A 57671-nucleotide genomic window follows, 5' to 3' on the forward strand; every position below is an offset into this window, starting at 1 on the left:
TTGTCAGAATAATAGACCGTATCCTTTTCCTTGATAGACTGATAGTAATCTTCCAGTTTGCCGTATAAATGCCTCCCGGCAGTCCCTTTTATGTTATGGGGCGGAAAGAGATTGCTTTCGGGGTGAAAGTCATCTCCCTCTTCGTGACAGTCAATTGTGAACGCCACATAATCTCCTTCATCATAAAATTGTTTAGTCAGTTCAAGAACTCGGTCGTGAATTGCCTGACCAGGCTCCCCGCAAGTGAGTGCTCCATCTTCTGCTACGAAATCGTTCGTGTAATCAATATTGATCAGTGCTTTCTTCATCTTTATCCTCCATTCATTTATAAACTGCCTTCATTTTTGAAAATGATTCGTTTACTTACAAAATAATTACTTGTGGCGATAAGGGTTTCTATTATTACTTTTGAAAGAGTAGCTCCAAGCCGGATAAACTGAACGAGAATATACAGCCCCGCCATATCCATTACAGCAGCTGTTGCTCTCATGGACATAAACAGAAACATCTCTCTGGCTACAGCTCGTTTAGTTGTCATTTTTGTATGAAAAACAAACTTTTTGTTCACGATATAAGAAAAAAGAATCGCCAGTGTGATCGCAATGGCGTTAGACAACAGATAATGCAGCCCAATTTTCTGATTAAAAGTATAGAACAAAATGATGTTCAAGGAAGCCGTAATGACTCCGAAAAGAAAATAATCGATAAACTGATGGAACTTACCATACACTTTTTTCATCATGATCATCTTCCTCTCTGAATCAGCTCAGACGATCTTTCATCATGTTCTGCATAAACTGCCAGACGCCATTAGTCAGCCCCAGTTCAGCACGGTCTTCGTCTGCCACATTGTATCTGATTGCATCCTCTTTACCATTCAGGACTTTCCCGACCCAGTGCGGATCTGCCAGAATGACACGTCCAAGAGCAACCAGATCACTATGTTCAAGCGCTTCTTCAGCCTGAGCTCCATTTCTAACATCGCCAACAGATATAAACGCTGTCCGTCCTGCAATTTGTTCATATAGATAAGCCAGCATTGGTTTCTCTTTATACTCTTCTGATTGAGAAACTTGAGAGTAGCTTCCTAGAGACACGTGCAGATAATCGATAGATTTATAAGCCAGCTGATCCACAAGATACAGTGTATCCTCAAACCGAATACCTGGTGTTTCATATTCCTCAGGAGAAAAGCGGTAGCCTATGATGAAAGGCTTATCCGAGTGCTGATTAACTGTGCTGATAACTTCATCCACTAAACGATCGATAAATCTGAAGCGCTCTTCCCTGCTTCCGCCCCACTTATCTTCTCTTCTGTTTGAATGAGGTGAAAAGAACTGCTGAAGAAGATAGGTGTTTGCTCCGTGAAGTTCGATTCCGTCAAAGCCAGCATCGATGGCACGCACAGTTCCTGCTTTAAAGTCTTCGATAATCTGATGGATCTCGTCTTCTTCTAATGCTCTCGGCTCTTCGGCGGTCGGTCTTTCTGCTTTGACTGCACTAGGCGCAACTGGCTGTGTGCCTCTGAGGACAGATGAACTGGTCATTCGCCCCCCATGATATAACTGGACGATAGCTTTTGTTCCATTATGTTGAATAGCAGATGCTAGTGAAGCCATGCCGTTGATGTGTCTGTCATCGTAAATCCCCAGTTCACCTTCCCATCCTTTGCCCCCTTCAGAGACATTGGCTGCCGCAGTGATGACTGCGCCGGCTTCTTTGCTTCGCATCTGATAATACCGCTTCTCGTCTTCGGTAATGACGCCGTCAAAAAAACTCATTTTAGTTGTCATGGGAGCCATGACAAAGCGATTTTTTAGAGTTACTCCATTGTTTAATGTCAAAGTTTCTGTGTACTTTCTTTCCTGCATTCCGTTCATCCTCTCTTTTACTTCCTTATTGTAACTATTTAGGACTGTAAAAACAATTTTAATGCAAAAAAAAACAGTCAGATGGGGGTTATCCATCTGACTGAGGTAAGGGAACACTTTAAGAATGAGCAGCGCTGAGCTGAGGATAGACCTCTTCTACTGTTCTTTCCGGGTCAATGACGATATACAGTTTATCATCCGCTTCTTTAGATGACTGATACGCATTATCGTGTCCATCAGTGTCCATTGCTTTATATGGGAAATAGATGCGGTCTTTTTCGACTGCCATTCTCTTTTCCCCATTTAAACGGTCACGATATAAAATATCCATCATTTCGATATCCTGAAACTGCCTGACTCGGGCGAACATGCCTGCTTCCAATCCACCTTTGTTGATATCATCTGAATTGACACTGTCAGCTTCATGAGCAATCTCAATTTTTAATGATTCACAAGGATGGATCTGCTGAAATTCGTCACCAATACGTCCAAAGCTTGTGGTAACCTGCTTGATCCATAAGTCCCCGATGTGTTCACGGCGAACTGTCCAGGTTTCACCGTTACGGAAAACAAAGCGCAAAGCATTCATTACTTTTTTCATAACATTCTCTCCTATCCTTCGTTATGTGAATAGTTTAACAAATTATCATTACTAAGGGAAGCCTTTTTTAAATATTATTGTGTCTTATTTATGAATATTGTGTTTTATTGAACAATTTAATCTTGACTATTTCTCAACTTCGGTATTTCTAAGGTGCTGCCCTTTCAAAGTTATTCCCTCACCTTTGTTCTGGCGAATGGACCATATACGGCTTTATGGTCCATTAGATACAATTTCTGCTCCTCGTATGAGCCATAAATGATTATATGGACCAATCATCATTCAATTTATTACTCGAATATGCCATAAATCGATATTTGAACCATTCGCCTTCTTTTTATCTGAATAGATGGCAAATATGTTCTCTTAATGTCTTTCGATTATTTCCATAAAGAAAAACCAGCTGATCAGTCAGCTGGTTTCCAATTAAATCTTTATCTAGATGTAAAGTTATCTTCCAACGACCCAGCCACCGTCCATTGTGACTGATGTCCCGTGCATATAATTAGAATCATCTGAAGCTAAAAACACAGCAAGTCTGGCTACTTCTTCAGGTTTACCTGCACGCTCAGCCGGAATGTCCTTCAGTCGTTCTTCTTCGATTCCCTCAGTCATCGGTGTTTCGACAAATCCCGGTGCCAGAAGGTTAGCTTTGATGCCTTTAGATCCAAAATCATAGGCTAGCTGCTTAGTAAATCCTTCTAGGGCATGCTTAGAAGTAACGTACGCTGAACCACCTGGGCCTGCTACGTGTGTAGCCTGTGACCCGACATTGACGATCGTACCTTTTCCTTTTTCAAGAAAAACGGGAAGTGCCGCTTTGGTAGCCAAGTATGGCCCTTTTACGTTGACCGCCATGAGCTGATCATAGTCTTCTTCGCTGATGTCCAAAGCTGTCTGGTAGCTATCATGAATACCTGCCCCATTATATAAGATATCAAGGGTACCGTATTCGTCCTGTGCAGTCTGAACAGCAGCTTCCACTTCATCTGCTTTAGTCGTATCCACCTTAGCAAAAATGGCAGTTCCGCCAGCCTCACGAATTTCTCTAACGATCCGGTCGCCTTCATCTTTTTTACGTCCACCTACAATCACTTTTGCTCCTTCTTCAGCATAGGCTTTCGCAGTGGCTTCACCGATTCCTGACGTGCCCCCGATGACTAAAGCTACTTTATCTTTTAATTTCATTTAATGTGCTCCCTTCTTTTCATTCGATACTCTTACCATACTAGGCCGGCTTGTTAAAAATCAAAAGAAACGGCTTTGCTCCTTTCGATTAGGATGTGCTCCGGTCAGATATGTAAGAACTGACAAATCAGTCCGTCATTCATCTTATGAAATAAAAAGAACTGATGCACAAAAAAACCGCACACGAGTATTATTAGGTATGCGGTGCTTGCTTTAAGTTAATTTTTCCTTCTTATTGTCTTTTCTTTTCATATCTAATTTTGTCTAAACGTTTGAAATAAGGAAAGATTCAATCTGCCTTTATTAATGCGGTCTCTTTGCTTTCTTCCTTGTGCTTGTACATTCGTTTGTCTACCAGGTCATAGATGTTTTCAAAGGCATGTGAAGGACTAGTTAGTATATAACCTACGGATACTGTAAGTCGGACCGTCATGTGATCAAGTTCCATCGGCTGTTCGATCTCTTCAATAAGACGCTGGGCTACTTTACTTAGGTTCTCTTCATTTCTAATATCTTTGACAAGAATCATGAACTCATCCCCGCCTATTCGACCTACTTTATCTGAATGCTTGAGTATATCTTGCATGCGGCGGGCACTCATGCTCAGCACTTTATCTCCAGTTAGATGGCCGTGCCTGTCGTTAATTCCTTTAAAATCATTAAAGTCAATCAGCAAAAGGCCATTTTTCTGAGTTGAATACCTGATGAGTCGTCTGACCGAATTTTCAAATGTATGCTTGTTCAATAAACCTGTAAGTGCATCTTTTCTGGATAAGTCACGTTTTGCCAGATACTGAAGAGTCAGGAAGTAAACCATTATGAAAATGATGGTAATAAGAAGATAAAACACAGGCATTTCCTTATTCAGCCTATTATCACGTAGCCCCCAGCCTCCTGCTGGGATGGCTCCGATGGTCCAGATACTGTCTGACATTTCAACTGTCTGGGTAACTCCGTCTTCCTCAAATACAATGCCGTTCCCCCATACATAGGGTGACTGTGACCCCGAACTGATTCTTATCGCGTAATCATAAAAATCACTTTGGTGTGCCTCTACCGAAGAAGATATCATTTCTTCAAAGTCAATGCTTATCGTTGACAGCCCCCACTGCTCTTCAGCACTTATGGCATCTATGTAAATGGGTTTTCGGGTAAACAGCTTCAATCCACCCCGAACAGACTCCTGAGGTGCAAGAGTTACCGCTGAGCGTCCATCTGGGGTAGCCGAGATAGCTTCAGATAGAGCATGATCCGACGAAAGATCAAGACCAATCACGTCCTCATTCCCCTGAAGTGGGTATACAAAATGAATAAGGCCATCTTTGGCGATCGACACATTGTCAATTAGTGTATTTCTGTCGACAATAAAACGGGCATACTCTCTAAGTTCTGATTCTGGGATGTAAGGGTCTTGTCTAATAATCATTTCAAAGAAATCCGCGTAGAACACGTTGGTATCCAGTTGTGTCTGAAAGTCGTCTCTAATAGATGATACCTGCTCTTTTACCAATGCTCTCTGCTCCAGCATCGCTTGATACTGATATTGTTCTCTTAAAAAATGAACAGGAATAGACAAAAGCATAGCAGCAAGTGATGCGGTCAGTAATGCAATAATCCACTTCTTCACAATTGAACCCCTTTCACCTAAACGAGAGAACGTTGTCATTTGTATTATACACTATTAATATTTGATAATCACGAAATATCTTGATTAATATTCACAATTTATTTTCAAATAGGATTATATGAATGACTATTAATGGGAGAACGTGATACTAAAAAACTATATCAAACTCAGTTCCTTGTGGTAAAACTGATTCATAGACATTTAGCCCACACTATACTAAACTAAAATCAGCTAAAGAAAGGACTTGACTGATATGAGTAAATATTCTATCCACAAGGAGATCACTTGGCTTAAATTTCTGACTCTTCCAGCCTCACCTGTCATCATTCCACCTGTAAATGCTGTATTAAAGACGCTACATACACTAACTAGAACGGATTCAGATTTAAATGAACAGCACATTAAACTCAACACAAATGATGATGAATCAATCCGACTGACTATTTATTCTCCAAAGATTGTGTCTAAAACCACACCTTGTCTGATCTATTTATACGGCAGTGCTTATTTTATGACCCCGAACTATCATCATAAGAAATGGGCTATGATTTATGCTCGTGAAGCAAGATGTAAAGTAGTATTTGTAAACTACAGTCTGTCCCCTGCTCATCCTTTTCCTACGCCTTTTCTGGATTGTTATCAGGCAGCAGAGTGGGTCTTTGATCATGCGGAAAGGCTGAATATTGATCCTGACAGAATTGCTGTAGGGGGAGATAGTTCTGGTGGGGCGCTGGCTGCCAGTGTGTCAATCATGCGTCGGGACTTGGGCCTGAAGAACTTCTGCTTCCAGTTTCTCATCTATCCTGTAACTGACGGGAAAATGAACAGCCCTTCAATGATAAAATTCAGTGATACCCCACTCTGGACCAGTAAATTGAACAAAATGATGTGGTCACTGTATATAAAAGATCCAAAAGATTTGGACAACAAATTTGCAGCGCCGATGGAAGCAGTCGATTTCTCTTCATTACCAGATGCTTATATAGAAGTCTGTGAATTCGACCCACTTAGAGACGAGGGACTCCTGTATGCAGACGAGCTTAATAAAGCCGGCATAAAAACAGAAGTTTCTCTTGTGCCAGGAGCGATTCATGGCTTTGACATGATGATGAATACTTCATTGATGGAAGTCGCTGAAAACCGACGAATCGCAGCATTGAAAGCTGCATTCAGTGTCAATTGAACAAGTAAAGAGCATGCCGAATATTGAAAATCGGCATGCTCTTAATTACTGTGTTCTATTTTCGCTTTACAATACGCTTAATTCATTAACTGCAAGAATCGCATGAGCTATCTCGGTCGGCGTGATTTCCGGATCCAGGTTCTCCATCGTTTCTCCTTCAACAGTAGCCAGTTCTCCAATTTCAAGCAGTTCGTCAAATGATTTCCCATCCAGATGCATTTCTTCAAGAGTAGTCGGCATGTCAATTGCTTTAAAGAAATCGATATATTTCTTGATTTCTTCACCTGATTTTCTTTCAAGAACAAGCTGGACAAGGGTCCCATATGCGACTTTCTGACCATGAGTCAGGTCGTGTATTTCACCGGAGACCGCTGTGAACCCATTATGAATCGCGTGTGCACCGGCCAGTCCACCGTTTTCAAAACCAAGGCCGGAGAGTAGTGTATTCGCTTCTACAATCGCATCAACTTGCGGGGTAACGAGCTGTTCCTTAACAGCTTTATACGCAGCCAGCCCATGAGTAAACAGGACCTCTTCAGCCATTTCAGCTATTGCCCTCGCTGCAAATGTTGTTTTTCCACCTGCCATTGTATCACTGTTCCGCTTCATTGCCGCTTTGACTTCCACTAACGTCGCCATAGCGTCCGACATACCTGAAGCAAATAAATGCAGGGGAGCCTTGACCACGATTCCTGTGTCGATCAGAACCAGATCAGGATTTTTATCATAGAATTTATACCCTTCAAACACACCATCATCAGAATAAATAACGGACAACGCACTCGTAGGGGCATCAGTTGAAGCTGTCGTTGGTACAATGATTACGGGAACACCGAGACCATCTGAAACAGCTTTGGCTGTATCTAGTGTCTTCCCACCTCCGACTCCAATTACAGCTTCTACATTCTGTTCTTTTCCAGCATCTGTCAGACGTTCGATTTCCTTATTTGAAGCTTCTCCATTGAACTGTTCGAAATGATACTTACTATCGGATTCACTGAAACTCTCTTCAATCAAATCCTTAGTAATGTCCCACACGACTTCATCAGAAATAAGCAGAGACTGTTTCCCTATACTTTCGGTCTCTTTCCCCAGTTCCTTGATGACACCATTTCCCTGAATGTAACGACTTGGCGACTTGAATATATACTTCTGCATATACTTGCTCCTTTCGTTTTTTTATTACACTTTGATTGTAACAGAGCTCACTCACTGTCTACAAAAAAAAGCCCTTATTTATTGCCGGAAAGTTGAACTTTCATTCAGTGCGTATCAGTTGTATATGCTTTCAAGTGAGTGGTACGGTGGAATTAACAATTAGAAGGAGGAATTATAATGACGAGACTGGACAAACGTACAGTTCTTATTACAGGTGGAAGCGGCGGAATCGGTAAAGTTACAGCAGAAAGAGCATTAGAAGAAGGTGCACGAGTGGTCCTGGTCGATTTGGACGCTGAAGCATTGAACAAAACCAAGAGTGAGCTCGGCCACGACGACCGGGTGCATACAGTTGAAGCAGATGTGTCCAATGAAGAGGACGTTGAAAGATATGTTAAAGAGACTAAAGATAAGTTCGGTAGTATCGATGTATTTTTCAATAATGCAGGTATTATCGGAGAAGTAAATTTCATTCACAATCAGTCTTACGATAACTTCCAGAAAGTCTTTAATATCAATGCTGGTGGTGTCTTCCTAGGACTCAAGCATGTACTGAGAGTCATGAGAGAGCAGAAACACGGGAGCATTATCAATACCTCATCGGTTGACGGACTTAGAGGATCACCTGGCCTCTCACCCTATGCCACATCGAAACATGCCGTTGTAGGACTGACAAAAACGGCCGCTTTAGAAAATGCCGAGTACAAAATCAGAATCAACTCCATTCACCCTTCTCCAGTTGGTACATCCATGATGGACGAAGTCGAGGAAGGATTAGCAGAAGACGAAGCCGACAGCATCAAAAATCAGCTTGAGTCGACAATTCCGTTTGGGGAATATGCAGAAGCAATCGATGTCGCTAATCTGGTAGTCTTTTTAGGTTCAGAGGAAAGTAAATTCATCACCGGTTCACAATACCGCATAGATGGCGGAATGGGTGCCCAGCAGTAGTTGATCAATTAAGCATAATAAAATATTAAAGGTAATAAAATAAGAGGAAGGCAGAGCATCGATAGGCTCTGCCTTCCTCTTTGACATTAAAACTCGTAGTGGATCGATTCTTTGTACTCGCTGATCAGCTTCTGATTGAGTTCATCTCCACCATCCAGATTTGCACTGTAAAAAATGGGTGGGTTTTCCATACCATTTGCTTTGAGTTTTTTCACTGTTTCGACAACCAGTGTATTGACTACCAGTGCACCGATAACCGTGGAAGATGGGCCTACTCGCATATCAAGACCGTCTATCTCACACATCCCATCTCCTCTATGCCCATGATTATCTATAACAACATCACTATATTCAAACAGATTCTTGCCGGTCGGATGTCGGGAATCGACCGACTGTGAGTAAGTGAGGTTGGTCAGTCCGATGGTCGTCACGCCTTTTTTCTGAGCTTCCATTGCCAGTTCGATCGTCACAGGGTTGCGTCCTGAGACCGAATGAACGATCAGAACGTCTCCTTCTTTGAATGGGGTTTTCTCAGCAAGAGCAGTTCCGTAACCCACTAGTCGTTCCATTTTGCTTGTATGGGTTATGGGCTGGACATCAAGAAGGACACTTTCTCCAAAAATAGGATTGATCGTCATCAGTCCTCCGGCTCTATAGTAGAGTTCCTGAGTCAGTATACCGGCATGACTGGCACCAAATGCGAAAATCGACTGCTTATTTTCAACGGCCTTAACCAGATAGTCCACAGCTTTCAAAATAGACGCTTTCTCTTCTTTTTCGACTGTATCAATCAGCTGTTTTATCCCTTCAAAGTAATCAAAAGTCATTTAAAACACTCCTGACAGAAGTTGTGCAAGCCAGCTGGCTAGTGGGCCGAACAAGGAGAAGTCGTTACCTCCGAAAATCAGCATCCAGTTTCGAATCGTCGTTTCATAAATGATTACCGAAATACCCATTAGTCCTACCATGACCACTGCGCCGACGACTGTACCTATGATGGCTCCTCTCAAGCCACCCTGGCCTTCTCCCACGACAGCTGCTCCACCCATTTCAAAGAATGAGGTAACGACTAGTGGAATAAGGATGACACCGAACAAGTTCGTCGTATTGGCAATCAGGATCATGATTGTTGAAGTAATCATAGCTACGATGAATCCGATGATAACTGCATTAGGTTTATAGTTGAACAGGATAGGCACATCAAAAGCAGGAACCGCTCCAGGAATGACTTTATCAGAAATCCCCTGGAAAGCTGGAACGATCTGATTGATCAGCATACGGACCCCCTGCAGCATGATGATGAGTCCGGCACCGAACGTGATCCCTTGTGTAACGGCTGTAAAGAAGGCGTTATCTCCTTCTGCAACAATCTCCGGTGCAACAAACGACATGATGACATACATTATGAAGATCACGATAGCACCCATGACTGAAATTTCACGGAAGAATGACAGACTCTTCGGTACATTAAGTGATTCTGTTGAACGTTCCTTGTTTCCAACTCGCTTGGCAACGAAACCAGAAATGATACTTAAAATGCCTGTTGGATGTCCGATAAGAAATGATTCATCTCCGGTAACGTCCCAGATATAGCGTCTCATAACCCATGGCATGAATGACCAGTATGACGCAGACAGGATAGCCCCAAATAAGATGAGTGTAAGTCCAGTCAGACCGCCTTCAACACCTGCAGCTACAAAAATAAATGGGAACCACCAGAGCATATGACCAGTAAGGAAAATGGTTTTGACTGGAGTAAAGCGGGCAATCAGCAGGTGAATGATCAGCCCAAGAAACATGGCCAGACCGATTTCCCCTCCGAAATCAGCAATGAATGTGACATCACTGAGTCCCTCCCCTACTACTACCCCTTCAGCAATCGTCTGCTGGAAAGCATCATTGATCGGAATGATCGTTCCTACGATGAGGCCGACCCCCGTATCCAGAATCAGCATACCGAAAGCAGCTGACAGGGATCCCTTAACAATATCTGCTATATTTTTCCGCTGAATAATAAGACCTATAGCAGCAATAAGACCCAGGAGAACAGGTGGATTCCTGAGTATATAGTTAGTAATAAAATCTAAAATACCTTGCATGATAAGTCAGTCCTTTTTTAGTTAGATTAGGATCGTTTAAAGAAACAAACTAGTTAAGGTGATCCTCCCCCTTATTTCCCCCTTACCCACTTACGCTAGTATTAATCCTTGGTGGATAGGAAATCATCAAGCGCTTTTCCTACCTCTTCTTTATCCATATACCTCTGGATCGGATATACCGGTGATTTGGTAGATCCTTTCAGTTCGTCTCCTAACTCCTGACTAGTAAATACGGCATCCGCTCCAGTTCCTTTTGCTGAACTTAAATCAGTATTCTCCACTTCACAGTCGATGCCTCTTTCTTTCGCCGCTTTTTCAATTGACATTTTCAATACCATTGACGAGCCTACACCAAATCCGCATACCGCTAAAAATTTGTACATATTCACTCATTCCCTTCTTCTATTAATTGTCTGATTTTCTCTAAATCTCCTTGTAGAACGACTTCATATTTCTCGTCATCCATCAGAAGCTGGGACACTTCTGACAGAGCATCCAGATGTGCTGATGCATCGACAGCAGCTAAGACCAGAAACACTTTCACTTCATTCCCTTTCAGATCTACCGATTCCTCAAGAGTCAGCAGTGACATGCCGACTTCATTCACGCCTGCGCCAGCCTGAGCATGAGGAAGAGCAAAATAATCCTTGAGCACAATATAGGGTCCGTTCTTTTCAACACTATCGATCATCGCTTCTACATAACTCTCATCAATCACCCCTTTATTCAGTAACGGCCGGGCAGCTACAGTGATCGCCTCTTCCCAGTTATCGACAGACGTCTTATGCTGCATCGTATCTTCCGATAAATATTGTTTTAACATGCACCCCTACTCCTTTAATTAATGATAATGAGCTAAATAGCGGGAAATATCCTGATCAGACTGATTGTGAAACAGCTTTTCAATGTCTGTTCTGGATTCCATCACCGCATATAGCTGCTCGATAATGAGACTGACATGCTGAATATCTTCCCTTGTTACACTTACGAGTACAATCACGTCGACCCGATCATTTCCCCAATTAATCTTTCTGTCATTGATGAGCACGGAAAGCTGTGTTTCTTTGACAAATGAGGGATCCCCGTGCGGGATGGCAATCCCCGTCTCAAAAGCAGTCGAGGACATCTCTTCCCGGTCAAACACCGACTTGATATATGCATCAGTGACCTTACCGGTTTCCACCAATGGATCAGTCAATGTCCTGATCGCATCTTCCATAGAGAGCACATGACCTCTTGTGATACTTAAACGCCTGCTGAGAGAATCAACGAGTGGATGATCCTGGCTCAGTCCCTCGTGTCTGCCAGACAATATATAGGAACTCGAGAAAAGCTTAGTCATTTTATTCATAACATCCCTAAGTTCTGCATCAGTCGGGATGGATGAAAGAGGAATAACTGGCGGATCGTCGATCGACAGCGGTACAGTTGAAATAATCAGATCAACTTTTTTCAGATCCATCTTCCCGATCTGATCTTCTGCAATGACTTCATAAATATGGACGCTTGGGAGAAACTGCTTGATTCGTCTTTCAAGGATTTCGGTCGTCAGCAGTCCGGTCTGACTGATAATTAATATCTTTCTGATGTCCCGTTTTCGTTCAAGGGCAGATTGGAAATGAATCATCAAGAAGGCAATTTCATCTTCAGGAATACGCCTGCCCAGTTCTCTTTCAAGATCCAGAACCGCATACCAGGTCAGGTGAAACATCATGGAATACTGTTTCTTGATTTCCCGGATATAAGGATTCTGCAGAGCGATTCCATTTTTCAGCCTGAAGAACATGGGTATAATATGATGCAGGAGTCCATTTAAAAGCTGCTCGTCTTCACTCAAGTCTTCATTGATCATCCCGCTTACTTTAGAAACGAGTTCGCTCACAAGCGTCTGATAGTATGAATGAGTATCAATAGAATGTATATTTTTAAGTCCATTTGCTATAAGACAGTCATTAATATAAATACGGTCTTCAGTTGTCAGACACTCTTTGGTCTGCTGCTCCAGTCTCGCAGCCAGATCATTTGCAATATAGTAGGTATCCAGACTGGTCACTCTCTCGAAAATATAACCGGAAGACTCTTTATGATGGTGCCCCAGTATTATCCGATACATTAATACGACCAGGTTTTCGAATAATTTAACACGGTAGTAATCAGCAAGCTGATAGGCGGTACCGATCTGTTCCACTTCATTTTGAATAATTTCTATATACTCATGCAACCCATTCAGCTCATCTTTAATAAAACTACCGTAGCTTCTCAAGGAAATAGGGGGATGACCAAAGTGGTTCTCGTACTTCAGCGAAAGATACTTACCCCAAAGAGGCTGATGGGTTCTTTCGTCTGTTGATAAAATAGTCCCATCGTTGTTTGAACTGAGAAGATCTTCACCTTGCAGAAAGTCCTGCCTGATCTGTCTGATATCCTTTACGATAGTCGCTCTGCTTACAAAATAATGTTCAGCCAGCTCATGGTAGGACACCCGTTTTCCTTCAAGCAATGTTCTGATTATCTCAAACTGCCGGTCAGCGGGATCCAGATCAATTCTTGTTCCTCTGCTGATAGCTGTTAAGCAGGACAGTTTGTCTGAATGGCTGCCGATCAGTCGGATACCTGCGCCTGGACGTCTTTCCAGAACTAGTGACGTATTCTGTATTAAATCATCCAGTTCATCAAGATAAGCATGAATCGTACGTGCAGAAACACCCAGTCTTTCGGCTAGAAAGGCAGCTGATCTGAATTCTTCAGTCTCAATCATTAGACCTAGAAGCTTCTGTTTATTTTTGATTGTCACGATTCTCTCACCTCCTCTCTACAGGTCAATTATATCACTTTGTTGTAAGCCCTAACATCTACTCTTTCTCATCAGGCAATGTTGAAGAAAAGTATACACCCTTACATATCCCGTACTGAATTGATAACAATTAGATTGCTAAATATGACTGCTAGGAGTATGATTTAGACACATTATATGACAGTATAAAATCTGTCGATCTGGAGGCCTTATCATGAATAAAACCCGTTTGTTTTCACGTTTCAGACAAAGGAGCATGGCAGTATTCGGACGTTTTCCAGTATCAATTCTCTTTCTAGCTTTAACGACCCTGATTGTTATGGCTGATATCCAGCTTACTCGGACCTCTTTATCAAGAGAAGCCTTTTCAGCCGGTCTCGCGGCCCTTTTTCTGGCTTGTGGACAATTATGGAAAGAAAAAGCGCAGCGTCAGCGAACACGGTCATCCTGGCTCATATTTCTGATTCCAGTTCTATCAGCTTTGCTTTATTATTTTTACCTCAGGCAAATCAACTTTGCATCTGATCAGTCAGCGATGATCAGGACGATCGTAGTCATCTTCATAGCCAGTGTTCTACTGATTACGATCCCGACAAGTCGCAGAGCTTATACCTTTTCGCAGTCTCTAATAGCTTATATCCGGACACTATTCAGCAGTCTGCTGCTGGCAGTGGTTTTCTATATTGGAGTAGCAGCAATTCTGGCAACATTCAGTACGCTTTTCACTCAGCTCAGTTTTGAATGGTACAGTCATTCAGCTGCCATTATTTTCCTGTTTTTTGCTCCTGTGTATTTTCTGTCCGGTATTCCGGAATTCTTTAGAGACAAAAATGATCAGACAGTAACAGAAGCCATCAGTCGACCAAAAATTTTAGCTGTTCTGGTAGACTTCATAGTCGTCCCTCTGATCCTGATTTTCTCGGCATTGCTTATTGCCTATATCGGTGCAAACATTACTGGAGAATTCTGGCTGGACAGTCTGATCGAACCTATGCTGATCAGCTACGTCGCTGTCGGATTCATTACGCTCTTTTTAACTGAGCAGTCCACGAAGCAGTGGGTCCGTCTGTTCAACCGATACTTTCCTTATCTGCTGCTGGTCATTGCTGTTTTCCAGAGCATCTCTTCATCGATAAAATCTTTTCAGCTGGGACTGACTCATGGCAGATATTTCGTTCTTCTATTTGGTATATTTGCAATCAGCGGCGTCGTATTATACGGCTTCTTTAAATCAGCATCCCGATACATTCCTATTATATTAATCACATTAGGAACTGTGTCCATCCTTCCTTTTATCGACTCGGTATCTATTGGGACAGCGAGTCAGATCAGACAGGTTGAGGACATTATTCAAGCGGATGATTTTGATGATAACGGGCGGATCAGCTCTGAAGACCCATTCACACATGAGGAAAAAATCCAGTTGAGTTACAGTCTTAATTATCTGGATAATGTCAATGAACTAGATCGTTTGGATTTGCTCCCAGAACGTTTTGATTATTATAATAATTTTCAGGCAGTATTTGACTTTGACCCTTACTATTTTGCTAATCATGACTCAGATAATGGTGAGTGGTCCCCTGTAGAATCGGAATATGCCTATGTGGAGCTTGACAATGAACAGCCAGTAACTTTCTCAGTAGCGGGTATGGACGACATGGTCTACTTTTCTGTCTACCAGTCCCAAGGGCTTATCGAAGAGCAACGGATCGATCTGAATCAGGAGAACACAGAACTGATCATTCAGCATGATGATGAGGTGTTCAGCCTGGAGCTGGAGGAAAATGGTGAAGTCATCATGGTATTTGATTTAAGTTTCCTTAAGGAAGACGTCTATGATCTACAAGGAATGAGCCAGGTCCGACCTCTGGAAGACTTGACGTTTGTTGAGGAAAACGAGGAAGTTATCATAACTTTAATCGTCAATAGATTTGAAACTGACAGAAATGCATATTACGGTGGTGACTTCACGGTGCTGCTGGATTACAAATAAGCCAATCAAAATAGGAAGCATCTTCATACGTTTTGAGGTAAACTGGATTTAGTTAAATTAATAGGAGGAATGCAGAACATGTCAAAAGAAACATTCACATTTCATAATGGAGTCGCCATTCCAAGTATAGGCTTTGGTACTTGGCAGATTCCAAACGAAGAAGCATATGATTCAGTCACAATGGCGCTGAAGAACGGCTATACACACATCGATACTGCTTTAGCTTATCAGAATGAAGAAAATGTCGGAAAGGCCATAAGAGATTTCGATATTGCGCGTGGAGATGTTTTCGTTACGAGTAAATTACCTGCTCAACGCAAAGGCTATCAGGAAACACTTGATGCATTTGATGAAACGATGAATAACCTAGGTCTGGATTACCTTGATCTTTATCTAATCCATGCCCCATGGCCTTGGGATGATATAGGATCAGATCATACCGAAGGCAATATAGAGTCATGGAAAGCAATGGAAAAACTGTATAATGACGGTAAAATCAGAGCGATTGGTGTCTCGAACTTTGAAATCAGTGATCTTCAGGCTATTCTTGATAACTGTGATATCGTGCCTATGGCCAATCAGATTCCTTACTATATCGGACGCGACCAGAAAGATCTTGTCGCTTTCTGTAAAGAACATGATATCGTTGTGGAAGCCTATTCTCCATTAGCTACCGGTCAGCTTCTGGATAGCCCTGAACTGAAAGAGCTGGCTGATAAATATGGTGTGACAACAGCTCAACTGGCGATCCGCTACTGTCTGGATAAAGACACCCTGCCTTTACCAAAATCAACACACGAGAAACGCATCATCGAGAACAAGCAGCTGGATTTCGTAATCTCCGAAGAAGATTTAGCTGTTCTTGATAAGATGGAAGATGTAAGAAGCTAAGCACAAATTCAAATGATCTGAATTAGCCGCTGACAGAATTGTCGGCGGTTTTTTCTGCAGCATACCCTTTCTGAGTCATATCATACTTGAGTTGACAGTCCATACTTGCTTTTCTCTAGGACTTTTTTAACTTATGAGATATACTTATTTAAATAACACATTAAATTTAAAGAGGTGCCTTTATTGAAACCATCTGATTTTACAGGACTATTTAAGAAAAATACCGTTTCGATTGAATCGATAAACAATCCATTCGATGACTATTATGTCATCCAACTATCTTTCCCGGACAAGCTTACATGGGAAGCCGGTGAACACGGTGCTTTTTTACTTCCCGACAATAAAGTATCCGGCAAACCATTCCGAGCATTTTCAGTTGCCTCGATACCCAGCGAAAAAACGATGACCATAGCCACACGTGCCAATGCTCCTGTCAGCAGTTTCAAAAAAGAACTGTTTTCAATGAAAAAAGGAGATCGGGTAACGGTTTTAGGACCCTTCGGCTGGTTCAAAGTCAAAGATGAGACCTCTCCCATAGTATTGATCGCTACCGGCATCGGAATTACACCAATGAGAGCTTTAACTTACTACTTGTCAAACGACGCCAGCCGTCCAATTCATCTGATCTATTCTTCACCCGACAAGCATCTCTTCAAATCAGAATTTGATGCCATCGCAAAACAGAACAGATCATTTCAACCTGTGTACACTGCGTCTAAAGAAGAGACCATAGCCAGGTACGTGGACCTGGCTGAAAAGTATCAGAACGAGGCTTTCTACTATGTATCAGGCAAACGGAACATATTAAAAGGGACTATAAGAGAGCTGAAAAATAAGGGCATAAAACGATTGCGCATTATAACTGATCCTTATTTTGGGTATTGATAGAACAGCCTGCACAGAAAAACAGCACGTCCTTTCATAGGAGGTGCTGTTTGGTTATTTATCTCATCTCTTTTACAAATCGCTCGGTAATCAGCTGCGGTCGGGTTATGGCACTTCCTACAACTACTGAGAAGGCGCCCAATTCCAGACAGGCCTTAGCTTTTTCAGGCGTATCGACTTTTCCTTCTGCTATTACTGGCACCGAAATCTCTGAGAGGTATCGTTTGAGCAGCTCAAAGTCATTTGAGAATATATCGACATCTTTGGTGTAGTCAGTGTAGCCGACAAGAGTGGTAGATACTACATCAAACCCAAGTCTTTCAGCTTCTAACCCTTCCTTTAGTGTCGAGGTATCTGCCATTAACAGAATATTTGGATAGGTTTTCCGTATAGTTTGAACAAAGTCCTCAAGCATCTCACCATTCGGCCTCTTTTGACTAGTAGCATCCAGGGCAATCATGTCACACCCGGCCTCCATCAGTTCGTCGACTTCCTTCATTGTTGGTGTAATATATACATTGGAATCAGAATAGTCCCGCTTTACTATTCCTATGATCGGTAATTCCGATTCGTCTTTTATTCTTAAAATATCCTCTTTGCTGTTAGCTCTTAACCCCGAAGCCCCTCCCATTTCGGCTGCTTTTGCCATTTTACTCATAATAAAAGAGCTGTGAAGGGGTTCATCCTCTAAAGCCTGACATGATACGATCAGTTTACCTTTTATTCGATCCAGCATAATGTTGTTCATTCTCCTTTACAAATCATCTCCTATTCAGTATAAGACCTGGCAGATGAAAATGAAAGACAAATAAGCTCGGCAGAAGTTAGACCGAACAGTAAGTTGAGCTTGAAAAACTCGAGAGAAAGTGTGCCCTTGCATGGAAGAAGAGTTCTGCCAGTAAACAAGGGCATGCATATCTTTCATGTAATGTATGGGGGTACGAAGATATAATAGCTGGTTTAGGCAAACTATTAACAATGAAAAGGAAAGGAAATGAAAAGAACTTCGGAGGGAACAAGCAGGGATAATTAAGTGACCTCTTAGTATCGAGTACTTTTCACTTCTAATGGACAATCACGACTGTCTTATATTTATTAATATCCACTACTGTTAATATTTGAGGAGCAATTGAGGAAAAAGATTGTGATAAAGCTTGAAGTCATTCTAACTCTACTCTAATCTAATTTCAACTAATAACCTAAAAATATTTGATGAAATTATTACTAATTAAGAGTAATGTTTCATGTATTTCTTTGAAAAATTCACAATATGTTCACGCAAAAGCCCTTAACTGTTCATATACACCGTAAATCGGTGTATTTTTACGTTTGTGTTACAAAATCACTTGACTGGCGTTGTTATTATCACAAGGTAATTGTCTTTACATTAGTATAATCCCACTTAGACTGCTTGTGAAAAAAGCTGAATATTTCGAATATATTAGGGTTATTTATGAATATCAACATTTTCTTATTCAAATAATATAGCCATTCTGTTTTAAGTGAACGTCAGATATTACTGATATTATTCTTTTTGGTATCATTCATCACAACGACACAAAAAAACAGAATGCAACAAGCTAATGACTGCACTCTGTTTATCACTCTTATAAAGATTTGTTTATCTCATCTACCGTATTAAGCTGTCTTTTTTTGATCTCAAAAGGGATCGCCCATTCTTTAAGATCGTCATAATCCGGATGTTCTGGATCATTCATCACTTCGAGATAATAGGCATATCCTCCTGCTCCACCGATATCTTCCGGAACGGGATCTCCCATCATCATTTTCAATCGCGGGCGAACCTGCTTATGTTCTGTCCATATTTTTCTAAGCTGAATGACATGCTCCCAGCTGTCACCCAGATCATAAATATAGCGGATAACCGAGTTTTCATCGTAAGATATCGCATCGGAAAGCGTATGATGCGCTCCAGATCCTATATGATCATCGGTCATTCGGTTATAGTGCTGCATATGATAATAACCTTCGGATCCCATTAATGTGAAGCCGTCTTCTAATATGAACTGGTGAAAATGGGAGTTGTTCCATAAGAAGACTTTCTGGATGACCGTGTGCAGGTCATCAAAAGAATAGTGCATCGGCACTTGAATGATGCGGATGACATCTTTCGCTCCTTCGAGTTTCAGTCGAACTTCCAGCTCAGCCACATCCACCGAATATGAAACTGATCCGGTTCCGATGATCCGCTCGAACTGGTTGGAAAAAGCATCTATCGCAGTCGGAGAACCGTCCTCCCCTTTCTTATTCATGCTGACTTTGTATGACCAGGATTCCTGAAAGCATTCTTCATCGTCTGCCTGTTCCATATACATATGAAGGACGTTTAGCGTTGCGCTGTTTTTTCCAATTAAAGCCGCATCTGAAGCTTTACTGGCCGTTGGTCTGGAATAATGATTAAAGTAAGCGTTGATCGAGGTCTCAGAGAACCCCATCCGTTGCATCATCCGATCCATTGCTTCGCTCAACCAGTCCCCAAACTCCAGATAATCCTCTTCATAAGGTGAAAGAAAGATAAGGGTCAGACCAGTGCCGTCATTCGTCAGCACCAGACAGTCATCCTGATCGACTGTCATCAAGTTCCCATGCCAGCTGAAAAACGGATCATGCTGATCCGTTGATACTACTTCTTGAAAAATATCCATGGTATCGTTAGATTCATTCATAATTTTTTCTGCTTTTTTAAAAGCTTTTAGCAGCTTGTTAGTTAAATAGAGATGCATGGTCACTCCTCCTTTAATTTTAGTATGTGCCTTTGGATATGCACTTATCTATGATTAACAGTCTAATCATACCGTTATTCATAGATAAGTTAAACAGAAAATTAATTTGCAGTTTAAACTGGGTCTGTTTTAGCGGTAACTAACGTATTGAGGAGCAGCTAATCTTAGTTCATTTGTTATGCCATACGAATAGATAGAAGTAGACTGTTTCTAGCTTTGCTTTAATGCCCTTATTTTTTGATAAGGTATAACTAGACGCTGTCTAGTTACATTTTATTCTCTAAGAACGTGATAACTTGTCATTAGAAGGCTTGTAGGTATAGTTTATTTATTTTTCAAAGGTATTAATGCCACTAGAGGCTCTCTAATTATAGTTCAGCATTTTCGTAATGAGTAGTCTATCGCTAGATTCTCTCTAGTTATAGTTATTTGGTTACATATATTGATGAAGTCTCATTAGACAAGCCACTAAAAGCAGTTCGAGCCTACCTGGATCCAAGGAAATGCAGTTAGCCCCTCCCGCATATCGAACCCCCCACTAGTTTAAGCAACTCTGACTATAGTGGATCGATAATACCTCCCTACAAATAAAAAAAACAGCTCAGATTGCTCCGAGCTGCCTTCTCGCTAATCAAATTCTTCATACTCATTAGGATGCTGACCTTGAAGTCGGCCATCTTCCCCTTGATCCAGGCTGTCGATATGCTCTTTATCTTCCTCAGAGAGGCTGAAATCGAACAGATCCAGATTCGCTTTCTGGTGAACCGGGTTTGAAGCTTTAGCTACTGTCAGTACATTATTCTCATAGTTCCATCTCAGGATGACCTGAGCGACTGATTTCCCATACTTATCAGCAATTGAACGAAGCGTATCATTGGTCAGCACATCATTGATTTCTCTTCCCAATGGACTCCATGCCTCAGTAATGATCCCCCGTTCCTCATTAACTTGAACCAGTTCCTTATTATTGAAGTACGGATGCCTTTCGATCTGATTAGTCGCCGGTGTTACCCCGGTTTCACTGATGATCTGATCCAGGTGCTCCTCTAGGAAATTAGATACACCGATCGTTTTGATCAGGCCGAACTTCTGCGCATCCACCAGGCCCTGCCACGCTTCCGTAAATTTCCCCTGCTTAGGTAAAGGCCAGTGGATCAGATATTTATCGAAATAATCGATTCCGATTCTATAGAGGGATTCCTGTATCATAAGAATCGCTTTGTCATAATCATGCGCAGCTCCCGGCAGTTTTGAACTGATGATCAGCTCTTCTCTCGGAACCGAGCTGCGTCTGATCGCTTCACCCACCATTCCTTCGTTATTATAATTAGTGGAGGTGTCGATCAGACGGTATCCGCGGTCAATAGCCTGAACGAGACTGGTTACACCTTTAGCCCCCTGCATATGAACGGTACCCATTCCTACGGGCGGCAGTGATGTGCCGTCATTCAACTGAAATTCGTATTCTTTAAGTGACATACTTTATCCTTCCTTTCAACTCATTTGTATTAATCTTTAAAGACTACAAGTTTCTGGATACGATAACTGACCAGAAAAATGACCAGATCGACTCCGGCTTTTAGAAAGACCTCTCTAAACCCAGTCAGCTGGAACAGTAAATAGACGGACAAACCAGAAGTAACTGCTTCTGCTACAGCTAATGAATAATAGCCTATAATTGTCTTGTTCCATTTACGTCTGCTCTTGAAAACAACTGAGCGGTTCATACAGTAATTAAATAGCGACGACCCCGCTCTCGCCAGAATGGTCGAAATAAGAATCCGCCTTCTGGCAAAGGTAAACCCAAGGATCAGTATGAACAATTGAAATAGCGTAATATCAAGTATAAAGGACGTTAGGGAAACGCCCATGAACTTAAAAAAATTTTTGAATAGCACCCAGTAAATTTCTGCAGAATCCTTGAAAGGATTGAAATGTGAGCTTTCATTCTCATTAATGTATACCGTTTCGATCGGACATTCCTCTATTGCAAGCTTTTGTCTAACTGCTGCAATCAGCATATTTGTTTCATAACTAAAGCGTTCGCCTTCAAGATCTGTAAAATGATGCAGGCTATCCATAGCTATGCCACGTAGACCAGTCTGGGTATCAGATATGCGTTTGCCGTAAAGCAGTCTAAAGACATGACGAGTGATCGTGTTTCCCATCTTGTTGGATAAAGGAACATTTTCAGTGTCAAATGACCGGACACCAAGAACCAGCTTGCTCTTGTCTTCGGACAAGGATTGGCAGAGTTTCATCACATCGCTCAATTCATGCTGTCCATCCGCATCAGCCGTAATCACTCCATTCGCATTGCCCATCTGCTCGTCATTTAATATGTACGCAAATGCATTTTTCAGTGCCCTTCCTTTACCCTTGTTTTCTGAATGCCGGACAACGGTTACATTATGATAGGAGCTGCACCGATCAAATATAGTCTGACAGGTATGGCTGCTTCCATCGTCTATGATGAGGATAGAAAGAAAACGTTCTTCACTCAGTAAACGGACATAATCACAAAGTTTTTCATTAGGATTCAATGCCGGTATCACAATCACACAATTTTTCATACACTACCCTCTTTTAACCTAGCTATAGTCGTTCTTTATCAAAAAATATCCATATTCTCTTCATTATTTATTCACTTTTTATCATATCACATTTACATCATAAGACTCGAATAGAACAACTCAAAAAGACCTGATCGATATCAGGTCTTCTCTTCGTCCAAATCTACAGTTTAGCCGTCTGTTTAACTATTCTTAATATACAACAGTTCGAAAAGAGACTGACTCAAGTACTCTTCTTCCAGCTCATTTATTGTTGAAAGAAGACTAAATTCTGAATGATTGTTATTGAAGTCGTTGTATAAGTCATCTTTCAGGAAATAGCCGACTTGTGCAGTGTTCAGGCGATTAAACAGCTCATCACTAATGTCCTGCTCATCAATAAATTTAAAGGACTTAACTGTCATTTTCAGCTCTTTTTCGTCTACCATTTTAAAGGTTATTGTTGTCCGGTTCATTTCCTGAGCATACCTCTGTTCGATCAGCTCACCACCCTCAAGGTTAATCAGTTCGACTTGTTCTGAAGCATTAAAGTGCAAACTATGAACACGTTCTTCAGGTAAAACAGAAGTCTCTCCTTTTACTATCAGCTGAATGGTCTGGGCCTGATAATCAAGTGCCAGTTCAGTCACTGCTCTTGACTGCTTGACGTCTTCAATTAGTTCAAAGCTGTTTGACTGACCAGGATAAATCATCCATTCTAAAGAGTCGGGTAGAGTATGTGCTGGTGTAATAGCAGGATTGGCATCCATTGGAATGATGCCTCCTTCTTTGGCAAAAACAGGCATCCGATCTGTTTCTCTAAACAGTTTCAGTTTCGATCCTCCTTTGTACCTGAAGTTGCTGAAAATATCGAACCAGTAGCCGTCCGGGAAATAAATCAGGTCACTCCCATGAAGAGTTTCCTCATCTTTTTTTGTTGTAATAGGCAATACTAATAGCTCACTGCCAAAGAAATATTCGTTTTTTACATCATAGGCATGTTTTTCCATTGGGAAGTGATAATATACCGGACGGATCAGTGGAATCCCTTCTTCACTTGTCCTCACGTTATAAGTGTACACGTATGGAATCAGTGCATGTCTAAGCTGAAGAAAGTCGATCATATTAGTTTTAACTGATTCGCTGTAGTTCCATGGTTCTTTGCTTGAAAAGGCACTGTTGGAACTATGGAGACGATTGATCGGGCTGAACACCCCGAACTGGAACCACCGCTGGACCAGCTCTTCGTCTTTGTATCCCTTATAGTGTCCACCAATATCGTGACTCCACCAGGTATATCCGATATTGGAAGAGGTCGCTGTCAGATATGGCTGAAAATTCAGCGAATCCCATGAAATCACTGAATCACCTGAAAATCCGATCGGGTACCTGTGGCTTCCCGGACCGGCATAACGTGAGAGGATCAGCGCTTCTTTCCCTCTTTCTTCTAAATCTTTATAATGATAATGGTTCAGAAGCCACAAAGGGTCGATATCGCTTGTACTGTATTCTCCTTGCTGCCAGTCAATCCACCAGAAGTCGATCCCAATCTCTTCGTAAGGATGGTGAACTTCTTCAAAATAAGCCTCTCTGAAGTCTTCGTCCATCAAGTCAAATTTAGCTGGTTCTTCCAAGTGTGTTTTCAAGTTCAGCCTTTCAGCAATTTTTTCATACTGAGATTCAAATGCGCGGATCCCGTCTGCCGGATGAACATTCAAAGTAGTAGCAAGTCCTTTGTCTTTTAGTTTTGTGAGAAACCGTTCAGGATCAGAAAAATATTCAGTATTCCAAGTATAACCGGTCCATCCACTGCCATACTTTGAAGGGATATCTGTCAGGTGCCAGTCCATATCGATTACACTGACTGAAAGAGGAATATGTTCGTTCTCGAATCTGTCGATCAGTTTGATGTAGGTTTCTTCAGTGTACTTCCAGTAGCGGCTCCACCAGTTGCCCAATGCATATCTTGGAAGTAAAGGTGGAAATCCGGATAGACGAAAATAATCTCTTAGTGCTCGGAAGTACTCCCTCCCATATGAGAAAAAGTAGACATCGGTGTGTGGGTTGTCTTTCACTTTTATACAGTTGTCATCGTCAAATACGAAAGAATCCGAGTCATCAAGCGCGGCATAGCCGAATTTTCCCATAATTCCTTCTCCAAGTTCGGTTGCTCCGTCCACCCTGTCTATAGTTCTCACTGTTCCTTTAAGCGTATCGATCGGTTGACCGTAATACCACCTGTTAGTATAGTTTGAAAAGTTGTATCTAACATCTATATGCAAATTCTTCGGACTGAATTCCTCTTCCTTAGTATAAAAAAGGTGAAAAGTACTTGTAATGATTTCCAGTGTGCCGTTCGTTTCTTTCAGTTCAAACCCGACATCTCCAAGATTTCGATGCTGGGCAAGCTGAGTCGCACGGTCTTCAAAATACCCAGTTTCTGAGTATTCCATTCGAATCAGCCTGTCAGTAATCATGGTGAACCGGTAATGCTCCCCTTGAATAATCTGATCATTAGTTGGTAGTAGTTTATCAGTTGTCATATGTATCCTCCTCGTTTCACGCCGGCTTTCATTTAGATAGTTTGTTCAACTTGGACAGAAATAAATAGTAAACTGCGTACAGTGTCAGGGGAATCCCGATTAAGCTGTATAGAATAAGGCTGACCGAAAAAATGATGTAGTTCAGGCTAATCAGTAAAATGACTAATCCTATTGAAAACAAGGGGTGTTTCACTATAAAGTAGATTCCCTGCTTCAATTTCCATCTGACAGGCATTGCATAATGAGCTTCGATAAATAATGTAATCAGGGCTGCCATCCAGATGTAAAACAAAAGCACGACCACTATTAGACTGAGTATGGGCGGACCATCTAAAGAAAAATAAAGCAGGGCAGCTAAAAGTACGATCAGGCCGGTATACATCATGCCAATCAAGAAGCTGTTTCTGTAGCCGTTCCTGTAATGCTTGAAGAAATTAACGGGTCCTGACGAAGCCGGTTCTCTAAGCCCCTCCCGGACAGAAGAGATCAGCGCCTGCAGTCCTGGAAATAAAACGATCGGCATGAAGAGAAACAGTAGAGGCAGCAGAATCTGTAAAGCTGCCGGATCAGACGTCACTCCGATCTGTATCATCAAAAACAGCACTGGCCAGCTCACGACTCCCCATAATAGGTTCAACAACAGGCAGTCTATTACCAGTCGAGATAATTCGTAGAATGCCAAGTAAATCTTTTCTCCCAAATAATCCCCTCCTTAATAGTCTAATTATACGCTTTCTTAAATGAGGATAAAAACAAAAGCTGCCGGCATGTCCAGAATCTACACGACAGCAGCCTTTAAGATGTAAATTGTTATTTTACCGCTCCATCAGTGACCCCTTCGACTATGCTTTTCTGAGCACTGAAATAAAAAATGATGACCGGGAGAATGGCAATCGTCAGCCCCGCAAGAGCCAGATGCCATTGTCGGGTGTACTGGCCGAAAAAGTAAAACATTCTAATCGGGATCGTTTCATTCCGTCTGCTTAAAACAAGAGATGGAAGCAGGTAATCGTTCCAGATCCAGATCACATTCAAGATCGCAACCGTTACTGATATCGGGCTAAGTAGAGGAAAAATAATCCTGAAGAAAATCTGAAACTTATTCGCCCCATCAATGATCGCGGCTTCATCAAGTGAAATCGATACTCTTGTCATAGCCCCATGATAGAGGAATATCGCCAGACTGCTACCGAATCCAAGATACATAAAGATCAGCCCAACTCTGTTCAGCATCCCAACTTGACCAAAATTGGATGTCAGTGGAATCATCACAGACTGAAATGGAATGAGCATTGCCGCTACGAACATGAGAAGAATAGCTCCACTCAGTTTGCTCTTGTTTCTGGCTAAGGCATAACCCGCCATAGATGAAAACAAAATGATGATTGCAACACTAGCCAGTGTAATCAGCAGCGAATTAAAGAATGAGCGGATAAAATTCAAATCGTTAAATGCAGTCACATAGTTATCAAAATTAAGCTGTGAAGGCAGGTCAAGTACATTGGCGAATATGTCTCTAGGTGCTTTGAAACTGTTGACGAGCATCAAATAAAATGGAGAAATCCAGACCAGTCCCAACAGGACGCCGATGATTTCAAGTACCAAGTATTTTCTATTTTTCTTCATTACAAGTCCACCTCTCGTTTCTTATTATAATAGACTTGAGATAAAGAGAAGATCGCTACGATGATAAAGAATACCACAGCCTTCGATTGACCGTATGCCATCTGATTGCTGGCGAACGCTGTGTCCACGATATTCATGGCAACCATCTGTGTTGAATTATATGGTCCTCCACCGGTAAGTGACAAGTTCTGATCATAGATCTTGAATGAACTGGACAGGGTCAGGAACATCGACACAGTAAAGCCGGGAGCAATAAGTGGGAATGTTATATAGCGGAACTTCTGAAAAGGTGTGGCCCCATCAATATTAGCTGACTCAATCAGTTCCTTAGGTATGCCCTGCAGGTAAGCAATGTAGATGATCATAATGTAACCCGCCTGCTGCCAGACTGTCAGAATGACCAGACCCCAAAATCCAGTAGCGGGAGTGGACAACCATCCCAGAAGGCCCTCGATACCTGTGAAGTTCCCCATAGCTGCAAATACGCGTACGAAGATAAACTGCCAGATAAATCCAAGTATCAGACCGCCGATCAGATTAGGCATGAAAAATACCGTTCTGAGAAGATTTCTAGATTTCAGTTTACTTGTCACTAATAAAGCCAGACTCAGTCCAATAATATTGAGGACAATCACACTGACGAAAGCAAATATGAAGGTAAACTCAAGAGATTGTCTGAACTGACTGTCTTCAAGTAATCGTCTGTAATGACCCAGTCCAATGAATTGGTTGAAGGTCAAGCCGTTCCAGTCGGTAAACGAAAAGAAAAATCCCATGACAACAGGAAGTATAACGACTAAGGACAGGCTCAATATCACTGGCGTAATGAACAGCCAGAAGCTTAATTCCTTATTTCTCATAATGTTTAGTCCTTTCCAGCATCAGTTATGCTAAATAATATAAAGACAAAAAAGGCCATATGACTGATTCAATATGGCCTTTGTCCTGTTACTGAAGAGATTCCCATGCTGAGATGGAGTTTTCTATCGTCTCCTCCCATGTCATCTCTCCACCAAGATAAGCCTGGAGATTCGGACCAAATTCATTGTTCGTAAACCCGGTTGGATAGCCATTGAAGATCCATCCAATTGTGTCTCCGCTCTCAGAGTAATCGTATACTACTTGAGATAATGGATCACCGATTTCCATGTCTTCGTATCCTTCATAAGCTGGTATGAAGTTGAATTCGTTAATGACGAAATCTTTCCCTTCATCTGACAGATACATCCAGTCTAAGAAATCTTTAGCTGCCTGAACAGTCGCATCATCATTGTTAGAATTGACCGCCCAATAGTTAGGAATTCCAACTGGAAGCTGATTCTCATATCCATCAAGAGGAATCGGCATCATACTGACACTGTTTTCTGCAAAATCAGGATCCATCTGCTCGAGTGTCGGATAAACCCAGTTCCCCTGCTGAATAATTGCAACCTGACCGAGAGAGAAATACTCTTCGACCTGCTGAGAATAATCCAGACTCAATATCGGTTCAATAGAGTAATCTGCCTGAAGATCCAGCATCCGCTGAAATTCATCAGCCCGTTCAAACTCGATGGTATCAGCATTATATGCTTCATTAACATCCTGATTAAATTCATGGGATAAGAAAACATTAGCCAAGTGGTCTCCCATAACCCAGCCTTCTGCTCCAGGCAGGGCAAACACAGCTTGAATATCTAACTCGTCGAGCTGACTGTCGATCGTCTGAACTGCTTCCTCCAGATCTTCATACGTTTCAATCTGATCCGCATCGATACCCGCTGCTTCGAATATTTCCATATTATAAATAAATCCGTATCCTTCAATATTATATGGTAATGCGACTACTGTTCCATCATCTTCAGTCACCGTATCAAGCATGCCATCCAGAGCAGCACCCGCCGCATCTGTATCAGATAAATCCGCCATATACTCTGCCATCTGTTCCATTTCATTCGGTCCGGCCACACTGAAGATATCCGGCTCATCCCCTGCGCCGAAACGTGTCGTCAGCTGAGTGAAGTAATCTGTTCCACCACCAACGGATGTGATTTCAATAGTCACGTTAGGATTCTCATCCATATACATTTGAGCCAGCTCATTGAATTGAGCGTTGAACTCCACTTTTCCCTGCATGATGGCCAGGCTGACTTCTTCTCCATCAGCGGCTCCATCACCATTGCCGTTTCCTGTGTCCGTTCCCCCATCTGTCCCAGGGATATCTCCCTCATTACCGCAAGCTGCCAGAATTCCCGCAGCAGAAAATAAGGCTAATCCTTTGTAAAAAGTACGACGTTTGAACATTGTATTGCCTCCCTTTCTTTTTCTCACATAAAGAAATTATGTAAGTGATTACACGTTCAATATATAATAAACGGGGCACTTATTCAACAAATCACACTTTCCTGTTAGCGGTATCATATTATCGTTTTCGATTCGTATTGTTTGATTTCTGACAGGAAAAGTGGTCGAAAATTTTTGAGAGTTTGGACGGGTAGCCGCTTGTTCTATTCAATTGGGTGACAATCAGGATGTGCCTGATTGTTCCTTACTGCTTTTAGTGCTGATCAGTTGTCTGAGTCCTGTAACTGTATTTTCCCGTTCCATCATTAGCATAAAATGTAGCTATGCGGACTATAATTGAAGAAAAGAACAGTTTGTATTGGGTGAAGTATAGTTAGGCAGGGTCTAGCTGTACTTTATGATCTAAATTGGATCGTTACTATCACTAGAAGCGTTCTAGTGGAATATCTCTCCCAGAATTGGAAATAAACTGTAAGTAGAGCCTGTTTGCCTGTAGTTTAAATGAATAATTAGAGAGGAAGCTGTAAATAGATTCCTGTTAGTTATGGTTCTTTCTAATAGTCTAATTATAAAATAGAACTACTCTGTTGCTAGACTGATTTTATGACCTTTAAAAACTAACTAACTGTCCTTAAACCCAGTTACCCGCCTAATCTAGTATAGTAATCACGACATACTTCACTGCCGATTCGAAAAGATAGTTTAAAACCTCTTATAAAATGCAAAAAAGCTGCCCGTCAGGACAGCTTTCCTCAACTTATTGTTTTATTTTAGTTCCTGCTCATCACTAGTTGGGCCTTCGATTTTCATTTCACCATCTTCGAAATAAAGCCGGTCGATGGCCATCCGTCTGTCGCCACTAGGATTTTCAGGATCCGTATGGATATGATAGACAGCATAAAGCGTCTCATCGTCCAGTCCTACTGTCACACTGTTATGGCCAGGTCCAGAGATTCCGTTTTCCATATCTTTTGACAATATGGGATTCGACTCGCTTTTTTCAAACGGTCCTGTTGGGCTATCTGAAACGGCATACCCTATGGCATAATCAGAGCTGGCATAGAAGTTTGCTGAATACATCAGATAGTACAATCCATCATTTTTTACGATAAAGGGACCTTCATTCCATTGATAGTCTCCATCCGGATTTTCCCATGCCTGATCCGGTTCAAGAATAAAGTGAGGCTCACCTGTCACATTCAGCAAGTCCTCTGTCATTTCCTGTACGTAGATATGGCTTATGTGTTTGCCATCTATAATGTTTTCGTGGTTATCTTCGACATAATAGAGATAGGGTTTACCATCATCATCGATAAATATATGCCCGTCAATGAATGAACCCGGCCGGTCGATCAGGCCGACAGTCGCATCTTGAAAAGGTCCAGTCGGTGAGTCACTCGTTGCAATGGCCATTTTCAAGCTTCCAGTGTAGTCTCTCGCACTGTAAACCATATAAAACGTATCATTATGTTCAACCACTTCTGGTGCCCAGAAATCATATTGTGCCCATTTGTCTTCATGGTCTCTATGATCATAGGCCATTCCTGCTTCTTCCCAGTCGACGAGATTATCAGATTCCCAGACTCTAAAACCTGCATGCGGAACCGAAGTTGCGTACATGTAGTACGTCCCATCTACTTTAAGAACGTAAGGGTCTCCTATATCTGTCATTTCACCTACCGGATTCTGATAAGTGACTGTTTCATTGCTTTCTGCCATTTGCTCGCATCCTCCTAGTATTAAAAAAGCTGAGAATATGATTGGTAATGCCAGCTTTCTCATAGTCTGCCTCCTCTATGATAGCGGATGCGCTCAACAAATTCATCAGCTACTCGATTTTTCTTTCTAACTAATTTTCCATCTGCCTGCGCAAGAGTATATAATCCAAACGGTAAAAGCTCTTCTTCTACAGTCTTGTCAGATGTACGGTATCCCCAATCGACAAGATCGAAAAACGGAAACCACGTAAGCCCCATGACAGGTAGTTGATTGCTGATCATTTTCTCACAACTATCCACCACTTCATTCAACCAGGAAAGTCGTTCGTCTTCACTCCCATTAAAACTAGTTTCAGTAATCATAATGGGTTTCCCATATCGTTTGTAAGCTTCTTCAGCAATTTCAGTCAAGTCACTTCCTGTGCCCATTACGTTCGGAAAAATGATGCTGCCTTTATTGTCCCGAGTAATGGCGTGTACGCTGAATTGTGGATAGTAGTTCAATCCCACTATATCTGGCTGAACAGGGTGCTGAGAAAACCAATCTAATGTTTCCGGAGCAGTGCCATAAGATATCATCCAGTCATACAGAGGATGACCAGTTACGATACGCCCCTGAATCAGCTCCCACATGACAAACCGGTTCTCATTCCAGAGCTCCATTTCAGTCTCCAAACGAGCTTCATCCGTATGATATCTTTTAGTGGCATCTACATGAATGAACACTGCATCAGGAACTACCTCATGAATGGCTTTCTGTGTCAGAATAATTCCTTTTCCTGCTTGAGTCATAATTTGGTAAAAACCCGAGAGACCTTCAAGGTAAGGAGGCCATACAGCATTAAGGCCGCAGAATTCCGCTGTTACATATGGTTCATTCATTGGTGTGTAGTACTTAATAAAAGAGCCGTATCTTTCAGCAAAGGCTTTAGCAAAACGAGCAACCACTTCTGGATAACTGGGATTTGAAAACTCGTCTTCTAACCAATGAGGGGTACCGTAGTGTATGAGATCAATGATTGGGGTAAGTTCTACATTAGACTTAAAGTATCTCATTACTTTGTCTGTCCATTCCCAGTCGAATTCATTTGGCTTTTTTTCGATGGTGTACCATGGAATCCCATAACGTATCATACCGACCCCTGTCTTTCGGACAAGATCAAGATCTGACTCCCAGTTTTCATAGTGTTGCGTCAATTCATACTCGTCGAGGGGCCGTTCACCTTTTTCGATCTGGGTGACAAATGTATTCTCAATGCCTACAGCCCACTTAAAGTCTTTAGGTAGCATATGACACTCCTTTACATATAGTCGTTCTCATTAATTTCACGGATTTTTTCGACACTTACTTTAGGATCACGGTTGTAAGTCAGCAGGCCGTTAATTTCCTGTTCAACATCGTATAGTTGTGTGTAGCAGTAGCCGGCTAGAATGTCCGATTCGTAGACTGCATTCAGTACACGGCTGTATTCTGATACAAATTCGTCATCATTATCCACAGATGAATAGCCCCATCCGTCCTGATCATCCTTCTTATACCCTATTCCACCAAACTCGGTAAGTAATATCGGTTCCCCCTGATGTGAAAAGCCATTAGCATAAATAGAACGGTCAGCTGAGTTTGATGCAAGAATAGCCTCTTTAGTTTTCAAATCAAGTTTAAATCGCTCATATTTTTCTTTCTCGTCCATTTCTCCGTGACCATAATGATGGACAGTACTCAAGTCTGTTACGGTCATTTCCCAGCCATCATTAGAGATAACTGGACGAGTCTCATCCAGTGAATGAATCAGATGATATAAAGCGAGTGTGTAGTGCTGCTGCTGACTGTCACGCCCCACATCATTAATTCCCCAACTTTCATTGAAAGGTACCCATGCAACGATAGAAGGATGGTTGTAGTCTCTTTCTAGTATCTCGATCCATTCATTAGTGACTAGAGGAACGGCTGACTCGTCAAAGAAATGTGCCGATGCTGATTCACCCCATACCAGATAGCCTAGCTGGTCAGCCCAGTAAAGAAATCTTGGATCCTCTACCTTCTGATGCTTTCGGCAGCCATTAAAGCCCATCTCTTTTGAGATAAGAATATCGTGTTTCAGTGCATCATCGCTGGGAGCAGTCATCAGGGATTCGGGCCAGTACCCCTGATCAAGCACAAGTTTCTGATAATACGGTTTGTTGTTTAAATATACCTGCCCGTTTTCAGTGTGAACCTTTCTCATTCCAAAATAGCTTGATACTTTATCAATTGTATTCCCTTGATCAATAAGGCTCACTTCAATATCAAAAAGATTCGGATCTTCAGGTGTCCAATGCCAGCCGTTGTGATGATGAGATGTTCTGAAAATTGACCTTTGGTGAAGGTCGAATACGACATTATGTGAGGTTCCTGTCACTTCAAATCGACTTTTCAGTACCTGCTCTCCCTTAAATGAAATGGAGTAGTCCAGTTCACATCCAGTAACAGGTTTATTGAACGAGCTTTTGCACGAGACCTGTCCTTTGTCAATATCTGGTGTAAAACGCATTGCTGACACATACCTGTCCGATAAAGCTTCCATCCAGACAGTCTGCCAGATTCCCGTCGAATTGGTGTACCAGATCGAATGCGGCTTGTCCTCCCACGTCTGCTTCCCTCTAGGTATGGATTCCTCTTTTCTCGGATCAAATACTCTTAAAGTAACAATTAGTTTTTCTGAGTCTATAAATGGGCTAATGGAGAAAGAAAACGAGGTATGTCCGCCTTTATGGCTGCCGACTTTCTGACCATTTACATAGATATCGCAGATATAGTCAACTGCTCCAAAATGAAGGAGTACCTCTTTCCCGATAAAGGATTCTGGCACATCTACCTGTCTCTTGTACCAGACAATTTCATGATTCTTCTGATCATTTATGCCGCTTAGTCTGGACTGATAGACATAAGGGACCTGAATCGTTTGATCAAACAGGTTATCTGTCTTGTACCATTTATCTTTAACACCAGTATCATCGTCGTCAAAACAGAAAGACCACTCTCCATTTAAGTTAAGCCATTCATCTCTTACATGCTGTGGTCTTGGGTATTCTTCTCTTATCATAAATTCTCTCCTATCAGTGCTGTTATTAATTTCTCTATTCATTAGTCTCTTTTTTACTTCAATCCTGTAGAATTGACCCCTTTAACAAAGTAACGGTTCGCGAAAATGAAAATCACGAGTGCCGGCACAGTTGCAATTAAAGTAGATGCCATCATTTTACCTGGATTGACGAAATTGGCTCCCTGTACCAGATTGGCTAGCCCGACAGTTACAGTTCTCATCTCTGCAGAGTTAGTGACAAGTAATGGCCACAGGAAATCGTTGTATATCAGAATAAACGTAATGACTGATAGCGTGGCTATTACCGGTTTAATCGATGGGAAAATCACATGTCTTAAAATCTGCAGCTGATTAGCTCCATCTATATAAGCTGCCTCTTCAAGATCTCTTGGGAAGTTTCTTAAAAAACTGTATATGAGAAATACGCCAAGTGTACTTGCAGCATATGGAAGAATAAGAGGTGCAAAGGTATCCAAAAGCCCAATATCCCTAAAATTAAAATACCTTGGGAAAACAATAACGATTCCTGGTATGGTCATCGAAGCAACAATGATGAACATAAACAGACGTTTAGCTGGTAAGTTAAGTCTTGCAATAGAATAGGCAGCTAACGTGTTCGTTATGACCACTAAAGCTGTTCCTCCAAAACTGATAAATGCAGTATTTAACAGCCACCTGATAATCGGCGCATTAGCAGTATCGACAGTAAAGAGTTCAATAAAGTTATTTGCTGTCCAGTTTCTTGGAAGCAATCGTGCACTGCTTATAGATTCCGCCATCCCTTTGAAAGACGTGAAGAACATCCACAAAAGTGGAAAAATAAATACAGCGGCAATTAGAGTAGCGATAATGATGAGAATCACTTTCTGTGCTTTCGATTGTTTCATTATCCATTCTCATCCTTTCTAAATCCGATCATGTACTGTATCCCAGTAATGAAAACCATTATGATTCCCATGAGTACAGCCATAGCAGACCCCATGCCCAAGTTGTTCTGACTGAAGATAGTATTTTGAATAATCATAGTCAAAGACATTGTGCTTCTGGCCGGTCCACCTTCAGTGATCAACAAGGTCTGTCCGTATAAATTGAACGAAGCAATCACAGTAATTATAACCACGAAAACAAATACTCCCTTGATCGATGGAAAAGTGACGTTCCAGAATCTCTGCCACGCATTTGCTCCATCAAGAGCTGCAGCTTCATAGAGACTTTCATCCACTTCGTCCAGTGCATTGACAAAAAGAATCATGTTATACCCAATGGTCCACCAGACTGTTGCTGCAAGGATGGCAATCCAGGCGTAAGGCTGAGTATTCAGCCACCTGATGGAATCAAGTCCAAATGTCTGGAGTACATTATTGATATATCCCCCATTGCCAGTAAACAGCCATTTGAAAATGGCAGAAACGGCTGTAACTGATACTGCATAAGATATGAAGAAGATGGTTCGAAATACAACCTTTAGTTTACCCGGTATATTTTCAATCAGTAATGCTAGCAGCAGCGCAAACACTACAAGCGGAACCAGGCTGATACCCACAAAGTAAAGGGTGTTCCCCAGTGCATTCATAAATGAATCATGGTACATACTTCCGGGTGTCAAGATTCTGATATAATTATCCAGCCCTACAAATCCATTGTTTCCTCCTGATACTGTCCAGTTATGAAAGCTCACATAGATGCCGTAAACAAATGGAATAATCCAGAACAGTACAAAAAAGAGAAGGAATGGCAGAAACATGAGAGTAGATACTGTTTTCGAAATTTTCAATTAAAACCCTCCTATGGAAAAAGTCTTTCAGTCAGTCATAGACCTAACTGAAAGACTTAAATGATGTACTATTGTTCAGGTGCTGTATCGGCAATTTCTTCTGCGATCCCAGTAGCCGTTTCCAGTTCTTCCATTAATTCTTCACGTGTCAGATTTTCTTCTCGAACGATTCGTCCGATGACGGTTTCATTCATATATCTCATCTGTTCACCGAACTGATAGACTGCAGGAGCAGCAACATAGTCATCAAACATCTGCTGATTCTGGTAAGGTAGTGGGAAATCTTCAGCATTTTCTTCAATATAGTTCATCGTTTCTGTGTGAAGAGGCGCCTGACCTGAAGCTGCCCAGTTAGACAGATTCTCTGGCTGATACATGAATTCGATGAATGCAGAAATCCCTTCAAGCATGTCTTCGTCTTCTACGCTTGCTGCCAGACTGATAACGTGAGAGTTTCCGTAAACAGCTACTTGTTCGCCTAACTGTGGAATTGTACCAATTCCCAGATCGTCACCATACGCATCACTCACTGCCTGATAGTACCATGGTCCGGTTAGAGAGACAGCTGTCTGATTTCCGCCCGAATCTCCTTCAGAGTCCTGCATGAATGCATGGAACTCTCCGTCGAGCCCAAGTCCTTCAGGAGAAATATTATCTTCGTAGATCATGTCATGCAAGATCCATAAAGCATCTACAAGATCCTCTTGAGCAAAATTCAGATAACGTTCATCGTCAGAAAGTAAATCAACATTATTTTGAGCTGCCAAGGTCAAGGTGTAGAACTCAATCAATCCTGAATCCGGAATCCCCATTGCATATAGATTCTCGTTTTCTGATTGAAGTTCTTCACTTAACGTAACTAAATCCTCGTAAGTTTCTGGTGCTTCTTCAGTCAGATTCTTATTATAAAATGTAGTCAATGGATGAATGTCTAATGGAATCCCATAATTTCCGTCAGTCAGTCCTACCAAATCTTCAGCTGCCGGATGAAAGTCATTGATGCTCATACCAACATCTTCAAGAATTCCGTCGATCGGCTGAATCAGCCCGTCCATACTATAAGTTTCAAGGTTAACCCCGTGCATGACCACCAGTTCATAGTCGCCCGTTCTAAATTGAGTATAGTGTTCCGGTTCCTGAGATTCATTGACAAAGTATTCATCCTGAGAGTCGTTGAAGTTATCGACGATTTCTTTCATGAATGCTCCGTCTCCACCGGTAAATCCATTCAGGAAACGAATGACCGTTGCGTCAGCAGCTTCTTCAGGAATTTCTTCATTTCCATTGTCGGTGTCATCTCCTGCCCCAGTCTCTCCATTTCCGCATGCAGCTAATAGAACCATCGAAGATAAAAGACTACCCAGTAATAGTTTTTTCATTATTTTTTCCTCCTGTTGTAAAAGATTAACTAACAAGTTAATTACGATCAAACTCAATTAGTTTCTTTGATTACGTTTTCAGAATATATCCTTTCGATTACTCTTGCAAGCCTTTTCTTTGTTTTATATAATGGATTTACTAAAGAGTACACTATATTAGATAGCAGGTAGTTCGATCATTCATTTGATGAACTTATTGGTTAACTATAGGAGGATATCATGGAAATTAGTACGACAACTGATGCTTTACCAATCTTTGAAGCACTGGCAAGTGATACACGTTTAAAAATTGTAAATTTACTAGCTGAAAAAGAAATGAACATCAAAGAAATGGCTGAAAAACTTTATATGTCCAGCGCTATCGTTACCCGCCATGTCAAACAGCTGGAGGAAGCCAATATAATCAAAACTGAAAGAATACCTGGTAAAGCGGGAAGCCAGAAAGTCTGTACCCTGGCAATCGACCAACTGTTTATTCGTTTTCCACGAGTGCTTTACCCCGAATATGAGCAGCATAGAACATCTATCAAGATCGGTCATTTCACGGATTTCAGTGTCGAGCCAACCTGCGGATTAGCTACCAAAGATAATTATGTAGGTAATCTCGATGATCCCAAACACTTTATGAATACTCAGAGAATGGATGCAGATATTCTCTGGTTCTCTAAAGGATTTGTGGAGTATAAATTCCCTAACATGCTGACAGCCAATGAACATCCTGAAATGCTGGAACTCAGTCTGGAGCTGTCATCAGAATTTCCTGTTTCCAATAATAACTGGCCTTCAGACATCACTTTTTATTTGAATGATAAAAATATAGGCACCTGGACAGTACCAGGAAATTTTTCAGATGTCCGAGGGCGAATGACTCCCTCCTGGTGGCCAAAAGAAAACAGTCAGTATGGTCTGTTAAAAATATTGCGTATTAACAATAAAGAGACGCTCATAGACGGTGAAGCTATTTCTACTATCAGTCTTAAAGACATTGACTTCAGTCAGCCATTAATGAAATTAAAAATTTCAGTCGAAGAGGGATCAAAATATGTAGGTGGATTAACAATATTTGGAAGTAGTTTTGGAAATTACAATCAGGATATAGAATCCACGATTTACTATTCTCTTAAAGATTAAAGGCGCACAAGTAAAATCAAAAAGCCTCCATATGAGAGTAAAACTCTATCAGAGTGCACTATCATATGGAGGTTCTTTTTGATATGCTTTTCCGTAGTAATTTAGTCCTTCCCTCTATAATACCGCCATCTTCCCTCTTGCTCGCTTTGATAATAACTCTTGAGGACGTGTCGAACCGAAAAAGGTGAAACCAGTTTGCCGCACCACTGGTGAATATGAGGAGTTGTCAGCCTTCTTTCCGGAAAAAGTAATCTGTATTCTTCTATATGACGTCTGATAAGGCTAGCGATACTTTCTACCTTTCCACAATCTTCACACCTGACCTTCCTTCCAGTAATCTCAAGAAACGGTGACTCACACGTTCGACAGAACGACTGCTGGTTTAACGTATCCATTGAATACTTCGGGAGATCCGCGAAATCGTGATCACTGATATGCTGACTCCTCAAGAAATTGATCAGATCTATAGAAGATTTTTTTGTAGACTTGACAGAGGCTATATGGTCAAGATGCTTTGGAATGAGTGGAGGCAGTATCACATTGTCTACAGGGCTCGATGTATACAATGTAAACTGAGGATTGATTAAAATGACATTTGCCTTAATATTGAATGAATACTTGTTCTGATTGAGCAGCTGACTAAACAAAAAAGAGCTTCGCTGCAATTGGTTAACTGGATTCAAAATCTCTGTCCCACTTCTGTAGATAATCATCTTATCTTTATTCAGCTGATATTCTCCTTCATAATTTTTGATTTCATAAAAGTAAATCGTATCTGATGAAATCAATATAGTATCTATCTGAAAGGTGGTTCCATTCACTTTTAACAGTAAATCCTTCATTACTTGTGCTTTAGGATTCGCTTCTTTTATCATGTCATCGAATATGCATTCACCTTCGTACCCTTTTGTCATAGAATAGAGATTTTGCTTCTCTTTTCTGGACAGAATCATGCGTTTATTCAATGCTTCCATAACTAATAATGCCCGTGGTTTTCGTCTAATGTTATGCTCCATCCTTCTTGCCTCCGTCTCTTAAGTATCTCTATACTAATCATTGTCCTTTTATCTCAAAAATCATGAAATTAATAGGAAATATTTAAAATAGATGATTTAGAAAGAATCTGGTTGCCCAGATTCGACATTCTTAAGAGCCCTTTAGCCTTGATTCTGATTTTGAGACCAGCTAACTGCAGTTTAGACATAAGAGCAAGACGGAAAATGCTCTTAACGAGCATTATACTTTCATTTTAAGCCATACTATCTTAGCGGAAGTACAGCTACATGCAATCTACTTGTAGTTTAGACTATCTATGAAATCTAAAATAACGCTAGACCCCTTTTAACAGCAGTATCTCTGGTCATTGAATTTTAAAATAGAACTAGAGAGGCTCTAGTTCTACCTTATGAATCTCCTACACAATAAACTATAAGTAGAATCTATCTAACGACATTTTCGTCAACTCATCCATCAACAAAATGTCATTATTCATGTGCTACTTACATCTATGAAACTGATCATAATCCTGAGATACGACTAGAACTAAAGCCACAAAAGAAATCCACCCGCTTTATCCCCTCGCTCCTGCTAAAAGTACTTCAAAAAGAAAAAAGCCGATCACGGGGATCGGCTTTACCTCTTTTAACCTCTTTATTCCTTCAATACTCGTTAACAAGCTTAAACAGCTTCGGTTCGTCTTCTTCTATTTCACTGAAACGTGGGCGGTCGCCGTAAAAACGGTTGTCGGCATTGTCGTCGTTAGTTTCGGAAACCTCTCCTACAAGAACCGGTCCGCCCTGTTCTTCACCCCAGAATGAATGATAGACTTTAGGCATCAAGGTGATGCTCTCTCCAGGCTTCAACACAATAATCTGTCCAGGCTCACAGTTAATCGTTTTTCCATCGCAGGTCACTGTAAAGGGTTCATCGCTGAATTCATCCTCTTCATCAGCCAGATAGAGCTTGATGACCAGTTTGCCACCGCCTCGGTTAATAATATCTTCGGTCTTTTCCCAGTGATAATGGAACGGCGTAACCTGATTTTCTTTGACTACCATGATTTTTTCGGCATAGGACTTGACCCGTACAGACTCATCCGGATGCCCGTTTCTTAATGTAAACAGCAGCAGGCCCTCTTTTTCAAAGTTTCCACTTCCAAAGTCCGTCACATCCCAGCCCAGTCCAGTTTCTCTGACTTCATCGTACTCACTCCCCTTAGTCTCCCACTCACCTGGAGTCCAGTGTGCAAAAGGCGGAAGCGCAAAAGATTGTCCAGTAAACAAGTCGAGTGCATCCTTAATAGCCTGATTGATCTCTGATCGTTTCATACAGATCATTCCTCCTGAAAAATAGATTAACTATCTCCACTCAATTATACAGGATATGACTATCATTGAAAGCGCAACCTTTGTACAGATATATTCAGTTAAATCTTTATTTCATGTAATCAAGCTGTTTTTTCCCGTAGACTTTTCTGATTGTGCATTCTAACCATGATCCACAAGACAACAAAATTGAACAGGTTGATTCCCAGGGAGAAGATGAATGCAGGAATATAAGACCCTGTAAAGTCGAAGATGTAACCGACTAAAGAGATTGAAAAGGCCCCGCCTAAACTCGTAGCAAATGCCAGAATCGGGTAAAGCCTGACAAAATGATAGCGCCCGAAAAATTCCTTAGTCAGCAAGGTCACACTGACTGACGGGATCGAGAAGATGGCTCCATAGAGAAAGGCAGCCCCATAAAGCAGCCAGGCATTCTGAAACACGACGAGAAGAATACTTGCTCCTCCTACAACTGCCACCATGCTCAAGGTACTTTTTATCGGCCCGACAAAGTCACTGAGATAACCCATTCCGAGCTTAAATCCGATACTGCTGATCATAGCGAATGATAGCATCGTCGCCCCTACGTCGCTGGTCATCCCGAGGGTTCCAGAAAAGCCTGGAAAGTGCTGAGGCACACCGATCAGCATCGTCTGCAGTAAAGTGAACGTAAACATCAGTGCAAACAGTGCTCCGTTGATCCCGCCTTGCTGTTCTCGCCTGATCGTCTTCTTCTCTTTCTCAATGCCTTGGTCACCAGCTTCCAAAGCCCCATAAGGAAGGTAGCCTGATTCCTTCGGGTCCAAGGTATAAGGGATAAGTAAGGCGGGCAAGGTAAAGGCGATGATCAGCAGGCCCATGATCTGGTAAGACTGTTCCCATCCGACAGATTCAATGAGCCTGGTGAAGACTGGAGAAAAGACTGCACCTCCCACACTGCTGAAACTTAACACGATACTCATCACCAGTCCGTGCTTCTGCTCGAACCATTCGTTCACGACAATCGTTACCGGAACCCATGCCAGCAGGCCAGATCCAATTCCTCTGAGCGTGCCTAATATATTGAAAATTAGAATCGATTCGGAAAAACCTAATAAGATATTCGATACACCAGCCAGTACTACTCCAAATAAGATTACCAGCTTAAAGGGATATTTCCTGATTAAAACACCTGCATACAATGACATGATGGCTTTAGTAAACAGGGTCAGGGTATTGTGCATCGCAACCGATCCTCTATAGACGCCTAGACTGTCGGCTATCGGCGTAATAAATACCCCATTTGACATCACCGGCAGGCCAATTGCACTGATTGTGATGCCACATAAAGTCATGACCACGAGCCAATGTTTCATACTTTTATTCTTCACACTATCATTCCTCAATCAGAAATTTATTCTTAACAATCAGTATACGCCCTTTATTCGGTGAATAACAGATGACTCGACCATGTAAACGATTTAACTTAAAAGTCAGATAGAATATATCCGCTTTAAAAAAAGAATGCCCTTTCCGAAGGCATTCTTTTACAAATTGATTTGATTATCAGCGAGTGAAATCCAGCCGACTCGATGATCGTTCGTTCCACTCCCAGCGGCGTCCTGTCAGAATGATATCGGCTATCCTGTCACTGGCATAGCCATCGCCATAAGGATTCAAGGACTTGCTCATTTTATTGTACAAAGCCGGTTCATTTAAGAGCCATTTGCAGTGTCTGACAATATCTTCTTCATTAGTACCGATCACCTTAAGGTTACCGGCAGCCACTCCTTCAGGTCTTTCAGTATTTTCCTTCATGACTAAAACAGGCTTACCCAAAGACGGGGCTTCGACTTGTATCCCTTCACTATCAGTAAGGATAAAATATGACTTATTTAAAAAATTATGAAAATCGTTTACTGGAAGTGGTGGAACCAGCAGTATCTTATCGTTGCTACCTATCTCTTCTTCCACCGCCCCACGCTCATCTGTGTCGATATGAAGAGGGAAAATAACCTTCACTTCAGGTTCGTCATCTACAACTCGTTTAATTGCGTTGACTACATTCTTTAACGTATTCTTCATTTCTCCGCGACAGGTACTCGTCAGAATGATCAGACGTGATGTATTTGCCCATTCCAGATAAGGATGCGTATAGTCCGACCGAATCGTTTTTCTCAGTACATCGACTGCTGTATTCCCTGTAATGTAAATGGAGGAAGGATCTCTGCCCTCTTTTATAAGATTTACTTTGGCTTTTCTGGTAGGCACAAAATTATAGCGGGCAGATATGGACACAGCCTGTCGGTTATATTCTTCTGGATAGGGCGAGTGGATATTATAAGTTCTAAGACCGGCTTCGATGTGGCCGAGAGGAATGTCCAGATAAAAGCAAGCTAACGAAGTAGCAAAACTGCTTGTCGAATCGCCTTGAACGAGTACTAAATCGGGCTCTTCACTTTTAAGAACGCTTTTTATTTCTTCTAATATAGCTATTGTCGTATCATAGAGATCCTTGTCTCTCTCATCCATAGACAGGACATAGTCTGGTTCAATCATATAGATATCCAGTACTTGCTGAACTTCTTTGATCTGGTGTCCTGAAAAACAGACTTTAACTTCAAACTCCTTCTTTGACAGAAGTATATCCAGTAAAGGACATAGTTTAATTGCTTCTGGTGTGGTCGCAAAAACTGCCATTATCTTTTTCATAGTGTTCCTCCGCTGTCCTCCAGAAAGTAATTTTTTGAGAAAACATCTGAATAATTCTGGCATTATTCGTAGGCTGATACAAGTTAATAACCTGTAAGCACTTATAGTCATAGGTTACTATGTTAAAAAGACACCATTTAAAAAATAGAGAAGCGCCCATGCATAGGCAAATAGTGGTTACCTAGTGAACACAGGCGGAACTTCTCTTAAGAAGCTGTTTTAGGGATAGTTACACAACCTATCCATTTAGTTCTGCAGCTGGACAGTCCTGACATAGTAGTCGATTGTTTCCTGAATTCCTTCTTCAAAAGTGACTGAAGGCTGCCAGCCAAGTTCGCGTGTAATCTTAGAATGGTCGATAGCATAGCGTCTGTCGTGACCCGGTCTGTCTTTAACGTATGCGATAAGACTATGATCTTTTCCCAGCGTATCCAGAATCACTTTCACTACTTCTTCATTCGTTTTCTCACTGTCTCCACCAACATTGTATATTTCTCCGTCTCTGCCATTAAGCAGCACCGATTCGACTGCTGTACAATGGTCAGTCACAAACAGCCAGTCTCTGATCTGCTGACCATCCCCATATACAGGAAGCTTTCTGTCATCAAGAGCATAGGTGGTCATGAGTGGAATCAGTTTTTCTGGATATTGATAGGGGCCATAATTATTACTGCAGCGTGTGATGTTAACTGGCAAGCCATAGGTATGATGGTAAGCCGAAACCATCATGTCTGCACTAGCTTTGGAGGCAGAATACGGGCTGTTTGGATGAAGAGGAGTCTCTTCAGTAAAGTATCCTTCTTTTCCTAGAGCGCCATAAACCTCATCGGTAGAAATCTGCAGGAACCGGACTCCCGCTCGAAATCTTCTGTCATTAAAGTCACTAGGGTCTAATTTCCATGATTTCATACACACATCCAATAATGACTTCGTTCCGAGTACGTTGGACCGGAAAAAAGCATCTGAATTTTCAATACTTCGATCCACATGTGTTTCAGCAGCAAAGTTTACAACAGTATCGATACCGTAACCATCGATTATTTCCTGCATTTTTTCTTTATTGCAGATGTCTTCGTTTATAAAAGTATAGTTTGGCAAGCCCTCCAGCTCTTCAACTGAGTCGTATGAGCCCGCATAGGTCAAAGCATCAACATTGACAAACTGTTTATTCGGATACTTTCTGACCATGTAATGAAGAAAATTGCTTCCGATAAAGCCTGCTCCGCCTGTTATGAGTAGATTTTCCATGTAATAACCTCCAGACATTTAAGTAGATATTTGCCGTAATCTGTTTTAATCATAGCATTTCCAAGTTGTCTTAGGCCATCATCACTTAGGAATCCTCTACGCCAGGCAACTTCTTCAATACATGAAATATATAGACCCTGACGATTCTGAATGGTTTCCACAAACTCTGCAGCTTTCAGCATCCCTTCCGGTGTTCCAGTGTCCAGCCAGGTCATACCTCTTCCAAAAGGAAGTACAGTCAGGTTGCCATTTTCCATGTAGACTTTGTTGATGTCGGTGATTTCAAGTTCACCTCTCTCTGATGGTTCAATAGTTTTGGCAATGTCCACGACATTATTGTCATAGAAGTAAAGCCCAGGGACAGCATATGATGATTTAGGGTGCTCGGGTTTTTCTTCAATAGACAACGCTCTTAAATCATCATCAAATTCTACTACCCCGAATGCCGTAGGGTCTTTTACTTCATAACCGAAGATCACGGCTCCGTCATTCATTTCCTGGGCATTATTTAAAAGTCGTGTAAAATTCTGACCGTAGAAGAAGTTGTCTCCAAGGATCAGACAGACATCATCCCCATCTATAAAATCTTCTGCGATGATAAAGGCTTCTGCCAAACCCTTTGGAGACGCCTGCACAGCATATGATAAACGAATGCCTAATCGACTGCCGTCACCGAGCAGATTCTTAAAAATAGGGGTATCCTGAGGAGTGGATATGATCATGATCTCATCAATGCCTGCCAGGAGCAGAGTACTGAGCGGATAATATATCATAGGCTTGTCATAAATAGGAAGCAGTTGTTTAGATATAGCCAACGTCATTGGAAAAAGACGTGTGCCTTTTCCTCCTGCTAGAATAATACCTTTCATAATTTTCTACCCCTTTCTTCCTTTATAACTGGTATCTTATCTGATGATAATTTGTAACTGAAGTATTTCTTGTCGGGTGCCATTTCTTCAATGATAGAACAGATAAAATCAATGTCCTGACATGTAAGTTCAGGATATAAAGGTAAGGTCAGCACTTTAGAAGCCATGTCTTTAGCGACAGGAGTCTGTGAGCTGTCATACGTGTCACGGTAACATTCGAAGTCACTGACCAGAGGATAGAAGTATTTTCTGGCGAATACACCATGTTCCCCCAGTTCGTAAGCAACCTGGTCTCTATCCCAACCTCTTCCATCAAAAACGACCGGGAAATAAGCGAAATTGGAAAGAATATTTTCTTGTGCGGCTAGGAGCTTCAGTCCTGGAATCGATGATAGTCTGGAATGGTACTGATCAACAATCTGTCTTCTCTTGTGTCTGTTTTCTTCGATGTAACTGAAATTGACAATACCCATCGCTGCCTGAAATTCGTTCATCTTGGCATTGCCCCCTATGCGCTCAACAGTTTCAGGTCCAGCAATGCCGAAATTCTTGACATTGTTCAGTTTGTCATGGAGAGTATAATCCTTGAAAGTTACACATCCGCCTTCTATGGTATGAAAGACCTTTGTGGCATGGAAGCTGAACATTGAGGCGTCTCCATAAGACCCTATACCTTGTCCATCTACTTCTACGCCAAAAGCATGAGCCGCATCGTAAATCACTTTCAGATTGTATTTGTCAGCAATCTTCTGAATCTCAACCACGTCACAAACGGCACCATACACATGCACTGGGACTATAGCTGTTGTCTTATCGGTGATAAGCTCTTCAATTTTTGACACATCCATTGTGTAAGTAACGGGGTCTATATCGCAGAACACCGGAACCAGACCATTTCTTACTATTGCGTGAGTCGTCGATGCAAAGGTGTATGGCGTCGTAATGACTTCGCCAGATAAATCGAAGACTGACAGCACACTTTCCAGTGCAAGATGACCGTTAGTAAATAGTGAAACATAAGGCGTCTTGAGAAAATTCTTCAATAAGTAGATCAGCTTTTCGTGTTTCATCCCCATATTTGTCAGGTGGCGGGAATCCCAAAGGTCGCTTATTTCTTCCACATATGCAGCCAACTCAGGCATTGCAGTTTTTGTTACAGGAATTCGTTTCATTTAGCTCACACCTTTACTGATTTTATTTAAGCGGGTAAATAGGACGATTCAATACATCTGAAAGTTTTCTGGAGGGATAGACATCTGGTTAGTGGAAAGTCTTGTTGAGGTTAATAGTGCTGTAGACTAGCTTTAGGATCTATATAGAGGGAAAAATGACGTGTCCGGGTCAAACGGGGATAGTTCCGATCGTTTACTGACTATTAAGTCATACACTTCTGGTAAATGGATTTTTTTACCAACATAAGATGGATGGTCGCCATTTCTATTGAACTTTGTTTTGTATTTATAGATGCCGTCATTTCCATTAATTCCTCCTCCAAAAGAAAAGTATGAACAGTCCTGTGTCTTAAGAAATTCGAGTATATGATAATCTACAACTGTAGTAGCCTGTGTATGGAAAAACTCCTTCAAAGTTCCACCGAGGAACCCGAATCCGTATCTGCTGCCATATAAAGCCAGTCTTAATGAAATAATTGTTCCATCGATTTCAGCAAAGACGTATACGAACCTGCCTTTTAACTTTTTATGCAGATCATCAAAGAACTCACGGTCGAAATAGTAATAGCTGCTTGCCTGATTTCTTATCAGCATATCGCAGTAGATGGCCAGAAACTGATCGATATTTTCTCCAGTGGTATCAAAATGAATGGTCATTCCCAGCTTCTCGGCTTTTCTCAAACTTCTTTTAACATCGGAAGACATATCTGATTTAAGTGGGTCACATAAGGGATTAACGATGTGGGCTCCAACAAGGGAGACTTCCCCATAATACTGCTCCCTGACGTTGTTGCTTTCAAATAGATGAAATCTGACAAACTCACTGACAATTCTCTGGTCAATACAGTATGCATGAAATGCCTGATAGTATTCCTTAAGCAGCCCTTCAGTATCTTCTCCGTAAATAATGACTGGCCCACCATACCCATATGGTGTTGTAATATCATAATACGTGTCATTTCCAAGGATAAAAGGAATCATTCGTTTAATATACACATGATCGACTCTTCCTTTCTCACTCTTGTAACTAAAACGTTCTGCAGTACCAGATTCTTTTACTTCATAAAGTTGTGCATACTCTATTGAATACCCTGGATCAACCCTTTCAGGCCAATGCCCCTTTTTATAAAAAGGCTGATTACTCACACACCATTTCTTTTCAGTTTCCAAATCATTTCCTCCTATGCAGACTTTCACTCCTTATTCGTACTGGGCTCTATTCCGATACTCTATCTCATCCTTTAAGCAACAGTAATCAGTCAAAAGGAAAGACTTCTTTTTTTCTGAGTCTCAGAGCCGCAGGACTGTTTTTTAATTGTCTGTGTAGTATGACCGTACGTGGAAGTATACTGTAAAGATTGTATTTGATCCTTGAAATTATACGTTTAGTTTTATATCGTTTATAAAAAGTTTCGGGATCATTGAGTCTCAAATATTCATCTGCCATCAGATACCCGAGTCTGTTTTTTCTAATCTGTCTACTTACAAATCTTGTATAGTCATAGTTAGTATAGGTGTCGAAAGATTCCAGTAGCTGAATCATATGGTCTACGTGCTTCCTTCTTTTTTCTGAATCCGTCATAACGCGCTGGGTCCATGAGTTTTGAGCAGATACTCTATATGCACTCATCACTTCGTTCATATAATAAATCGGTCCTTTGGTCGCCAGATACAACATCAACGGAAAGTCAGTCACATCTGCATCGAAATACCACTGAGGAACAATATAATCAGGTGTAAAATAATTTCTCATGAAGATAGAATTCGTAGAGACCGTCTTCTGTTCATATAGTGCTTCTTTGACAGACATTAATCGGTCTGATGAATAAAGCTTGCGGTAACCGACGATGATCGTGCCTTCTTCGTTGATCATTTTATCAGGATGAATACATGCACTGACTTCAGGATGTTCATTCAGATAATCATATTGTTTCTGGAGCTTGAACGGATCCGTCCAATAGTCGTCTCCCTCACTTTGAGCAATATATTCACCTCTGGCCCGTTTAAAATTGAACTGATAGACGATCTCGACATTTTGTGAATACTGATTTTCCTTCTGATAGATAGGTTTGATAATATCCGGATAGTTTTTTTCATATCTTCTTATAATTTCAGCTGTTCCATCCGTTGACGCATCATCATGGATAAGAATTTCAAAGTCGAAATCAGTCTGCTGCCTGAGGAAACTTTGAAGCGTTTTTTCAATGTATTTTGCATGATTGTAAGCTATACAAATGATACTAACTTTAGGATTCATTATTCTCTCCCTTTCTGCTAAAAAGCAGAGCTGTCTGCTTACGGATACTTTACTGACGATAGAGCGGGAAAAAGTCAGATCGGGCATTGAAGTTCTTTTCCTTCAATCTTTGATTAACCAGGTAATCGTAGACTTGTTTATTGTGTATTTTCTTGCCGACATAAAATGGATGGATCCCCTGTTTATCAAATTTACTTTTATATTTAAATAAGCCGTCTTCGCCTTTAATGCCGCCCCCTATTGTATAGTGAGTCAACCCTTCTTTTTTTAACCATTCCATTGTATGCCACTCTAGAAAAGTGGAAGCCTGAGAATCAAAATAGTCTTCCAGCGTTCCTCCCAAGAAACCGAAAGCGTGACTTTTCCCAAAAAGTGTAATAAATGAGGAAACCACTTTGCCGTCCACAATGGCCTTAGTATAGATATAATGTCCCTCGAGCCACTCATGAAGCTGCTGGAAGAAAGACTCTTTAAAATAGTAGAATGAATCGGCATCGTGCCGGTCCATAGTCGCATTATATACGGATAGAAAGTCCTTCAAACCTGCTTCCGAATCATCAGCTGAAAAGGTCAGCCCCATACTATCTGCTTTTCTTAATGATGTTCTGACTGATTTGTGTATATCGCTGGACAATGGTTTAGTTAGATTTCTAGAGACATGCGGACCGATCACAGCTACATCGCCATAGTACCTTTTTCTCACCTCGATGTTTTCGAATAAATGAAAACGAATAAATTCTGAAACGATTCGGTTGGTCAGACAGTACTGCTGAAAGGCAGTGTAATAAGAATCGAGCAGCCGATCAGTATCTTTAACGTCTCTAAGGATCGGCCCACCATATCCATATGCCGTCGTAATGTCGTAATAGTCATCCCCGTTTATCACATACGGTATCTTTCGTTTAATGAAAGTATGTTCAACAGCTCCATACTGATTTCTAAATAAAAATGTCTGAGCCTTTCCGTTTTCCTTCTCTTCGTATAATTTCGCATAGAGATTATGAAAGACAATATCTTCGTACGTTCTATTACGTTCCATGTGATCAGCCACAATATACTGTTTAGATTTAAAAGCCTTGCTGCTCACAAGACCACCTGCCTTTCCGTTAGGTTTGACTTTAAAGTACCTTCTGCCTGTATGATGTTCAGTCGACCATTCTACTGAAGATAATGACGGTCTGTTTCAAGATAGAATTCTCGATTTTCAACGTCTCTATCTCCTTTCTCAACTTATCAAGACACTCCGACTGTTCGAATGTCTGATTTCGGTTCAAGTATGACTGTTCCTTTAGTGCACTACTGTACTGAGTGACCCATTTATCAAATGCTGACGGCGTCAGATCGTATTCAGCAATAATTTCTTTGCGGGATTTTCCAGAGTGATATAGATCAACGACTTGCTTTTTGAACTCCTGACTGAACGACCGTCTCTTCCTTCGATTCTGCATCTTGACCTCCTCCTTGGTAGTAAAACTATCTAATACGTGAAGCTATGCAGGCTTTTTCTGAAAAATTTTTCGAGGGATCGGAGCCATCAGCTGATAGACCAACTTCAGTTCGTCTATCCTGAACAAATATGATAGCAAGATATATACAGCTATACCGACTGTCATCTGACTGAGAAGCAGTATCCAGTCGTTTCCGAAGGACACATAGTTCATACTGTATGCTGAAATGGCCATTAAAGCTGAAACGCATGCAATACCTTTGATATCGTTTATCTGCTCCAGGATCGAATACCCAATCAATCTTTTTGAGTAAGAGGCATTGATGAAATAAGTGAAGAAATAACTGAGTACGAGGCCCCACAAAAGACCAAATATTCCTAAGTTAAACCCCACGACCCCTGCAACGATGGCAAATCCTATAGATTTCTCGAAAAGATTGACCTTGAGGAATAGATCGGACCGGCCTTTAACATTTAAAATATTTAAATTGATCATATGAAGGGAGATAAATAGAGAAGAGAAGCATAAGATCTGAAAATATGACGTGGCTGGTATCCACTGTTCTCCAAGCAGTAATCGGAAAAGGACCGGTGCAGCTGCTGCCAGCCCCAGCATGACTGGGAATGCTATAAATACGGAAGCTCTTATGACTTTTCTGAACCCTTCTTTCAGTCGATGATCATCATCCTGATACCTGCTAAGCACGGGATAGCTGACTTTCTCAACTGATAATGCGATTGGAAAGGATGCAGCATCACTTATTTTTCTTGAATTAGTATAGTAACCCAGACTGGCTGTCGAAAAACTTCTACCGATGATCAGCACATATATATTCTCATACAAAACTGTTATGACATTTGATACAAGCAGCTTCCATCCAAACGTAAATAATTTATTGAAAGAGGCTTTATTAAAAAGAAACGTTGGTTTCCATCTGTTGAAATAAATGTAAAAAGTCGTCTGAAAAAACTGGAACAGCAGCATTTTAACAACTAGACTCCAGACACCAAATCCTAATACAGCACACGTGATTGCTATACTTCCGGAAACGACAGAAGCAGTCAGGTTTATCTTCATTTGTATACTAAACTCAAGATTTTTTGTAAGAATGACTTTCTGGACCATGCCTGCTGCTTCAACAATAATGATCAGCCCGTAAACCTTCAGCACGTTTTCCAGCTGTGGGAGTTCAAAAAACCGACTGATCTGACTCGAGGAAAGAAAGAGAATCAGATATAAAGTAACAGCCACTGCCATATTATATAGAAAGACTGTAGAGTAATCTTTCTGATCTACTTCTTTTTCCCTTATTAGAGCATTGGCGAATCCGCTGTCTGTCAGTACCTGAGAGAGCATGAGAAAGATTGTAACAATACCAATGATCCCATAATCATGAGGCAGCAATAGCCGGGCAAGAAAAATTTGCATCATCAACTGAATGGCTTTAGACCCAACAGTATCTAGAAAGCTCCATACCATTCCTTTTATCGTTTTATCTTTCATTGATTCATCAGTATTCATAGTCATCCTCTTTTCCAGCTGAATAGATACGGCTGATCAATGCCCTGATTCCCTCTCCATGATGCTGGTCATGAGAGCGGAATGTCGCTTGTTGATCGCAAAAAAGTAAAAAATGAATAAATAATAAACATAACGGTTGTTCTGTAAGTTCACCTGGTTCATACCAATAATCAGACTCAACTGAGATATTAAAAGAAAAATATGAACATAGTGCCGAGTAACGAGTGCTTCGATGAACGTCCGTATCAGAAGATAGACACTCAATCCAGTCATAATGATAAAGGTTACCACCCCAGTTTCAACAAACATTGACAAGTAAGTATTATGAACGAGTTTGATTTCTGTGAGATAATACGGCACATCGACATTAACCATATAATTGGCAAATGCTCCGTAGCCGATGCCGAAAATCAGAAACATGGGATTAGCCATCAATGCCAGCGAGACGAGCCAGAGATCCGTTCGACCCGTGGTAACTACACTGTGATCGCCGCTTCTTAGTTCAGAAAGACGCTGAGACAGAAGATGAAATACCGCTAAATTATTTACTGCAATATAAACGGCAGATAATAAAGATACTGCAATAAATAAGTATCTGAAAAACTTGTTCATTTTATTTGTCAGTAATAGAAGAAGCAGGAAACAAAAGACGAGAAAGACCGAAACAACGACCGCAGCCTTGCTGCTCGTGGCGAGTACAGATGCTGCAAATAGTAGAAAAACTGCCAACGCCTTTGTTTTCCTATAATAGATAAATACCAGTGGAGCTATCGTCAGCATGTAAATGGCCATTATATTAGTATCAGATAATGTTCCCTTTGCTCTCTGACCGTTCATGACAAAAGGAGTGACTATTCCGATTTGATAAAGCAAAACACCTACAATCCCTGTCACAGCAACAATTATCCCTGACAACATGACCCACTTCAGGAACAGCCTGACGTCCTCCTTTCTTGCATAAGCGAAGTATATGGAAAAAACAATCCCATAATTAATGGCTACAGTAAATTTGATCAGTTCGATAATCCCTCTACTTAATCCGTATCCATTCAGAATATAGTTCTGAAGACTCAGATAGGATAAAAATAGAATTGCTGTGATCGTAATGAGAATTCTCTGCATCCATTTTTTTCTATGCTGATCCATCTTCATGTTATATTTCAATGAAAGAAGCAGCATACAGTTCAGGTACATGAGAAGGATGTCTCCTATGGACAGATTCAATTCCCCGAGGTCAACTGTTATTACAGATGTCAATAATGTGACAAGAAAAAGTGACCGGTAAGGGATATCCGTATCATTTATTTTTAATTCTACAGCTGCCAGCCCCATTTCCTCATCTCCTCTAAAAAAATATGGTCTCTCATATACACACTCTCTATTTAAAAGCTTCGGAAAGTCCGCTATTCAGGTACATAAACATATTTTCTCTTGCTTCTTTCGATTTTATTGATAATCGCACCGATGATATTCGCATCTACAATATTAAGTAAGTCGCCAGCTTTAATGACATCTTCTTCCGTGACATAGCCTTTTGAAATGATGAAAATCGTCCCATCCACTTTCCCTGAAACAATCTGGGCATCTGTTACAGAGAGCACAGGTGGCATATCATAGATAATAAGATCGTATGATTCTTCGAGTTCTTTTACTAAATCATCCATTCTGTCTGAATTGAGAAGTTCTGAGGGATTGGAGGGAATGTAACCCGATGGAAGAATAAACAGATTGTTTTCGAGATCGATTTGAATAAGCGACTCAGCTTGCAGAGAAGGATTTGTAAGCAGGGTTGTCAGTCCTCGATCATTCTCCACTTTGAAAATTTTATGAATAGAAGGTTTTCTAAAATCCGCATCGACCAGCAGAATCCTCTTATTTTCTGCAGCCAGTGTAACTGCCAGATTAGCTGCTGCAAATGATTTCCCCTCCCCATCTCTAGCAGAAGTAATGACAATCGATTTTATTTTTCCTGTGTTAACCGAATGCTGAATATTGGTTCTGATCGTCCGGAACTGTTCAGATACATGTGTAAATTTATTCTGATTGACAACCAATTTTGTGAGTCTGCTGTCAGCCCTTACTCTTCTCAGTAAAGCAGCCATCTTTTCTCCTCCTTATGTTTTTCCTTTGACTATAGAAGGTGTCCTTATCTCTTCAACTGATTTTTCTTTTTCCAGCATGATCAATTCTTTCATAGACACCTCTTCTATCTGACCAAGTACTTTCCACTTCATTTTTTCAGAAATGAATTTATCACTTTTAACCGTATGATCCATAAAGAACAGGACAAATGCCGTACCTACGCCTGTCCCCAATCCAATAATAACTCCCATGATGACACTTAATGGCTTGTTCGGAGACACTGGGGTGTAGTTTGGAGCGGCACTGGATATGATACTCACATTTTCTACATTCATAATTTCCCCGACATTGCTTTGAAAAGTCTCTGCTACTGTATTAGCCAGCACTGCTGCCTGTTGTGGACTAGTGTCTCTTACTTCAAGTGTGAACAGCTGAGAATTGAACTGATTACTGACAGTAATTTTTCTTGCCAGATCTACAGACGTCATCTCACTTCCCAGTTGCTGAAGGACTTCATCGAGTATGACAGGACTGACCAGAATATCTTTAAATGTATTGATCAGCTGTACATTTGTCTCAATATCACTACTTTGAATCGTCTGTTCATCTTGAACCCTATTGACGAGTATCTGAGCTGAAGATCTATACTGAGGAGAGACGACAAAGAATGTAAGTCCTGAGATAAGACCGGTCCACATAATGACAAATACAAAGATAAGTTTAGCGTAAGTTTTAAAAATTTTAAGAAACTCAATCAAACTGATTTCTTCCATGAGTTGACCCTCCTAAGGTAATGGATGAGATACAGAACAGCTGATAACAATTTCAAGTAAGCATATCTTCCATTTGATTAAGACACATATACTGACTGAAGATCTTTCAGCATTTTGTCTATTGAATAATAATGTTGAAAATTAGAGTAAATGATATCCTTGGAAAAGGTCATGTTTTCTACATATTGAAGTATTGCCGCTTCAGCCTGCTCTACTCCATCTACCATTACTCCGTTTTCTTCTGTCACGATTTCATCGATCCCAGAGTCTCTGAATCCTATAATCGGTACTGAAGCTCTCATTGCCTCAATGAGACTATAAGGGAGTCCTTCATGCCTGGATGTGATCAGAAACAGATCGTATGCACTTACGATCAGTTCGGCATCATCACGGAATCCCAGAAGATGGACATTATCTTCAAGCTGATGCGCTCGGATATATTCCCGACACTCATCATTCAAAGGGCCATCTCCGGCCCATACGAAATGTATATTACTGTTACGAGAAATAACTTTATCAGCAATCATCAAAAATCTGAGAGGGTCTTTCTGATAACTCAACCGTCCGTTATTACCTATAATGTAAGTATCCGGGGTCAGTCCTAATTCTGTCTTCAGCTGATACTTATCCGGAAGATCGACCATGGGAATGCCATTGTAGACGACTTTGAATTTATTTTCCCGATCTATTTTTCTCCTGATGGCTTCTGAACGCTCTTGCTGGGATACGTTAAAGGTATAAGTAGTCGAGCGCCTGCTTAACAGTCTCTCTATAGTAATGAATAGTCGTTTCTTGGACTGGGAAAAAGAATCATTCTGAAACGAGTAGGCATGTGGCGTATAGAAAACTTTTCTTACACCACTTGATTTAGCAGCCAACCTTCCTACCACACCTGCCTTGGAACTGTGGCAGTGAACGATATCCGGATTATTTAACTTAATGATTTTTTTTAATGTCGTCAACGCTCTCATATCTTCCTTTATATTGATTTCCCTAGTAAGGGATGGAAGATGAATCAGTACAGCCTTTTCTTTCAACTTATTCATATTCTTACTAAAAGGTGCGTCGACTCTATTTCCGTAAACAAGGGTGAGTGTGAATCGATCCGTATCCAACCCATTGATCAGATCCATGACATGTCGTCGAACACCACCTTCCATCGTTTCTGCTATAAGCAGCACCTTCTTTTTCTCCATTGTTTAAAACTCCTCTCTTATAGTCTCTGACAAGAAACTGTCTATATAACTGAAAATATGTGTATCCTACTTATCTCAATATGCACCTTTTCTCAAGATGACTTTTGCAAAGGTCTGTATGATAATCTTCAAATCCAGCTTTACTGACTGATGATCGACATAGTACAGTTCGATGTTCACCCTATCTGGATAACCTACATTGCTTCTCCCGTTTGCCTGCCAATACCCAGTAATTCCTGGCTTAACTGACAGAAACTTGTCTGTCCTGTCTTTGTATTCCAATAATTCTTCTTTCACTACCGGCCTTGGCCCAACCAGACTCATTTCGCCTTTCAGAACGTTGAAGAACTGCGGGAGTTCGTCAAGACTGGTTTTCCTGATAAATTTTCCGAATTTAGTAATCCTTGGATCTTCTTCAGGGTCAAGTTTATAGTTGTTAGCACAGTATTTCTCATATAAATCGTTATCTTTTTTAAGCATTTCTTCTGCATTACTGACCATAGAACGAAATTTATAGATATAGAACATTCTCCCGTTCTGGCCTACCCTTTTCTGTTTGAACAGGATCTGGCCTTTGTTCTCACCATATAAGTAAAATGATGACAGAAACAAAAGTAATGGAAGCAGAACAACAATTGCTCCGGCAGATAGTATGAAGTCAGAAACCCTTTTAAAGTAAAAATAAAGCAGACGCTCTATATTTCTCCTCTTAGTTACCGACTGTTTAACATAATCGTTTTCCATGATTCTCCCTCTTCCTTTTTTCGACCACATTAAAGTGACCATACTGGAATCCTGGCAATTCAGTAAACGTTTCTTAGGCCCCCTCCGCAAAACAATTCAAGGTGATTACCATAAAGTACAAGTATTTAAATGTCTTTTTTTAAGAGTGAGTAAACAAAGCAGGTGTTTTACTAACTGTGGTGGGTATTAAAAATTGAAGTGGCATAAAATGACTAATATATCGATGATTATTATTGAGGTGGGTATTTTCTGGTGAGGTTAAGCATATAGAATAAATAGACAAATGATTTCAAGTGATAGGAAAGTGCAAAAAAACTAAAAATATGATTGAAAGGCTCAGCTGGAGAAAAATTTAATCGGGTTGATGTGACGGAATGTTATCGAAGAGATGAAAAAGCTCATTGACAAGATGATGGTAGAAACAAATGAGGAAACATGAGGTTATACTTTATAACTTTAATACCAAGCTTAACCAGCCCAAGTTAACAAAGTAGTTTAGCGATATAAATTACATATTATCTGGATTCGTAAGGAAATATGGGTGGGTGAAATATATAAAATACAGGAAAGATAAGGTGATTTTCGAGGAAAAATAAAACTGATAAAGTGAAGTAAGGAGTAATTATGAAAAGATACTTAAGAAGGGGCGTTATAGTAATTGGATACCCACATAATAGTCTTAAATATCTATTAATACAAGTATAGTCCTGACCGAAAAAATAATATGAGTGATGTAATTAAAAATTATATGCTAATTTTAACTCAATATTATCTTGAATCAGCATTAAAACATTTAAGATAATTCAAAAAATATAATAAATTACATTTTGATGACCAAACATTACAAATGTTACACCGAGAAGCTAAAAAAGCGCGGCTAACATCGCCAGTCACTGAACCAGCTGTCGCCTTAACCTGCGTATAATCCTTTAGTATTGCCGATTTTTTTTATCATTACCACTGATGAATCTGCTGCGTCTTGCATAAAGTTAAAGTCATAGTTCTCATAAAATCTTATCGCACGACTATTGCCTTTTGACACTTCAAGCTTGACTTGTTTCATCCCTGTTTCAATACACAGGGAGATACAGATATCCATCAGTTGATGAGCAATTCCTGTTCCCTGATAGACAGCTAACACTCCAATTAAGGCAATATAAGCTATATGTGTAATAGAGTCATTAGCATAGAATGACACCAGCCCGGCATCCTCTCCGTTCTCGACGAAGACCATACTGATTCCTTTATCTATAAGTTTCGTTGCATAGTCTT

51 protein-coding genes (2 of these 51 cut by a window edge) are annotated in these 57671 nt (G+C 41.0%); 6 read left to right on the forward strand and 45 right to left on the reverse strand.

Annotated features, from left to right (window positions below; translation table 11 throughout):
- The 6 genes from BMX79_RS03615 to BMX79_RS03640 form a co-directional block, all read right to left on the reverse strand.
- A protein-coding gene (locus tag BMX79_RS03615; RefSeq protein ID WP_091479195.1) for a cysteine hydrolase family protein crosses the window boundary here: on the reverse strand, nucleotides 1-308 show its 5' portion. 241 nt of this gene lie to the left of the window's left edge; 308 of the gene's 549 nt are visible here — the first part of the coding sequence; its start codon is at nucleotides 306-308; its stop codon lies off the left edge, out of view.
- A gap of 17 nt (nucleotides 309-325) precedes the next feature.
- The gene (locus tag BMX79_RS03620; protein ID WP_170230980.1) at nucleotides 326-742 is read right to left on the reverse strand and encodes a GtrA family protein; all 417 of its coding nucleotides are present in this window, start codon (nucleotides 740-742) and stop codon (nucleotides 326-328) included.
- A 19-nt stretch (nucleotides 743-761) separates the two neighbouring features.
- Complete coding sequence (locus tag BMX79_RS03625; RefSeq protein WP_091479467.1) at nucleotides 762-1871, reverse strand: NADH-dependent flavin oxidoreductase; 1110 nt, start codon at nucleotides 1869-1871, stop codon at nucleotides 762-764.
- 118 nt (nucleotides 1872-1989) lie between these two features.
- Complete coding sequence (locus tag BMX79_RS03630; RefSeq protein ID WP_091266642.1) at nucleotides 1990-2472, reverse strand: hypothetical protein; 483 nt, start codon at nucleotides 2470-2472, stop codon at nucleotides 1990-1992.
- A gap of 450 nt (nucleotides 2473-2922) precedes the next feature.
- Nucleotides 2923-3660: an SDR family NAD(P)-dependent oxidoreductase gene (locus BMX79_RS03635; RefSeq protein WP_091479197.1), complete on the reverse strand. Its 738-nt coding sequence runs from the start codon at nucleotides 3658-3660 to the stop codon at nucleotides 2923-2925.
- A 289-nt stretch (nucleotides 3661-3949) separates the two neighbouring features.
- Nucleotides 3950-5287, reverse strand: a complete 1338-nt coding sequence (locus tag BMX79_RS03640) for a diguanylate cyclase domain-containing protein (RefSeq protein WP_170230979.1) — start codon at nucleotides 5285-5287, stop codon at nucleotides 3950-3952.
- Nucleotides 5288-5540: 253 nt separating this feature from the next.
- Between BMX79_RS03640 and BMX79_RS03645 the strand changes: the two genes are divergently transcribed.
- Complete coding sequence (locus tag BMX79_RS03645) at nucleotides 5541-6470, forward strand: alpha/beta hydrolase (RefSeq protein WP_091479199.1); 930 nt, start codon at nucleotides 5541-5543, stop codon at nucleotides 6468-6470.
- A gap of 66 nt (nucleotides 6471-6536) precedes the next feature.
- Here the strand turns inward: BMX79_RS03645 and BMX79_RS03650 are convergent, their stop codons facing one another.
- On the reverse strand, nucleotides 6537-7628 hold the full coding sequence (locus BMX79_RS03650) for a glycerol dehydrogenase (protein ID WP_091479208.1): 1092 nt from the start codon (nucleotides 7626-7628) through the stop codon (nucleotides 6537-6539).
- A 177-nt stretch (nucleotides 7629-7805) separates the two neighbouring features.
- Here BMX79_RS03650 and BMX79_RS03655 point away from each other — a divergent pair, with 177 nt between their 5' ends.
- A complete protein-coding gene (locus BMX79_RS03655; protein ID WP_091479213.1) occupies nucleotides 7806-8579 on the forward strand; it encodes an SDR family NAD(P)-dependent oxidoreductase in 774 nt (257 codons plus the stop codon).
- An 86-nt stretch (nucleotides 8580-8665) separates the two neighbouring features.
- On the opposite strand, the gene BMX79_RS03660 is transcribed toward BMX79_RS03655, so the two are convergent.
- From BMX79_RS03660 to BMX79_RS03680, 5 genes are all read right to left on the reverse strand, one after another.
- Nucleotides 8666-9406: a sugar isomerase domain-containing protein gene (locus BMX79_RS03660; RefSeq protein WP_091479214.1), complete on the reverse strand. Its 741-nt coding sequence runs from the start codon at nucleotides 9404-9406 to the stop codon at nucleotides 8666-8668.
- On the reverse strand, nucleotides 9407-10678 hold the full coding sequence (gene ulaA, locus BMX79_RS03665; RefSeq protein ID WP_091479219.1) for a PTS ascorbate transporter subunit IIC: 1272 nt from the start codon (nucleotides 10676-10678) through the stop codon (nucleotides 9407-9409). It abuts the gene before it with no gap.
- Nucleotides 10679-10779: 101 nt separating this feature from the next.
- Nucleotides 10780-11061, reverse strand: a complete 282-nt coding sequence (locus tag BMX79_RS03670) for a PTS sugar transporter subunit IIB (RefSeq protein WP_091479470.1) — start codon at nucleotides 11059-11061, stop codon at nucleotides 10780-10782.
- A 2-nt stretch (nucleotides 11062-11063) separates the two neighbouring features.
- On the reverse strand, nucleotides 11064-11501 hold the full coding sequence (locus tag BMX79_RS03675) for a PTS sugar transporter subunit IIA (protein ID WP_091479221.1): 438 nt from the start codon (nucleotides 11499-11501) through the stop codon (nucleotides 11064-11066).
- 18 nt (nucleotides 11502-11519) lie between these two features.
- Nucleotides 11520-13472, reverse strand: a complete 1953-nt coding sequence (locus BMX79_RS03680) for a BglG family transcription antiterminator (protein WP_091479223.1) — start codon at nucleotides 13470-13472, stop codon at nucleotides 11520-11522.
- A 214-nt stretch (nucleotides 13473-13686) separates the two neighbouring features.
- Here BMX79_RS03680 and BMX79_RS03685 point away from each other — a divergent pair, with 214 nt between their 5' ends.
- The 3 genes from BMX79_RS03685 to BMX79_RS03695 all read left to right on the forward strand — a co-directional run bounded on the left by BMX79_RS03685 (nucleotide 13687) and on the right by BMX79_RS03695 (nucleotide 17241).
- Nucleotides 13687-15465, forward strand: a complete 1779-nt coding sequence (locus BMX79_RS03685) for a DUF4153 domain-containing protein (RefSeq protein ID WP_091479224.1) — start codon at nucleotides 13687-13689, stop codon at nucleotides 15463-15465.
- A 78-nt stretch (nucleotides 15466-15543) separates the two neighbouring features.
- Complete coding sequence (locus tag BMX79_RS03690) at nucleotides 15544-16356, forward strand: aldo/keto reductase (protein WP_091479226.1); 813 nt, start codon at nucleotides 15544-15546, stop codon at nucleotides 16354-16356.
- A gap of 183 nt (nucleotides 16357-16539) precedes the next feature.
- Entirely contained in the window at nucleotides 16540-17241 is a 702-nt protein-coding gene (locus BMX79_RS03695) for an FAD-dependent oxidoreductase (RefSeq protein ID WP_091479230.1), read from the forward strand.
- 58 nt (nucleotides 17242-17299) lie between these two features.
- On the opposite strand, the gene BMX79_RS03700 is transcribed toward BMX79_RS03695, so the two are convergent.
- The 15 genes from BMX79_RS03700 to BMX79_RS03770 form a co-directional block, all read right to left on the reverse strand.
- A complete protein-coding gene (locus tag BMX79_RS03700) occupies nucleotides 17300-17989 on the reverse strand; it encodes an N-acetylmannosamine-6-phosphate 2-epimerase (RefSeq protein ID WP_091479232.1) in 690 nt (229 codons plus the stop codon).
- Nucleotides 17990-18848: 859 nt separating this feature from the next.
- Complete coding sequence (locus BMX79_RS03705) at nucleotides 18849-19985, reverse strand: plasmid pRiA4b ORF-3 family protein (RefSeq protein ID WP_091479234.1); 1137 nt, start codon at nucleotides 19983-19985, stop codon at nucleotides 18849-18851.
- Nucleotides 19986-20612: 627 nt separating this feature from the next.
- Nucleotides 20613-21464 carry an aldo/keto reductase gene (locus tag BMX79_RS03710; RefSeq protein WP_091479236.1) on the reverse strand — a complete coding sequence of 284 codons (852 nt, stop codon included), beginning with the start codon at nucleotides 21462-21464 and terminating at the stop codon, nucleotides 20613-20615.
- A gap of 29 nt (nucleotides 21465-21493) precedes the next feature.
- On the reverse strand, nucleotides 21494-22558 hold the full coding sequence (locus tag BMX79_RS03715; protein WP_091479237.1) for a bifunctional glycosyltransferase family 2/GtrA family protein: 1065 nt from the start codon (nucleotides 22556-22558) through the stop codon (nucleotides 21494-21496).
- A gap of 182 nt (nucleotides 22559-22740) precedes the next feature.
- Nucleotides 22741-25080: a glycoside hydrolase family 31 protein gene (locus BMX79_RS03720; protein ID WP_091479239.1), complete on the reverse strand. Its 2340-nt coding sequence runs from the start codon at nucleotides 25078-25080 to the stop codon at nucleotides 22741-22743.
- A gap of 28 nt (nucleotides 25081-25108) precedes the next feature.
- A complete protein-coding gene (locus BMX79_RS03725) occupies nucleotides 25109-25780 on the reverse strand; it encodes a DUF624 domain-containing protein (protein ID WP_091479246.1) in 672 nt (223 codons plus the stop codon).
- A 110-nt stretch (nucleotides 25781-25890) separates the two neighbouring features.
- Nucleotides 25891-26706, reverse strand: coding sequence for a carbohydrate ABC transporter permease (locus BMX79_RS03730; protein ID WP_091479247.1), 816 nt, complete (start codon nucleotides 26704-26706; stop codon nucleotides 25891-25893).
- The gene (locus BMX79_RS03735) at nucleotides 26706-27566 is read right to left on the reverse strand and encodes a carbohydrate ABC transporter permease (protein WP_091479248.1); all 861 of its coding nucleotides are present in this window, start codon (nucleotides 27564-27566) and stop codon (nucleotides 26706-26708) included. The genes BMX79_RS03730 and BMX79_RS03735 overlap by 1 nt, the downstream gene beginning before the upstream one ends.
- 88 nt (nucleotides 27567-27654) lie before the next feature.
- A complete protein-coding gene (locus BMX79_RS03740; RefSeq protein ID WP_091479253.1) occupies nucleotides 27655-28989 on the reverse strand; it encodes an ABC transporter substrate-binding protein in 1335 nt (444 codons plus the stop codon).
- 765 nt (nucleotides 28990-29754) lie between these two features.
- Nucleotides 29755-30708 carry a glycoside hydrolase family 43 protein gene (locus BMX79_RS03745; RefSeq protein WP_091479471.1) on the reverse strand — a complete coding sequence of 318 codons (954 nt, stop codon included), beginning with the start codon at nucleotides 30706-30708 and terminating at the stop codon, nucleotides 29755-29757.
- Between the two features lie 59 nt (nucleotides 30709-30767).
- On the reverse strand, nucleotides 30768-31997 hold the full coding sequence (locus BMX79_RS03750; protein WP_091479255.1) for a family 1 glycosylhydrolase: 1230 nt from the start codon (nucleotides 31995-31997) through the stop codon (nucleotides 30768-30770).
- Between the two features lie 11 nt (nucleotides 31998-32008).
- Nucleotides 32009-33790 carry a glycoside hydrolase family 2 protein gene (locus BMX79_RS03755; RefSeq protein WP_091479257.1) on the reverse strand — a complete coding sequence of 594 codons (1782 nt, stop codon included), beginning with the start codon at nucleotides 33788-33790 and terminating at the stop codon, nucleotides 32009-32011.
- Nucleotides 33791-33843: 53 nt separating this feature from the next.
- A complete protein-coding gene (locus tag BMX79_RS03760; protein ID WP_091479258.1) occupies nucleotides 33844-34677 on the reverse strand; it encodes a carbohydrate ABC transporter permease in 834 nt (277 codons plus the stop codon).
- Complete coding sequence (locus BMX79_RS03765) at nucleotides 34677-35564, reverse strand: carbohydrate ABC transporter permease (RefSeq protein WP_218025355.1); 888 nt, start codon at nucleotides 35562-35564, stop codon at nucleotides 34677-34679. The genes BMX79_RS03760 and BMX79_RS03765 overlap by 1 nt, the downstream gene beginning before the upstream one ends.
- Before the next feature lie 68 nt (nucleotides 35565-35632).
- Nucleotides 35633-36943 (reverse strand): extracellular solute-binding protein, encoded by a 1311-nt coding sequence (locus BMX79_RS03770; protein ID WP_091479260.1) that lies wholly within the window; start codon nucleotides 36941-36943, stop codon nucleotides 35633-35635.
- 219 nt (nucleotides 36944-37162) lie between these two features.
- On the opposite strand from BMX79_RS03770, the gene BMX79_RS03775 reads away from it, so the two are divergent.
- Nucleotides 37163-38074, forward strand: a complete 912-nt coding sequence (locus BMX79_RS03775; RefSeq protein ID WP_091479261.1) for an ArsR/SmtB family transcription factor — start codon at nucleotides 37163-37165, stop codon at nucleotides 38072-38074.
- A gap of 101 nt (nucleotides 38075-38175) precedes the next feature.
- Here the strand turns inward: BMX79_RS03775 and BMX79_RS03780 are convergent, their stop codons facing one another.
- The 18 genes from BMX79_RS03780 to BMX79_RS03865 form a co-directional block, all read right to left on the reverse strand.
- Nucleotides 38176-39090 carry a nuclease-related domain-containing protein gene (locus BMX79_RS03780; protein ID WP_091479265.1) on the reverse strand — a complete coding sequence of 305 codons (915 nt, stop codon included), beginning with the start codon at nucleotides 39088-39090 and terminating at the stop codon, nucleotides 38176-38178.
- Nucleotides 39091-39732: 642 nt separating this feature from the next.
- Nucleotides 39733-40401 (reverse strand): D-lyxose/D-mannose family sugar isomerase, encoded by a 669-nt coding sequence (locus BMX79_RS03785; RefSeq protein WP_091479270.1) that lies wholly within the window; start codon nucleotides 40399-40401, stop codon nucleotides 39733-39735.
- Between the two features lie 119 nt (nucleotides 40402-40520).
- A complete protein-coding gene (locus BMX79_RS03790; protein WP_091479273.1) occupies nucleotides 40521-41768 on the reverse strand; it encodes an MFS transporter in 1248 nt (415 codons plus the stop codon).
- A 175-nt stretch (nucleotides 41769-41943) separates the two neighbouring features.
- The gene (wecB, locus tag BMX79_RS03795) at nucleotides 41944-43089 is read right to left on the reverse strand and encodes a non-hydrolyzing UDP-N-acetylglucosamine 2-epimerase (protein WP_091479276.1); all 1146 of its coding nucleotides are present in this window, start codon (nucleotides 43087-43089) and stop codon (nucleotides 41944-41946) included.
- Between the two features lie 246 nt (nucleotides 43090-43335).
- The gene (gene rfbB / locus BMX79_RS03800) at nucleotides 43336-44337 is read right to left on the reverse strand and encodes a dTDP-glucose 4,6-dehydratase (RefSeq protein WP_091479279.1); all 1002 of its coding nucleotides are present in this window, start codon (nucleotides 44335-44337) and stop codon (nucleotides 43336-43338) included.
- Nucleotides 44319-45206, reverse strand: a complete 888-nt coding sequence (rfbA, locus tag BMX79_RS03805) for a glucose-1-phosphate thymidylyltransferase RfbA (protein ID WP_091479282.1) — start codon at nucleotides 45204-45206, stop codon at nucleotides 44319-44321. Before rfbA ends, rfbB begins: the two co-directional genes overlap by 19 nt.
- Nucleotides 45203-46378: a DegT/DnrJ/EryC1/StrS family aminotransferase gene (locus BMX79_RS03810; RefSeq protein WP_091479284.1), complete on the reverse strand. Its 1176-nt coding sequence runs from the start codon at nucleotides 46376-46378 to the stop codon at nucleotides 45203-45205. The genes rfbA and BMX79_RS03810 overlap by 4 nt, the downstream gene beginning before the upstream one ends.
- 132 nt (nucleotides 46379-46510) lie before the next feature.
- A complete protein-coding gene (locus BMX79_RS03815; protein ID WP_091479290.1) occupies nucleotides 46511-47548 on the reverse strand; it encodes a GNAT family N-acetyltransferase in 1038 nt (345 codons plus the stop codon).
- A gap of 85 nt (nucleotides 47549-47633) precedes the next feature.
- Nucleotides 47634-48635, reverse strand: a complete 1002-nt coding sequence (locus BMX79_RS03820) for a glycosyltransferase family 2 protein (protein ID WP_170230978.1) — start codon at nucleotides 48633-48635, stop codon at nucleotides 47634-47636.
- Nucleotides 48636-48684: 49 nt separating this feature from the next.
- Entirely contained in the window at nucleotides 48685-49722 is a 1038-nt protein-coding gene (locus BMX79_RS03825; protein ID WP_091479296.1) for a GNAT family N-acetyltransferase, read from the reverse strand.
- Nucleotides 49723-49780: 58 nt separating this feature from the next.
- Nucleotides 49781-50083, reverse strand: a complete 303-nt coding sequence (locus BMX79_RS03830; protein WP_091479298.1) for a transposase — start codon at nucleotides 50081-50083, stop codon at nucleotides 49781-49783.
- A 42-nt stretch (nucleotides 50084-50125) separates the two neighbouring features.
- Entirely contained in the window at nucleotides 50126-51604 is a 1479-nt protein-coding gene (locus BMX79_RS03835; RefSeq protein WP_170230977.1) for a lipopolysaccharide biosynthesis protein, read from the reverse strand.
- Between the two features lie 36 nt (nucleotides 51605-51640).
- On the reverse strand, nucleotides 51641-52936 hold the full coding sequence (locus tag BMX79_RS03840; protein WP_091479302.1) for an O-antigen ligase family protein: 1296 nt from the start codon (nucleotides 52934-52936) through the stop codon (nucleotides 51641-51643).
- 71 nt (nucleotides 52937-53007) lie between these two features.
- Nucleotides 53008-53706 (reverse strand): CpsD/CapB family tyrosine-protein kinase, encoded by a 699-nt coding sequence (locus tag BMX79_RS03845; RefSeq protein WP_091479305.1) that lies wholly within the window; start codon nucleotides 53704-53706, stop codon nucleotides 53008-53010.
- A 12-nt stretch (nucleotides 53707-53718) separates the two neighbouring features.
- A complete protein-coding gene (locus tag BMX79_RS03850; RefSeq protein WP_091479306.1) occupies nucleotides 53719-54459 on the reverse strand; it encodes a YveK family protein in 741 nt (246 codons plus the stop codon).
- A 77-nt stretch (nucleotides 54460-54536) separates the two neighbouring features.
- A complete protein-coding gene (locus BMX79_RS03855) occupies nucleotides 54537-55655 on the reverse strand; it encodes a glycosyltransferase (protein WP_091479309.1) in 1119 nt (372 codons plus the stop codon).
- Nucleotides 55656-55730: 75 nt separating this feature from the next.
- Nucleotides 55731-56399 carry a sugar transferase gene (locus BMX79_RS03860; RefSeq protein WP_091479310.1) on the reverse strand — a complete coding sequence of 223 codons (669 nt, stop codon included), beginning with the start codon at nucleotides 56397-56399 and terminating at the stop codon, nucleotides 55731-55733.
- Between the two features lie 910 nt (nucleotides 56400-57309).
- Nucleotides 57310-57671 carry the 3' portion of a GNAT family N-acetyltransferase gene (locus tag BMX79_RS03865; RefSeq protein WP_091479313.1) on the reverse strand. 97 nt of this gene lie beyond the right edge of the window, so only the last 362 of its 459 coding nucleotides appear in the window; its start codon lies beyond the right edge, outside the window — the gene reads right to left on this strand; the stop codon is at nucleotides 57310-57312.

The organism is Alkalibacterium pelagium, from assembly GCF_900109325.1.
Taxonomy (GTDB): domain Bacteria; phylum Bacillota; class Bacilli; order Lactobacillales; family Carnobacteriaceae_A; genus Alkalibacterium; species Alkalibacterium pelagium.

Coding starts and splice junctions, on each gene's coding strand:
- BMX79_RS03620 (WP_170230980.1), bottom strand. CDS start 742: ATGATGAAAAAAGTGTATGGTAAGTTCCATCAGTTTATCGATTATTTT.
- BMX79_RS03625 (WP_091479467.1), bottom strand. CDS start 1,871: ATGCAGGAAAGAAAGTACACAGAAACTTTGACATTAAACAATGGAGTA.
- BMX79_RS03630 (WP_091266642.1), bottom strand. CDS start 2,472: ATGAAAAAAGTAATGAATGCTTTGCGCTTTGTTTTCCGTAACGGTGAA.
- BMX79_RS03635 (WP_091479197.1), bottom strand. CDS start 3,660: ATGAAATTAAAAGATAAAGTAGCTTTAGTCATCGGGGGCACGTCAGGA.
- BMX79_RS03645 (WP_091479199.1), top strand. CDS start 5,541: ATGAGTAAATATTCTATCCACAAGGAGATCACTTGGCTTAAATTTCTG.
- BMX79_RS03650 (WP_091479208.1), bottom strand. CDS start 7,628: ATGCAGAAGTATATATTCAAGTCGCCAAGTCGTTACATTCAGGGAAAT.
- BMX79_RS03655 (WP_091479213.1), top strand. CDS start 7,806: ATGACGAGACTGGACAAACGTACAGTTCTTATTACAGGTGGAAGCGGC.
- BMX79_RS03660 (WP_091479214.1), bottom strand. CDS start 9,406: ATGACTTTTGATTACTTTGAAGGGATAAAACAGCTGATTGATACAGTC.
- ulaA (WP_091479219.1), bottom strand. CDS start 10,678: ATGCAAGGTATTTTAGATTTTATTACTAACTATATACTCAGGAATCCA.
- BMX79_RS03670 (WP_091479470.1), bottom strand. CDS start 11,061: ATGTACAAATTTTTAGCGGTATGCGGATTTGGTGTAGGCTCGTCAATG.
- BMX79_RS03675 (WP_091479221.1), bottom strand. CDS start 11,501: ATGTTAAAACAATATTTATCGGAAGATACGATGCAGCATAAGACGTCT.
- BMX79_RS03685 (WP_091479224.1), top strand. CDS start 13,687: ATGAATAAAACCCGTTTGTTTTCACGTTTCAGACAAAGGAGCATGGCA.
- BMX79_RS03690 (WP_091479226.1), top strand. CDS start 15,544: ATGTCAAAAGAAACATTCACATTTCATAATGGAGTCGCCATTCCAAGT.
- BMX79_RS03700 (WP_091479232.1), bottom strand. CDS start 17,989: ATGAACAACATTATGCTGGATCGAATAAAAGGTAAACTGATCGTATCA.
- BMX79_RS03705 (WP_091479234.1), bottom strand. CDS start 19,985: ATGCATCTCTATTTAACTAACAAGCTGCTAAAAGCTTTTAAAAAAGCA.
- BMX79_RS03710 (WP_091479236.1), bottom strand. CDS start 21,464: ATGTCACTTAAAGAATACGAATTTCAGTTGAATGACGGCACATCACTG.
- BMX79_RS03715 (WP_091479237.1), bottom strand. CDS start 22,558: ATGAAAAATTGTGTGATTGTGATACCGGCATTGAATCCTAATGAAAAA.
- BMX79_RS03720 (WP_091479239.1), bottom strand. CDS start 25,080: ATGACAACTGATAAACTACTACCAACTAATGATCAGATTATTCAAGGG.
- BMX79_RS03730 (WP_091479247.1), bottom strand. CDS start 26,706: ATGAAGAAAAATAGAAAATACTTGGTACTTGAAATCATCGGCGTCCTG.
- BMX79_RS03735 (WP_091479248.1), bottom strand. CDS start 27,566: ATGAGAAATAAGGAATTAAGCTTCTGGCTGTTCATTACGCCAGTGATA.
- BMX79_RS03740 (WP_091479253.1), bottom strand. CDS start 28,989: ATGTTCAAACGTCGTACTTTTTACAAAGGATTAGCCTTATTTTCTGCT.
- BMX79_RS03745 (WP_091479471.1), bottom strand. CDS start 30,708: ATGGCAGAAAGCAATGAAACAGTCACTTATCAGAATCCGGTAGGTGAA.
- BMX79_RS03750 (WP_091479255.1), bottom strand. CDS start 31,997: ATGCTACCTAAAGACTTTAAGTGGGCTGTAGGCATTGAGAATACATTT.
- BMX79_RS03755 (WP_091479257.1), bottom strand. CDS start 33,790: ATGATAAGAGAAGAATACCCAAGACCACAGCATGTAAGAGATGAATGG.
- BMX79_RS03760 (WP_091479258.1), bottom strand. CDS start 34,677: ATGAAACAATCGAAAGCACAGAAAGTGATTCTCATCATTATCGCTACT.
- BMX79_RS03770 (WP_091479260.1), bottom strand. CDS start 36,943: ATGAAAAAACTATTACTGGGTAGTCTTTTATCTTCGATGGTTCTATTA.
- BMX79_RS03775 (WP_091479261.1), top strand. CDS start 37,163: ATGGAAATTAGTACGACAACTGATGCTTTACCAATCTTTGAAGCACTG.
- BMX79_RS03780 (WP_091479265.1), bottom strand. CDS start 39,090: ATGGAGCATAACATTAGACGAAAACCACGGGCATTATTAGTTATGGAA.
- BMX79_RS03785 (WP_091479270.1), bottom strand. CDS start 40,401: ATGAAACGATCAGAGATCAATCAGGCTATTAAGGATGCACTCGACTTG.
- wecB (WP_091479276.1), bottom strand. CDS start 43,089: ATGAAAAAGATAATGGCAGTTTTTGCGACCACACCAGAAGCAATTAAA.
- rfbB (WP_091479279.1), bottom strand. CDS start 44,337: ATGGAAAATCTACTCATAACAGGCGGAGCAGGCTTTATCGGAAGCAAT.
- rfbA (WP_091479282.1), bottom strand. CDS start 45,206: ATGAAAGGTATTATTCTAGCAGGAGGAAAAGGCACACGTCTTTTTCCA.
- BMX79_RS03810 (WP_091479284.1), bottom strand. CDS start 46,378: ATGAAACGAATTCCTGTAACAAAAACTGCAATGCCTGAGTTGGCTGCA.
- BMX79_RS03820 (WP_170230978.1), bottom strand. CDS start 48,635: ATGAATCCTAAAGTTAGTATCATTTGTATAGCTTACAATCATGCAAAA.
- BMX79_RS03830 (WP_091479298.1), bottom strand. CDS start 50,083: ATGCAGAATCGAAGGAAGAGACGGTCGTTCAGTCAGGAGTTCAAAAAG.
- BMX79_RS03835 (WP_170230977.1), bottom strand. CDS start 51,604: ATGAATACTGATGAATCAATGAAAGATAAAACGATAAAAGGAATGGTA.
- BMX79_RS03840 (WP_091479302.1), bottom strand. CDS start 52,936: ATGGGGCTGGCAGCTGTAGAATTAAAAATAAATGATACGGATATCCCT.
- BMX79_RS03845 (WP_091479305.1), bottom strand. CDS start 53,706: ATGGCTGCTTTACTGAGAAGAGTAAGGGCTGACAGCAGACTCACAAAA.
- BMX79_RS03850 (WP_091479306.1), bottom strand. CDS start 54,459: ATGGAAGAAATCAGTTTGATTGAGTTTCTTAAAATTTTTAAAACTTAC.
- BMX79_RS03855 (WP_091479309.1), bottom strand. CDS start 55,655: ATGGAGAAAAAGAAGGTGCTGCTTATAGCAGAAACGATGGAAGGTGGT.
- BMX79_RS03860 (WP_091479310.1), bottom strand. CDS start 56,399: ATGGAAAACGATTATGTTAAACAGTCGGTAACTAAGAGGAGAAATATA.